The organism is Providencia sp. PROV174 (genome assembly GCF_028480685.1).
GTDB classification, from domain to species: Bacteria; Pseudomonadota; Gammaproteobacteria; order Enterobacterales; family Enterobacteriaceae; genus Providencia; species Providencia rettgeri.
In genome coordinates this window covers 1-57,671 of sequence record NZ_JAMPOT010000006.1, presented here as the reverse complement: position 1 = coordinate 57,671, position 57,671 = coordinate 1, and the positions used below count along the sequence as shown (strand labels likewise).

The window sequence follows — 57,671 nt, the reverse complement described above, 5'->3', positions numbered from 1 at the left end:
TTATCCATCGCTCGATACCCTAGAGCTTCTAATAAGTCAGAACGTTCGATAGTTTCTACGGCATTAAGGTCGGCTATTGTTCTGGCAACCCTTAATATTCTGTGCCAAGCTCGGATAGAAAGACCTAACTTATTTAATGCATGCTCTAAGAATAACGCATCTTTTGCGGTTAGTAGGCAAAAATGTGTGGTTTCTCTTGGCGTTAGTAAACTATTAATTTTTCCGGCTCGCCTAAGTTGCCTATTTCTGGCTTCGATAACTCTTTGTCTGACGTGTTCACTTGTTTCACCTTGATTAGTTTGGCTACTCAATGAACCGAGAGGTAACAATGGAATTTCTATAGAGAGATCAAACCGGTCAATAAAAGGCCCTGATATGCGTGAAAGGTAACGTAGGATACGGGATGGGGCTGAACGGCTCATTTCTCCTTGATAATGACCTGTTGGGCTAGGATTTAGGGCTGCAACTAACTGAAAACTTGCAGGATAGCAAACTTTTGCTTTTGCTCGAGAAATACTAATTTTTCGGGATTCTAGAGGTTCTCGTAAAGAATCGAGTACTGAGCGGCTAAATTCTGGTAATTCATCTAAAAATAAAACACCATGATGTGCAAGTGAGATCTCGCCCGGTTTGGGAAGGGAGCCTCCTCCAATTAAAGCTGCAATTGATGCGCTATGATGAGGGGCTCTAAAAGGCCTTATCGGCCAATTCATGTCTTCTTTTGTATTTTCACTCAAGCTATGTAATGAAGCAACTTCTAACGCTTCCTGAGAGGTTAATGGGGGAAGTAAAGTCATTAGCCGACTGGCTAACATCGTTTTTCCTGTTCCTGGCGGACCCAATAAGAGTAAATTATGCCCACCAGCAGCACAGATTTCTAATGCCCGTTTACCATGTTCTTGGCCAATGATATCGTTAATATCACCTTCTTGTTTGATTGAGATAGGTGCTTGGTGGATTTGTTGATTACAACGCAATGTGTTTTTGTTATGTAAAAAGTGACAAAGCTCTAATAAGGATGTTGCGAAATAAACGCTATTATCTGGGAGTAGGCCTAATTGGTGTTGATTCTCCATAGATAGTATTAAAGAACGTTGTTGTTTTAATGCTGATTGAGCCGCAGGAATAGCACTGCTGACATAGCGAACATCGCCAGATAAAGCAAGTTCACCTAAAAATTCATACTGTTTTAATGGCTCGTGGGGGAGCTGTCCTGATGATGCGAGTATGGCAATCGCGATTGCAAGATCATACCGACCACTTTCTTTTGGTAAGTCAGCTGGGGCTAAATTAACCGTCATTTTTTTAGCTGGATATTCAAATCCGCTATTTAGTAGAGCGCTTCGAACTCTATCTCTTGCTTCTTTTACGGCCGTTTCTGGTAGCCCAACGAGTGTTAAACCTGGGAGCCCATTACTAATATGTGCTTCAACAGTAACAAGAGGTGCTTCTAACCCAATTGATGCTCTAGTGTAAACAATCGCTAATGTCATGAGCCCTCCAATATTATTTACAGAGTAATATTCTGCTAAAAATAATTTGATTTATCTTGAATAGATAACATGTTTGCGAAGCCGCTCGATAATTTAATTACTTAGTTGCTGAGTTGTTTCAATTTACTACGAGTAGCGTCGAATGGCGGTTATAACTGGGATTGTGTTAGTTTTATGAAGCGTGGATACTGTACTGAGCTTGGTTATTCGTAAGAAAAAGTAATTAATTACGTGGTGTGAGTTTTCATGGTGCCAAATGACTAATATGGATGATGTGGCTGATTATGCTATGTATTCTATTGGATTTTACTGAGGAATGGCTGTTTAAGTAGTTTATAATGCTAATTTAATTTTTACTGTATGATTTTAAAGTAATTTAATGTTTTGAAAATAAATAAATTAAATAAAAGTTGTCAAAACGCCTTTAAAATGATAACTCTAAATAATAGATAATTAAGAATATTGAAAAAGTAAAACACATGAACGCATTTATCCAAGCAGTTAGCCTAATTATTATTAGCGTGGTGGTGATTATTATCCCACCGTGCGGGGCTGCACTTGGACGACGAAGGCTAAAATAACAGCCAGATCTCACGAGAACCCCGCACCGAAAGGCGCGGGGTTTTTTTTGATATAAATGTTGATTGATGCAAGCACACTAAATAAAACATAACAAATACAAATAGATAAAGTAGACAGACAGGAGATAAAGCATGAACGGAGCACAATGGTTAGTTCAAGCATTGCGAACACAGGGAGTTGATACCGTATTTGGGTATCCTGGTGGCGCAATTATGCCAGTTTATGACGCATTGTATGATGGCGGAGTTGAGCATTTGTTGTGTAGACATGAGCAAGGGGCTGTAATCGCGGCAATTGGTTATGCACGTTCAACAGGAAAGACAGGGGTGTGTATTGCAACATCTGGCCCTGGCGCAACAAATGTTATCACGGGGCTCGCGGACGCATTATTAGACTCTGTTCCTGTTGTCGCCATTACTGGTCAAGTCGCTTCTGAATTTATCGGAACTGATGCCTTTCAAGAAATCGACGTCTTGGGGTTGTCTTTAGCTTGTACTAAGCACAGTTTTTTGGTTGAAGACATCGAGGATTTACCTCGCATTCTTGCTGAGGCTTTCGCAATCGCAAATAGTGGGCGGCCAGGCCCTGTACTGATTGATATTCCGAAAGATATTCAGCTACAACACGCTGAGTTGTCTCCGTTTTTAATGCCGGTAGAGCAAGAAGTCACGTCACCTTTATCCGAAATCCAACAGGCAAGAATGCTATTAGAACAATCAGAAAAGCCTATGTTGTACGTTGGTGGCGGTGTTGGAATGTCAGGTGCTGTAAAAGAATTGCGTGAATTTATTGAGTTTACAGGTATTCCTTCAGTTGCAACATTAAAAGGGCTTGGTGCTGTGAGCCCTTTAGATGAAAACTATTTAGGCATGTTAGGTATGCATGGTACTAAAGCAGCCAATATTTCTGTGCAACGCTGTGACTTACTCATCGCTGTTGGTGCTCGTTTTGATGATAGGGTAACAGGTAAGTTAAATACTTTTGCACCGAACGCCAAAGTGATTCATATCGATATAGACCATGTAGAATTGGACAAGTTACGTCAAACGCATGTTGCGTTGCATGGTGATGCAAAAGTATTACTACCTGAATTAATGCTTAAAAAATCAATAGCACCTTGGCAGCAGGAAGTTCAGCAACTTAAAAAAGAATTCGGTTGGCGTTATGACCATCCTGGTGAGCCTATTTATGCACCACTGTTACTGAAACAACTGTCGGATAAAATGCAGCCAAATACGGTTGTTACTACCGATGTAGGGCAACACCAAATGTGGTCGGCACAACATATCACCGTTGATGGCCCTGAAAATTTCTTAACCTCAAGTGGGCTTGGAACCATGGGGTTTGGTATCCCTGCGGCAATTGGGGCACAGGTTGCTAGGCCTGAAGATACGGTTGTTTGTGTATCAGGAGATGGCTCATTCATGATGAATGTCCAAGAGCTGGGAACCATCAAACGTAAGCAACTTCCTGTAAAAATTCTTTTAATCGATAACCAGCGCTTAGGCATGGTTCGCCAGTGGCAAGAACTGTTTTTCGAACAGCGTTATAGCGAAACTATTTTAACAGACAACCCTGATTTTGTGGCATTAGCCAGCGCGTTTGGTATTAAAGGCCAACGGATCACAGATAAGTCGGAAGTTAATGCGGCATTAGATGAATTACTTAATAGCGAAGGTGCCTATTTATTACAGGTATCAATTAATGAACTAGAAAACGTCTGGCCGTTGGTTCCGCCTGGGGCTAGTAATGAAAAAATGATGGAGAAACCATTATGATGCAACACCAAATCTCGATATTGGCCCGTTTCCGTCCTGAGGTTTTAGAGCGTATATTAAGGGTCACTCGCCATCGTGGATTTCGTATTAATGCCATGAATATGGGGCAATCGACAGACGGCGACAATGTTAATATTGAACTTACTGTAAGTAGTCAAAGGCCATTAACCCAGCTTTGTGCACAGTTAACCAAGCTTTCAGACATTACAGAAGTTGAAGTACTACAACAAGAATCACGACTATTACGCACACAAAGTGCAATGTAAGGAATATACAAATGACTAAGAAAGCTGACTTTATTTGGTTTAACGGTGAAATGACGCCATGGGCTGATGCAAAGGTTCATGTTATGTCTCATGCTCTGCACTATGGTACATCAGTGTTTGAAGGTGTCCGTTGTTATGACTCGCACAAAGGTCCTGTGGTCTTCCGCCACCGTGAGCATATGCAACGTTTGCATGATTCAGCAAAAATTTACCGTATGCCTGTCAGCTACAGCGTGGAAGAGTTAATGGAAGCATGTCGTGCAACTCTGCGTAAAAATAACTTAGTCAGTGCGTATATTCGTCCATTAGTGTTTATTGGTGATGTTGGTATGGGTGTTAACCCGCCAGACGGTTATAACACCGATGTGATTTTAGCCGCTTTTCCATGGGGAGCGTATTTAGGTGAAGAAGCGTTAGACCAAGGTATTGATGCGATGGTCTCTTCTTGGAATCGTGTTGCACCAAACACCATTCCTACAGGGGCAAAAGCAGGTGGCAACTATTTATCTTCTCTACTAGTTGGTAGCGAAGCTCGTCGCCATGGTTACCAAGAAGGTATTGCATTAGATGTTCACGGATATCTCTCCGAAGGTGCTGGGGAAAATATTTTTGAGGTGAAAGATGGCATCCTGTATACACCTCCGTTCACATCATCTGCATTACCAGGTATTACGCGTGATGCAATTTTAACTTTAGCAAAAGATTTGGGTATCGAAGTACGTGAGCAAACACTATCACGTGAATCTCTCTATCTTGCTGATGAAGTCTTCATGACAGGAACTGCTGCAGAGATCACTCCGGTTCGTAGTGTTGATGGTATCCAAGTTGGCATTGGCCGTTGTGGCCTAGTAACCAAGCAAATTCAGCAGGCATTCTTTGGCTTATTTGATGGTACAACAGAAGATAAATGGGGCTGGTTAGATCCAGTAAACCCTTAATAATTAAATTTAAATAGATGTTACGGGCGGACGTTCCCCGCCTGTTTTAAACACGGGAGTTAAAGATATGCCTAAGTACCGTTCAGCAACAACAACTCATGGTCGTAATATGGCTGGGGCTCGTGCATTATGGCGTGCAACAGGCATGACCGATGCTGATTTTGGAAAGCCCATTATTGCTGTTGTTAACTCATTCACACAGTTTGTTCCAGGCCACGTACATTTACGTGATTTAGGCAAATTAGTTGCAGAGCAAATTGAAAATGCAGGTGGTGTTGCGAAAGAGTTTAATACAATCGCTGTTGACGATGGGATTGCCATGGGACATGGCGGAATGCTGTATTCCTTACCTTCCCGTGAATTAATTGCGGACTCGGTTGAATATATGGTGAACGCACACTGTGCGGATGCCATGGTGTGTATTTCAAACTGCGATAAAATCACCCCAGGCATGTTGATGGCGTCATTACGCCTGAATATTCCGGTTATTTTTGTTTCGGGTGGCCCAATGGAAGCAGGGAAAACCAAGCTTTCAGACCAAATCATCAAGCTCGATTTAGTTGATGCCATGATTCAAGGGGCAAACCCTAATGTGAGTGATGCAGATAGTGAGCAAATAGAACGTTCAGCATGCCCAACGTGTGGCTCTTGCTCAGGAATGTTTACTGCAAACTCAATGAACTGCTTAACTGAGGCGCTTGGGTTATCTCAGCCAGGAAATGGCTCATTATTAGCGACTCACGCAGACCGCGAAACTTTATTTATCAATGCAGGTAAGCGGATTGTTGAATTAACCAAACGCTATTACGAACAAGATGATGAAAGTGCGTTACCACGCAATATCGCTAATAAATCTGCATTTGAAAATGCGATGACGTTGGATATTGCCATGGGTGGTTCAACTAACACTGTCCTGCATTTACTTGCAGCTGCTCAAGAAGCAGAGATCGATTTCACCATGGATGATATCGACCGTTTATCACGTAAAGTCCCACATTTGTGTAAGGTTGCACCGAGTACACAAAAATATCACATGGAAGATGTTCACCGTGCAGGTGGTGTCATCGGTATTTTAGGTGAACTGAGCCGTGCAGGTTTATTGCAAGAAAACGTGACAAATATTTTAGGTCTAAGCTTCCAAGAAACATTAGCGCAATATGATGTGATGTTAACAAAGGATGAGGCCGTTAAATCGATGTTTTCCGCGGGCCCTGCTGGGATCCGTACAACAAAAGCCTTTTCACAAAATTGCCGTTGGCCATCATTGGATACTGACCGTGAAAATGGGTGTATCCGTAGTATTGAGCATGCGTATAGTTTGGATGGGGGACTAGCTGTCCTGTCTGGAAATATTGCAGAAGATGGTTGTATTGTTAAAACCGCAGGGGTTGATGAAGGCAGCTTAACTTTCCGTGGTCCTGCGAAAGTCTTTGAAAGCCAAGATGATGCTGTTGAGTCGATCCTCGGTGGAAAAGTTGTTGAAGGCGATGTTGTCGTTATTCGCTATGAAGGGCCTAAGGGTGGTCCGGGCATGCAAGAAATGCTATACCCAACCTCATACCTGAAATCAATGGGATTAGGCAAAAGCTGTGCATTGATAACGGATGGTCGCTTCTCTGGCGGTAGCTCAGGCCTTTCTATTGGTCACATTTCACCAGAAGCAGCGAGTGGTGGCTTACTCGCATTAGTTCAGGATGGCGATATCATTGATATCGATATTCCAAAGAGAATGATGGTATTGGATGTGAGTGAAAGCGAACTGAATCAACGCCGTGAAGCGGAATTAGCTCGAGGCGATAAAGCTTACACCCCGCGTAACCGTCAGCGTGAGGTTTCTTTTGCTCTGCGCGCTTATGCTTCATTGGCGACGAGTGCAGACAAAGGTGCTGTTCGTGACAAGTCGAAATTAGGGGGCTGATTGTGGCAGCAGCAAAACCATTACCGGTTGCCCCAACCGGAGCAGATTACTTAAAAGCGGCGCTGAGTGCGCCGGTTTATGAAGCTGCGCAAGTCACGCCTCTTCAACAGATGGATAAAATATCTTCACGCTTGGGAAATACCATTTTGGTCAAGCGTGAAGATAGGCAGCCAGTACATAGCTTTAAGCTTCGTGGGGCTTACGCCATGATTGCGAGTTTAACCGAAGAGCAAAAAAGCAAAGGTGTGGTGACAGCTTCTGCGGGGAACCACGCTCAAGGCGTTGCATTATCAGCAAATCGTGTTGGTGTGAAAGCAAAAATAGTCATGCCAGTTGCGACAGCGGATATCAAAGTGGATGCAGTACGAAGCTTTGGTGGCGAAGCTATTTTACATGGCGCTAATTTTGATGAAGCGAAAGCGAAAGCCATTGCAATGGCCGCAGAGGATGGCTATACCTTCGTTCCACCTTTTGATCATCCTTCGGTGATTGCAGGGCAAGCTACGATAGCTCTTGAACTATTGCAACAAGATGTCCATTTAGATCGAATTTTTATTCCTGTAGGTGGCGGTGGGTTAATTGCAGGTGTTGCTGTGATTATCAAGCAATTAATGCCTGAAATTAAAATCATTGGTGTGGAGTCTGAAGATGCGGCTTGTTTAAAAGCCGCGTTAGAGGCTGGGCATCCTGTTGATTTACCCCGTGTTGGCTTATTTGCCGAAGGTGTGGCAGTAAAGCGTATTGGCGATGAAACCTTCAGATTGTGCCAGCAATATGTTGACGATGTGATCACTGTTGACAGTGACTCCATTTGCGCTGCATTGAAAGATATTTTTGAAGATGTCCGTGCCATAGCTGAGCCTTCAGGCGCTTTGGCATTGGCCGGGTTGAAAAAATATGTACAGCAGCACAACATCAAAGGTGAACGTTTAGCGCATATTTTATCCGGTGCGAATATGAATTTCCATGGGCTCCGTTATGTTTCTGAACGCTGTGAAATTGGTGAACAACGAGAAGCTTTACTTGCAGTCACCATTCCTGAGCAAAAAGGGAGTTTCTTACGTTTTTGCCAGTTATTAGGCCATCGAGCCATTACGGAGTTTAACTATCGTTATACGGATGCGGACCCTGATCGCGCATGTATTTTTGTTGGGGTGCGTTTAAGTGGCTGTGATGGCGAGCGCTCGGAGATTATCCAAGAGCTTAGAAGTAACGGCTATGAAGTCGATGATTTATCAGATGATGAAATGGCAAAACTTCATGTGCGTTACATGATTGGTGGACGTCCATCAAAGCCATTAGACGAAAGGTTATATAGCTTTGAATTTCCAGAGTCTCCAGGTGCATTGTTGAGATTCTTAGAAACACTCGGGACTCATTGGAATATTACGTTATTTCATTATCGCAGCCATGGTACAGATTATGGGCGAGTGCTGGCGGCATTTGAATTGTCTGGGCCAGAAGTACGTTTTGATAGGCATCTTGATGCGCTAGGTTATGAATATCATGATGAAACAGGAAACCCCTCTTTCCGTTTTTTCTTAGCGCCACAAGATAACCAAAGAACTTTAGATTGAATTGTCTGGGAGTAACTCCCAAAACGCTTTAATTAATGGTTCACTCAGGCGTTTGCTTAATAGGCAAACGCCGAGCTCAAAAGGTTCTACCATTGAAATATTATCGAGCTGTGAAATACGGCTACGTACGGGTTCTGGGCTGTTATCAACAACCACACTGGGAATTAAGGCGATACCGCACCCCAAAGCCACCATTGACACAATAGCTTCATGGCCTGAGACCGTCGCATAAATGACAGGGTTATTGATATTGTGGCGACGGAACCAGAGTTCGATACGTTTACGAGATGGGCCGTGCTCCGGCAGGATAAAAGGGACGGTAGTCCAATCCGGTTTAGCCTCTGTTACCATGCTTCGTACTGCACAGGGTAGTGATGGAGCAATCAAAACGAGAGGGATTTCGCCGATTTTTGCAAAACGGACGTTATCGGGTAAGCGCTCGGGTTTCCCTGCAATACCAAGATCAGCCTCATGAGTTTCTATTTTTTCAACGGCATCAGCTGCGTCCCCTGTCGTGAGTTTAATTTCAACTAATGGATGTAGCGCACGGAATTTATCTAATACTTCGGGTAAATGACTATAAGCTGCCGTAACTGAGCAAAAAAGATGCAACTCCCCACTGAGTGATGGGCTTTGCTGATTGAGAGCATGTTGCAGCTGTTGATATTGCAATAATGTTTGTTGGGCAAATTGCTTAAGGTGTTCCCCTGCTTGAGTCAATTTGACTGAGCGGTTATCTCGTACAAATAGCGGATGACCAAGCTGTTCTTCGAGACGTTGTATTTGGCGAGACAATGTGGAAGGACTGACATGCATCGCTTTAGATGTGCGCCCGAAGTGGCAGCTTTGTGCTAAATGCAAAAAAAGCTTGAGATCACGAATGTCCATTTTGCCCTCTAATAACATAATTAATGATGTTGCAGATATTGCAACATTGTATTGTTAATATATCAATTTAAGCAATGCGAAACATCGCATATAGTAAATCCATAAACGCTCAAAAATGAGCGACAGGCAAAATCATTGCCTGACATAACGAACACAACAGAACAATGGAGTATGACAATGGCGAATTATTTTAACACATTGAATTTACGTGAGCAGTTAGCTCAATTAGGTAAGTGCCGTTTTATGCAGCGCGAAGAATTTGCGGATGAAGCGGGCTTCCTGAAAGGTAAAAAAATCGTCATCGTCGGTTGTGGAGCACAAGGTTTGAACCAAGGCCTGAATATGCGTGACTCAGGTTTAGATATTGCTTATGCATTACGTGATGAAGCAATTGCAGAGAAACGTGCTTCATGGCGTAAAGCGACAGAAAATGGGTTCAAAGTTGGCACTTATGAAGAATTGATCCCTACTGCTGATTTGGTTGTTAACTTAACGCCAGACAAACAACATTCAACCGTTGTTCGCGCTGTTCAGCCTATGATGAAACAAGGTGCAGCACTGGGTTATTCACATGGCTTTAACATTGTTGAAGTTGGCGAAGAAATTCGTAAAGACATTACTGTTGTGATGGTAGCGCCAAAATGCCCAGGTACCGAAGTTCGCGAAGAATACAAGCGCGGTTTTGGTGTTCCAACTCTGATTGCAGTACACCCAGAAAATGACCCGAAAGGTGAGGGGATGGCGATTGCGAAAGCATGGGCGGCAGCAACTGGTGGCCACCGTGCAGGTGTTCTGGAGTCTTCGTTTGTTGCAGAAGTTAAGTCTGACTTGATGGGCGAGCAAACTATTCTGTGTGGTATGTTACAAGCAGGCGCATTACTGAGCTACGACAAAATGGTTGCTGACGGTGTTGAGCCGGGCTACGCAGGTAAATTAATTCAGTTTGGTTGGGAAACTATCACCGAAGCGCTGAAACAAGGTGGTATCACGCTGATGATGGACCGCTTGTCTAACCCTGCAAAAGTTCGTGCTTATGCACTATCTGAGCAACTGAAAACTATCATGGCGCCATTGTTCCAAAAACATATGGATGACATCATTTCAGGTGAATTTTCTGCAACCATGATGGCAGACTGGGCAAATGATGATAAAAACTTGCTGACATGGCGTGAAGAGACAGGCAAAACAGCATTCGAAAATTACCCTGACTATGAAGGGAAAATTGCGGAACAAGAATACTTTGACCACGGTGTTTTGTTAGTTGCTATGGTTAAAGCGGGCGTTGAATTAGCGTTCGATACGATGTTAGAAGCGGGTATCTTAGAAGAGTCGGCTTACTATGAGTCACTGCATGAGTTACCACTGATTGCAAATACCATCGCTCGTAAACGTTTATATGAAATGAACGTAGTTATCTCTGATACTGCGGAATATGGTAACTATCTGTTCTCATTCGCAGTTGTACCAATGTTGAAAGATTTCATGACGAAATTACAAGCAGGAGATTTAGCGAAGCCAGTTGCAGATAATGGCACTGATAACGCACAGTTACGTGATATCAACGAAGCTATCCGTAACCATCCTATCGAGAAAATCGGTAAGACGTTACGTGGTTATATGACGGATATGAAGAAGATTGCGGTCGGCTAACTCATTTTTCGTCACTCTTCGCGTGATAGGCGCGTTGGCTGCACTCGGTTACCCAAGTCACATATTTGTGTATGCTCCTTGGGATAACCTCCTTTGCCGCCTTCCTCTAACGCGAATAGCTTAGAAAAATGCATTGATGTTATAAAAGAAAAATAACAAAACCACATCTTTCGGATGAATGATGTGGTTTTTTGTTTTTTATAAATAGAGAAGATCGTTGCTCAAGAGTTGGGTCGGTTTCTGCTACAATCTGTAGCGAATTCCTTTTTGAATAACTAAGTGACGTAGAAAACCATGCGATTAAACCCAAGCCAACAACAGGCAGTTGAATTTGTCGATGGCCCGTGCCTTGTATTGGCGGGGGCCGGGTCAGGTAAAACGCGCGTTATCACGAATAAAATTGCGCATTTAATTCGTCAATGCGGTTATCAACCTCGGCAAATTGCAGCGGTGACTTTCACCAATAAAGCGGCACGGGAAATGAAAGAACGCGTGGCTCAAACCTTGGGTAAAAAAGAAGCACGCGGCTTGATCATATCCACCTTCCATACATTAGGGTTGGAAATCATTAAGCGTGAATATAAAGCACTAGGTATCAAAGCCAACTTTTCACTATTTGACGACCAAGATCAGATGGCGTTGCTGAAAGAACTTACTTTTGATTTATTAGAAGAAGATAAGGATTTACTCAAACAGTTGATCTCAGCGATCTCAAATTGGAAAAATGATCTTATCTCGCCACAACAAGTGATAGGCCAGGCTCGGGGTGAAAAAGAGCATCACTTTGCGGAGTGTTATCGCCGCTATGAACTTCATCTGAAAAGTTGCAATGTATTGGATTTTGACGATTTAATCAGCAAACCTACCTTGTTGTTATACCAAAATGAAGAAGTTCGCGAGCGCTGGCAGCAAAAAATTCGTTACTTGCTGGTGGACGAATACCAAGATACCAATACGAGCCAATATCAGTTGGTTAAATTGCTAGTGGGGCAGCGAGCAAGGTTTACGGTTGTGGGGGATGACGATCAGTCAATCTATTCATGGCGTGGAGCAAGGCCGCAAAACTTGGTTTTATTGAATCAAGATTTCCCTAAATTAAATGTCATTAAGCTTGAGCAAAATTACCGTTCATCCGAACGAATTTTAAAAGCGGCGAATATTTTAATTGCCAATAATCCTCATGTATTTGAAAAAAAATTATTTTCTGAATTAGGGTATGGAGCGCCACTTCGGGTTCTTACCGCAAATAATGAAGACCATGAAGCCGAAAGAGTGATTGGGGAGCTTATCGCACATCACTTTATTAATAAAACGGAATATAAAGATTACGCCATTTTGTATCGCGGTAACCATCAATCACGTATTTTTGAAAAAATGTTGATGCAAAATCGTATTCCGTATCGAATTTCAGGGGGGACTTCGTTTTTCTCTCGCCCTGAAATTAAAGACTTATTAGCCTATTTGCGGGTATTAACGAACCCTGAAGATGACAGCGCTTTTTTACGTATAGTAAATACTCCACGTCGAGAGATTGGCCCTAAAACTATCCAAAAACTTGGGGAGTGGGCAAATCAGCGCGGTAAAAGTTTATATCAAGCCAGTTTTGATTTAGGGCTTGAACAAGTCTTAAAAGGCAAAGGACTAGAAGCATTACAGCGTTTCACTCATTGGATGGACAGTATTGTACGAACATCGGAGCGTGAACCTTTAATTGCGGTGCGTGACTTACTGCGTGAAATGGATTATGAAAGCTGGCTATATGAAACGTCGACCAGTACTAAAGCTGCCGAAATGAGAATGAAAAACGTCAACCAATTGTTCACATGGATGAGTGAAATGGTTGAAGGCGATGAGCTCAATGACCCAATGACATTGAGCCAAGTGGTTACACGTTTTACGCTGCGCGATATGATGGAGCGTGGTGAGGATGATGAAGAATCAGATCAAGTTCAGCTCATGACGTTACATGCCTCTAAAGGCCTTGAATTTCCTTATGTTTTTTTGGTTGGCATGGAGGAAGGACTGCTGCCACATCAAAGTAGTATTGATGAAAACAATATTGATGAAGAACGCCGTTTAGCTTATGTAGGAATTACGCGGGCACAAAGAGAATTATTCTTTTCTCATTGTCGTGAGCGTCGCCAATATGGTGAATTGATCCGTCCTGAATTAAGCCGTTTTCTCTTTGAATTGCCTCAAGATGATTTACAATGGGAGCAGCAGCGTAAAGTGGTTAGTGCGCAGGAGCGTATGCAGAAGGGGCAATCAGCTTTAGCCGATATTAAAGCGCGCTTAGGGTTAAATAAAAAAAGTGAGTAACCACAACTAATTGAATTTCCACACTAGAGTAGATCTAGTGTGGAAAATATCATCAATTTGAACTATTACGTTCTTCCAGCTCTAAAATCCAATTTACATAGCCCTGCCATTGAACTTCTTGCTGTAAATTTTCCGCTCGTAGAGGGTGATCGGATAACCAACGATAAGGCAGCATGATGGTTAACCTTTGTGCATTCACATTAAGCCTTAGTGCAGGCAAGGTGTCATCACGTCTACGGCTTGCAAAAATAATGGCGAGGCGAAGTAAACGACATAAATTATATGCATGCTGCATAGGGAGCGCATTTTGTTGACTTAATGGTGTTAAATCAACAGGGCCTTGCTGGTTTATCAATAATGCAGCAAGTAACCGCTTTTGAGCTGGGGTGAAGCCAGGTAAATCAAGGTGTGTTATGAGGTAGCTAGCGTGCTCGGGGCCCTTACGGAAGTCAACACTCAAGCCAATTTCATGTAAGGCGCATGCACTGGATAGTAAATCGCGACAACGTGTATCTAATCCCCAATCTTTCGCGACTTGTAAATAAAAATATTCTGCAAGTTGACGAACTCGGCCTGCTTGTTCGATATCGACTTGGAAGCGTCGCTGAATATTGCGAACGGTACGTGCACGAATATCCTGCTCAATAGGCAGCTGTAGCATGCCGTAGACAAGCCCTTCACGAAGTGCTCCGCCAGCGAGTGTCATGTTATCAATTTCTAATGCTTCAAAGATAGCGATCAAAATAGATAATCCGCTTGGAAAAACAAGAGCACGCTCGAAGGTTAGGCCGTCAATTTCAAGCTCTTCAAGTTTTTGGCATTGAATGGCTTTGCGCTTAAGCTGTTGTAATTTAGAAAGAGTGATCAGTTCATCCATGCCTTGGGCAATCATGATTTCCTGAATCGCTTGTACGGTACCGGATGCACCAACACAAATCTTCCACCCATGTGTCTTGAGTGTATCTGCAATAGGGGCGATGACATTATGGGCAGCGGCTTGAGCCGCTGAGAAGTTTTCTTCTGTTAAACTTCTATCACCAAAGTAGCGTTCAAGCCAAGTTACACAACCCATTTCAAGACTATAGAGCTGCTCCGCCTTAGCACCTGTACCTGTAACTAGCTCAGTGCTTCCTCCACCAATATCAACCACTAAGCGTTGATCTGGTCCGCCAGTTGTATGTGCAACACCTTGATAAATTAAGCGAGCTTCTTCTTCTCCTTGAATGACTTTTACAGGGTTTCCTAAAATTTGGCTGGCTTTTTCGATGAAAATATCGGCATTTTTAGCTAAACGCAAAGTCGCAGTTGCGACAACACGAATTTGTGTATTCGGAATATCTTGTAAGTGTTCCGAAAACAGGCGTAAACATTGCCAGCCTCGCTCCATTGCTTGCTCAGAAAGCAGGTTGTTATTGTCTAAACCTGCGGCAAGACGAACTTTGCGCTTAACCCTAGAGATTACCTGAATGCTACCAGCAGTTTCACGTACGACTAGCATATGAAAACTGTTTGAGCCTAAATCGATGGCGGCATAAAGAGAAGAAGATTTCAGCATATCGTTTTTACTCAGCCTGGACGTTTATGGTTGTTACGTGGGCCATTGTGGCGACGCTGCGAATTCGAATTACGACGCGGGCCTCCAGGACGTGGGCGATGACGGCGTTTTGGCGCAGGTAAATCGCTCAGTAATGCATCACTGTTATATTTACTAACAGGGATTGAGTGTTGGATATATTCTTCAATAGCAGGCAGGTTAAGTGAATATTCTTCACACGCTAAGCTAATTGAGTTTCCGCTTTCACCTGCACGACCCGTACGGCCAATACGGTGTACGTAATCTTCGCAGTCATCAGGTAAGTCGTAGTTAAATACATGAGTTACTGATGGAATGTGTAAACCACGAGCTGCAACATCAGTTGCCACTAAAATATCTAAATGGCCTTGTGTGAATTGCTCTAATATACGCAGTCGTTTTTTCTGTGCGACATCGCCAGTTAATAAACCTACACGATGACCATCGGCAGCTAAATGTGCCCAAATATCATCACAACGGTGTTTTGTATTGGCGAAAATAATACAACGCTCTGGCCACTCTTCTTCAAGTAGCGTTTGGAGCAAGCGCATTTTTTCTTCATTAGAAGGGTAAAATAACTCTTCTTTGATACGATGACCTGTTTTTTGCAAAGGTTCGACCTCAACATATTCAGGGCTATTCATTTGTTCGAAAGCTAATTCTCTGACTCGGTAAGATAAAGTTGCAGAAAATAGCAAGTTAAGCCTTTCTGCAGCACCTGGCATACGACGGAAAATCCAGCGAATATCTTTAATAAATCCAAGGTCATACATACGGTCTGCTTCATCAAGTACCACAACTTGAATCGCACTTAGGTCGACATGGCCTTGTTTCGCGTAGTCGATTAAACGGCCTGTTGTACCAATAAGGATATCAACACCGTTTTGTAAAACCTTAAGTTGCTCATCATAGCCGTCACCACCGTATGCTAGCCCCATTTTCAGGCCAGTGTACTCAGCTAGCTCTTTAGCATCCGAATAAATTTGTACTGCGAGTTCGCGTGTCGGCGCCATGATTAGTGCACGAGGCTGGTTCGCTTTTTTACCCTCAATAGCTGGGTGAGTTAATAAATAATGAAATGTAGACGTTAAAAAAGCTAACGTTTTACCTGTACCAGTTTGCGCTTGACCCGCCACGTCTTTGCCTTCGACAGTAAAAGGCAAGGTGGACGCCTGTATAGGCGTGCAAAAATTGAAGCCTTTTTTATTCAGTGCTTCAATGACTTTAGGGTGCAATGCGAAGTCGGAAAACTTCTTTTCTGTCAAGTGTGCTTTACTCATAGTATGTTAGAATATCAGTTAACGGTTGGTTTACGAAAGTGTATCTTTTGAAATAAAGCATACTGCTGCCAATAATGTTACACTAAGTCTGCAAAAGATGATCCTTTGGAGTACAACATGAGCGATAAAATTATACATATAACTGATGCAAGTTTTGCAACTGAAGTTCTGAACGCAAGTTCACCTGTTCTCGTCGATTTTTGGGCAGCATGGTGTGGTCCTTGTAAAATGATCGCGCCTATTCTTGATGAAGTTGCTGAAGAATATACAGGCAAACTGACCATCGCAAAACTGAATATTGATGAAAACCCAGCTACCGCTCCAAAATATGGAATTCGTGGTATCCCGACCTTGCTTTTATTCAAAAATGGTGAAGTCGCAGCAACGAAAGTCGGTGCATTATCAAAAACGCAACTGAAAGAATTTTTAGACGAAAATCTGTAAGTTATCGTTATATGTAAGCTAAAACGTTTAGCGGTATATCTATTTTATCTAGAGAGCCGCTAGACGTCTTCACTTAAGCATGATAAGTTATCTTCATTCCTCGTATAGCACCCATATGAATTACCTTGTATTCCATTGCTCTTATCTTACATATCTAGCTAGTTAGTTCAGTATTGTGATGATTGTTTCGTGATGATTGTTATTGATCAAAAACTGATGGCGTAATGATTTTAAATATGAAAATTGAAAGTTTAGGCATTGAGTTATAGTCGTATTCAATATCTTCGATTTCAATGTATCTCTCATATGAATTAAAGATAGTGCATAAACGAATGTAATGAAATTCAATATTTTTATATCATAGGGATATAAAAATGAAGTGGGAGAAGGTTGGCACTTAGCAGTTATGTGTTTTTTAATGCTAATCTGCCATTAAATTTGCGATATTGGGATGGATGTTGTCCTAAATGTACAAAAAACTATTGCTAATATTGCGTGTGTTTCTAATAATATGTCACTCATCATCAAGATGAGCATTAGTCAAATATTAGAGCAATCTTAGTAATGGCTAGCACAAGATTTTTTTGCATTGTTGTTTGCTTTTGGTAAAAATTAGTGATCAACAGGGCAGTATAAAGTTAAACTGGCACTTAATAAATAAGCTGCCGTCAATTTACGTTCATAGTTCGAGAATTACCCCGAGTTAAAGAACCCACCATTATGAATCTTACCGAATTAAAAAATACGCCAGTATCAGAATTGATTACGTTAGGCGAAAACATGGGGCTAGAGAACTTAGCCCGTATGAGAAAGCAGGATATTATTTTCTCTATTTTGAAGCAGCATGCGAAAAGTGGCGAAGATATTTTCGGCGATGGCGTACTGGAAATATTGCAGGATGGATTTGGTTTTCTCCGTTCAGCAGACAGTTCTTACCTCGCAGGTCCTGATGATATCTACGTTTCCCCTAGCCAAATCCGCCGTTTTAACCTACGCACAGGTGACACAATCTCAGGGAAAATTCGTCCACCTAAAGAAGGTGAACGTTACTTTGCTCTCCTGAAAGTCAATGAAGTTAACTACGACAAACCTGAAAATGCCCGCAGTAAAATTCTTTTCGAAAACCTAACCCCATTACATGCAAACCGTCGTCTGCGCATGGAACGTGGTAATGGTTCAACTGAGGATTTAACTGCACGTGTACTGGACCTTGCGGCTCCAATCGGTCGTGGCCAACGTGGTTTGATTGTTGCTCCACCGAAAGCGGGTAAAACAATGTTACTGCAAAATATTGCAGCGAATATTGCACACAATTACCCTGATTGCGTTCTGATGGTTTTGCTAATTGATGAGCGTCCAGAGGAAGTGACAGAAATGCAACGTTTGGTCAAAGGTGAAGTTATTGCTTCAACATTTGATGAGCCTGCTGCACGTCACGTTCAAGTTGCTGAAATGGTAATTGAAAAAGCAAAACGTCTAGTTGAACATAAAAAAGACGTGATCATTTTACTCGACTCTATTACGCGTCTAGCCCGTGCATATAACACCGTAGTACCTTCGTCTGGTAAAGTATTAACCGGTGGTGTGGATGCGAACGCATTACACCGTCCAAAACGTTTCTTCGGTGCTGCTCGTAATGTTGAAGAAGGTGGAAGCCTGACAATCATTGCAACGGCGCTGGTTGATACCGGTTCGAAAATGGATGAAGTTATTTACGAGGAATTTAAAGGTACAGGTAACATGGAATTGCACCTTTCTCGTAAAATTGCAGAAAAACGAGTGTTCCCTGCAATAGACTATAATCGTTCAGGTACACGTAAAGAAGAGTTACTTACATCGCAAGATGAACTGCAGAAAATGTGGATCCTTCGCAAAATCATTCACCCAATGGGCGAAATTGATGCGATGGAGTTCCTCATCAGTAAGTTAGCGATGACGAAAACCAACGAAGAGTTCTTTGACTTTATGAAAAGAGCCTAGCCGTTAAAGTTTTCAGTGTCTTATAAAATAGGTGCCATAACAGGCACCTATTTTTTTGTTTTTTTTATACGCATTGACAGTGTATAAAAATTAAAACATACCATATTAAATCAGGCCTAATATTTTGCCGATTTAGTTTCAATGGATTAAGATGATGTTTTATTACTTTGTTTATAAATAACATTAAATAAATAGGCGAAGTTTTTATTAAAAATTAATAATGCACTATAAAAACATCAATCAAATGAAGCTAACGCATTGAATCAAATGAAAAATATTATGTTTATATTTGTTTTGTGACTAGTGTTAAATTTATTTTCATCACTTTATTATTTAATCATTGAGTGCCTATTTAAGCATCAGTCGATTAACTCGATTTTAGTGAATTGTTTTTATGGCATGCATATTGCAGCTATTCAGTATAAAATTGCGGGATGTGTCATTATTAAATCAAACACACCAATAAGGCGTAGAACTAATAATGTTGCAGGAATCTCTTTATGAATAAAGATTCGTCTTATAGCAGATTTCAGTACCAAGATGATAATGCATTGGCACTTGCTTGTTTATCGGCATTTGCCAAAAAAAATTTAGTTTTGAAAGTTAAATATAAAGATTAAGAGAGTCGAACAGTGGACACCATACACTTTGTAACTAATCTCTTCTACGTTTTCTTGTTTTCATTAGTTTTTATTTTTCTGGCTCGAGTTGTTGCAATAAAAATCGGGTTGGTTGATAAACCTAATTTCAGAAAGAAACACGTAGGATTAGTTCCCCTTGTTGGGGGAATTTCCGTTTTCTTTGGGATCTGTTTTGCATTTTATATTACAGGTGAATACATTCCTCATAAGTGGCTATACATCGCTTGTGCGGGATTATTAGTCTTTATTGGTGCATTAGATGATAGATTTGATATCAGTGTGAAGTTAAGAGCGGGTATTCAAGCGATCGTTGCAGTTGTTATGATGACAGCGGCAGGATTGAAACTTGAGTCACTCGGTCATGCCTTTGGACCATGGGAACTCGTACTTGGCCCATTCGGTTATATCGTTACCTTATTTGCGGTATGGGCAGCAATCAATGCTTTTAACATGGTTGATGGCATTGACGGGCTACTCGGTGGTTTATCTTCTGTTTCTTTTGGTGCTCTTGGCTTTTTGCTATATCAAAACGGTAACTATGCGTTAGCATTTTGGTGTTTTGCCTTTATTGCAGCTATCCTTCCTTATATTCTTTTAAATTTAGGCGTGTTAGGTCGTCGTTTTAAAGTTTTCATGGGGGATGCAGGAAGTACACTGATTGGTTTCACGATTATTTGGATCCTTGTGGCTTCGACGCAAGAAGAAGTCCATCCAATTAACCCAGTTACGGCTTTATGGATTATTGCGATCCCTCTAATGGACATGGTTGCCATTATGTATCGTCGGATTCGTAAAGGTATGAGCCCATTTTCTCCCGATCGCCAGCACATTCATCATTTAATTATGCGTTCTGGTTTTACACCAAAAGGGGCATTCGTACTGATTACATTATCAGCAGCCGCTTTAGCATGTGTTGGTATTATTGGTGAACGCTTAACATTTGTACCGGAATGGGTAATGTTGGCATTATTTTTGCTTGTATTTATGATGTATGGTTACTGCATCAAACGAGCTTGGAAAGTCGCCCGTTTTATTAAGCGAGTGAGACGTAGAGCACGTAGAGGAGCAGTACGGTAACGACAAAACGAAAATAGAGGTTCTGTGCAGTGAATAACTCAGAAACACAACCGAGTCAGTATCAATCGCCAATAGAGCCGGAATTGGATATCCGTGGTTTATGTCGCTCATTGTGGCAAGGTAAAATTTGGATCGTTGCATTTGCCGTTATTTTTGCTGCAATTGCCTTGGGAGCGTCCTATTTTATGCAGCCTAAGTGGAGTGCGACAGCAATTACGGATTTACCAACCGTCAATAATCTGGGAAGTTACTATTCTCAGCAGCAATTCCTGCGCAACCTCGATTCCCGTATTAATAATACGGGGCAAGAAGGGCAATTACCGACAATTGCAAAAGAAGCTTATCAAGAATTCACAAAGCAGCTTGGCTCTTATGATACACGTCGCCAGTTTTGGCTAACTACGGATTACTATAAGCAGCGCTTAGAGAATGACCCTAAAGCAGATGCCGCATTATTGGATGAGCTCATTAACGATATTGAGTTTACGCCAGCAGACGAAGTCAAAAATTTAACCGACAGCATTAAATTAGTGGCGGAAACATCCGCAGATGCGAACCAGCTATTACGTCAATACACTCAGTTTGCTAACCAACGTGCCACAACTAATCTTAACGATGAAATTAAAGGTACTTGGGCAACGAAGATGCAATCCATGAAAGCATTGGTTAAACGTGAAGACATGGTGGCAAAGGCCGCTTACGAACGACGTTTAAACGCGCTGGAGCAAGCACTAAAAGTTGCTGAAAAACAAGGTATTGTACGGAATCAAAGCGCAACACCTGTGGATGAAATTCCAGATTCTAAAATGTTTATGTTAGGTGCTCCTTTATTACAAGCACAGATTGAAACATTGAAAGCAACCGGGCCCGATCACGACAGTGATTACGACCAAAATATTGCCATGTTATCAACATTGAGCGTAGGGCCTACCCTCCAAGATAATTTTCAAGCATATCGCTATTTACGAACTCCAGAAGAGCCCGTTAAACGCGATAGTCCTCGTCGAGCCTTTATGATGGTTCTGTGGGGAGCCATAGGGATGTTAGTAGGTGCCGGAGTGGTACTTGCTCGCCGCCGCCCATCTTGATTTTGGGATAAGCCACTGGTGAATTCATCAGTGGCATATAAAGTTATTAAGATTACAAAAGCAGCTCACTGCGAAAGATAAATATAAGAGAGTCACTGTGAAAGTATTGACTGTATTCGGCACACGACCTGAAGCCATTAAAATGGCACCACTGGTTCATGCATTGGCTGGGGATGCGGACTTTGAAGCCAAAGTTTGTGTTACAGCGCAGCATCGTGAAATGCTAGATCAAGTACTGAAACTGTTTGAGATCACGCCAGATTACGATCTCAATATTATGAAACCAGGGCAAGATTTAACGGATATCACTTGTCGTATTCTAGAAGGGTTGAAAAGCGTTTTTGCTGATTTTCAACCGGATGTTGTTCTCGTTCATGGTGATACAGCAACAACGATGGCAACTAGCCTTGCGGCATTTTACCATCGTATACCCGTAGGGCACGTTGAAGCAGGGTTACGTACCGGAGACCTGTATTCTCCATGGCCTGAGGAAGCAAATCGTAAAATTGCTGGGCATTTAGCGATGTACCATTTTGCCCCAACCGAAAATTCGCGCCAAAATTTGTTAAAAGAATCAATCCCTGACAGCCATATCTTTGTCACCGGTAATAGTGTGATTGATGCGTTATTGTGGGTACGTGATAAAGTCATGAGTGACCAGTATATGATGGAAAAACTGGCCGCAAATTATCGGTTTATCGACCCAAATAAAAAAATGATTTTAGTCACAGGCCACCGTCGTGAAAGTTTCGGTGGTGGCTTTGAACGTATTTGCCACGCTTTGGCAGAAATTGCGCAAGCGCATCCAGATGTGCAAGTTGTCTACCCAGTCCACTTAAATCCAAATGTGAGTGAGCCTGTTAAGCGTATATTGCATGATATTGATAATATTATTTTAATTAGCCCTCAAGACTACCTACCGTTTGTTTATTTGATGAACCATGCTTATTTGATTCTAACAGACTCAGGTGGTATTCAAGAGGAAGCGCCTTCTCTCGGTAAACCTGTTTTGGTGATGAGAGATACCACAGAACGACCTGAAGCTGTTGATGCAGGTACTGTTCGTCTTGTGGGAACAGATACACAGAAAATTGTGAAAGAAGTTAATCGGTTACTGACAGATGACGCGGAATATCACGAAATGAGCCGCGCACATAACCCTTATGGGGATGGTCATGCTTGTCAGCGTATTCTTGCAGCATTGAAAAGTAATCAGGTGAAATTATGAGTTTTGAAACTATTTCTGTTATTGGCCTTGGTTATATCGGTTTACCAACAGCAGCCGCCTTCGCATCACGTAAAAAACAAGTGGTTGGTGTCGATGTGAACCAACATGCCGTTGATACTATTAACCAGGGAAAAATCCACATTGTGGAGCCAGAACTGGATATCGTAGTCAAAAAGGCAGTTGAAGAAGGCCACCTGAAAGCCTTTACTAAGCCGCAACCTGCAGATGCTTATCTGATTGCTGTGCCTACGCCATTTAAAGGCGAGCATGAGCCTGATCTCGCCTATGTGCGTTCAGCCGCAGAGTCTATTGCTCCTGTATTGAAGAAAGGCGATCTAGTCATTCTTGAGTCGACATCGCCAGTAGGTACAACAGAGCAAATGGCCGAGTGGATGGCCGCAGCTCGTCCTGATTTAACCTTCCCTCATCAAGCTGGGGAAGATGCAGATATCGATGTGGCATACTGCCCTGAGCGTGTGTTACCGGGCCAAGTGATGGTCGAATTAATTAAAAATGACCGTGTTGTTGGTGGTATGACGCCAAAATCCTCTCTGCGCGCAAGTGAGTTATACAATATTTTCCTTGAAGGTGAGTGTGTAATTACTAACTCAAGAACTGCGGAAATGTGTAAGTTAACGGAAAATAGCTTCCGTGATGTGAATATTGCTTTTGCGAATGAATTATCATTAATTTGTGCTGAACAAGACATCAATGTGTGGGAATTAATCAGCCTCGCGAACCGCCATCCTCGCGTTAATATTTTGCAACCAGGTCCGGGTGTTGGTGGGCACTGCATCGCGGTTGACCCATGGTTTATCGTCGCACAAAATCCAAAACAATCACGCCTTATTCATACCGCGCGTTTAGTCAATGATGGCAAGCCAATTTGGGTCGTTGATCAAGTGAAAGCGGCTGTAGCCGATTGCTTAGTGGAAACGGGTAAAAAAGCCAGTGAAGTGACAATCGCCTGTTTTGGCCTGTCATTTAAACCCAATATTGATGATTTACGTGAAAGCCCAGCGATGCACATCACCAAAATGGTGGCGAACTGGAACCCAGGTAAAACGTATGCAGTTGAGCCACACATTCACGAATTACCGACCTCTCTAAAAGGTATTTCTGAGCTAGTTTCGATTGAAAAAGCCGTTAATGAAGCTGATGTGATCTTAATGTTAGTTGACCACAATATGTTCAAAGGCATCCAAGGTTCTGCAATCCCACAAAAATGGGTTGTGGATACAAAAGGAGTATGGCGTTGAAACGTATTTTAATCACTGGAGGCGCCGGGTTTATCGGCTCTGCTGTTGTTCGTCATATTATTGAAAATACTGACGACAGCGCAGTGGTTCTGGATTGCTTAACCTATGCCGGTAACTTAGAGTCCCTCGCAACGGTTGCGAGTAACCCGCGCTATGCTTTTGAGCAGGTGAATATTTGTGATAGAGCTGCATTAGATGCCGTTTTTGAAAAATATCAACCCGATGCCGTGATGCATTTAGCAGCAGAAAGCCATGTTGACCGCTCTATCGATGGCCCAGCGGCATTTATCGAAACTAACATTGTGGGCACTTACACACTGTTAGAGGCGGCGCGCCATTACTGGTCTGCATTGAATGATGAGAAAAAAGCAGCCTTCCGTTTTCACCATATCTCAACAGATGAAGTATATGGTGACTTAGAAGGACCTGATGGTTTCTTCACAGAAACAACGCCTTATGCACCAAGTAGCCCATATTCAGCATCGAAAGCATCGAGTGATCATTTAGTTCGTGCTTGGCAAAGAACTTATGGCCTGCCAACTATGATCACTAATTGTTCAAATAACTACGGGCCGTATCATTTTCCAGAGAAATTGATCCCATTAATTATTTTGAACGCCTTAGCGGGTAAGCCTCTGCCTGTTTATGGTAAAGGTGAGCAAATTCGTGACTGGTTGTTTGTTGAAGACCATGCACGAGCACTACATTTAGTTGCTACAACCGCGCAACCTGGCACCACCTATAATATCGGTGGCCATAATGAGCGCCGTAATATTGACGTTGTAGAAACGATTTGTGAACTGCTTGAAGAACTGCATCCGCAGAAGCCTCAAGGTGTGGTGCACTACCGTGACTTAATTACGTATGTGAAAGACCGACCGGGCCACGATATGCGTTATGCGATTGATGCTGCGAAAATTGAGCGCGAATTGGGGTGGACACCACAAGAAACCTTCGAATCAGGTATTCGCAAAACGGTGCAGTGGTATTTGAACAATGAAACGTGGTGGCGTCGCGTACAAGATGGTTCCTATGCGGGCGAACGTTTAGGTCTAGGAAATTAGGTGACAGTATGAAAGGTATTATATTAGCTGGAGGGTCGGGGACGCGTTTGCACCCTATTACTCGTGGTATTTCTAAACAGTTATTGCCTATCTACGATAAGCCGATGATTTACTACCCGCTTTCAGTTTTGATGTTAGCGGGAGTTCGTGAGATTTTAATTATCTCTACCCCTGACGACTTGCCGATGTTTAAGCGTTTATTAGGGGATGGCCATGAGTTTGGGATTGAGCTGAGCTATGCGGAGCAGCCATCACCAGACGGCCTTGCGCAAGCGTTTATCATTGGTGAAGAGTTCATTAATGGTGATTCGTGCTGTTTAGTATTGGGCGATAATATCTTTTTCGGCCATTCATTTAGCCCAAAATTGAAATCTGTCGCTGAACGCACAAAAGGCGCAACCGTTTTTGGTTACCAAGTGATGGACCCTGAGCGTTTTGGTGTTGTGGAGTTTGACGATAATTTTAAAGCACTGTCTATTGAAGAAAAACCGCTTAAACCTAAATCGAATTGGGCGGTGACAGGGTTGTATTTCTATGATTCGCAAGTGGTTGAATTTGCAAAACAAGTTAAACCTTCTGAACGTGGTGAATTAGAAATTACGTCAATTAACCAAATGTATTTAGAACGTGGTGAATTAAACGTTGAATTGCTCGGTCGTGGCTTTGCTTGGTTGGATACAGGCACTCACGATAGCCTCATTGAGGCGGGTACTTTTGTACAAACCGTTGAAAAACGCCAAGGCTTCAAAGTTGCTTGTTTAGAAGAAATCGCATGGCGTAACGGCTGGTTGACAGACGAACAAGTCGCTTTTTCAGCGCAACAGCTGAAAAAAACAGGTTATGGGCAATATTTAGAGGATTTATTACGTGTCCGTCCGCGCCAGTATTGAGAGCTTGCCATGGGAGAGCGAATTTTTTCATCGCTCAACAGCAAAGTTGAATTTTACAGGGGATAACCTCGAAACTCTCCTTGCTTATCAAATGGATGAATACGATATCGTGCAAGCAAAAGTCGCAGCGTCTGAAACGCAGCTGATTGATGATTTAGCTGGTATGGGGTTTTCATTTGTTGAAGGTGAAATCGATTTCGCTCTTACTATTGGCACAGAAAATGCTTATTTAAAGGCTGGTTTAACAGCGGAAGACCACGTTATTGTTGCACAAGTGGACGATATCCCTATGTTGCGGCAAGCCGCTGAGTCTGTCTTTAGCAAAAGCCGCTTTAGAGCACCTTGGTACCGTGATGGTGATAGCGGGCAGTTTTATGCGTTGTGGATAGAAAAATCAGTTCTGGGTACGTTTGACCACACTTGTTTACTGGTTAAAGATGCGTCTGGTGCGGTATTGGGCTTCGTGAGTTTGCGGCACCTTGATGCAGAAACGGCACGGGTTGGCCTATTAGCGAAAATGCCAGAAGCGAAAGGGCAAGGTGTGGGGCGTAAGTTGATGTCAGCAGCATTTAATTGGTGTGTGGAACACCAAAAAAGACAGTTAAATGTGGCCACGCAAATCAGTAATGTTGCGGCATTAAATCTTTATTCACGTAGCGGTGCAGCAATTGCCAGTACCGCCTATTGGTTATACAGGGGACAACATGATTCCATTTAATAAACCACCCGTTGTAGGTACTGAATTAGAGTATATGAGACAAGCCATGGAAAGTGGCAAACTGTGTGGTGACGGTGGCTTCACGAAACGTTGTGAAGAATGGATGGAAAAACGATTTAATTGCCCAAAAGTGCAGTTAACGCCATCTTGTACGGCCTCATTAGAAATGGCAGCGATCCTGATTGATACTAAGCCAGGTGATGAAATTATCATGCCAAGCTTTACTTTTGTATCAACCTCTAACGCATTCGTATTACGTGGCGCTAAAATCGTGTTTGTTGATATCCGTCCGGATACCATGAATATCGATGAAACTAAAATTGAAGCTGCAATCACTGAGCGTACACGTGCCATCGTTCCTGTCCACTATGCAGGTGTTGCTTGCGAAATGGACACCATCATGGCTATCGCAAAAAAACACAATTTATTCGTGATTGAAGATGCGGCACAAGGTGTGATGTCGACGTATAAAGGCAAAGCGCTGGGGACTATCGGTCACATTGGCTGCTATAGCTTCCATGAAACTAAAAACTACTCTTCAGGTGGTGAAGGTGGAGCAACACTGATCAATGATAAAGACCTGATTAGCCGTGCTGAAGTGATCCGTGAAAAAGGGACAAACCGTAGCCAATTTTTCCGTGGTCAAGTCGATAAATACACATGGCGTGACATTGGTTCAAGTTACTTGCTGTCAGATCTACAAGCGGCTTACTTATGGGCACAGTTAGAAGAAGCGGACAAAATTAATGACCGCCGTTTACTGCTATGGAAACGTTATGATGAAGCGTTGCAGCCACTGGTTGATGCAGGGCGTTTAGTCCTAGCAACTGTGCCGGAAGGCTTAAAACATAATGCTCATATGTTCTATATCAAGCTCAAAGATATCGAAGAGCGTACTGAATTCAACGATTACATGAAATCTCATGGTATTTTGACGGTATTCCACTACGTTGCATTGCACACTAGCCCTGCAGGTATTGAGTTTGGCCGTTTCCATGGTGAAGATAAATACACGACATCAGAAAGTGACCGCTTAGTGCGTTTACCGATGTTCTACAACATGACTGATGACGAACAGCAGACAGTCATTGAGCGAATCAAAGCGTTCTTTGCCTAATGTCTCTCGCTAAAGCATCGGTTTGGACTGCTGGGTCTACCCTGATTAAAATCGGGGTAGGCCTGTTAATTGTTAAGTTATTTGCAGTCTCATTTGGCCCCAGCGGTGTGGGGCTGGCGGGCAACTTCCGCCAATTAATTACTGTGCTAGGGGTATTATCAGGCGCAGGGATTTTTAATGGTGTCACAAAATATGTGGCAGAACATCATCAAGATCCACAGAAGCTACGTGCAATTCTTGGGACATCGTCAACGATTATCCTTGGGTTTTCGACCTTATTAGCGATTATTTTTTTACTTTGTAGCCCGCTTATTAGTGAGGCGCTATTTGATAGTGCGAAATATAGCTCTGTTATTCAAATGGTTGCCTTGATCCAAATGGGGATCGGTTACGCTAACTATTTCTTAGCTATCTTAAAAGGTTATCGAGACGCGTCAGGTAATGCATTAGCTATTATTTTTGGTAGCATAATTGGGGTTATTGCCTATTATTTATGCTATCTAGTTGGCGGGTATGAAGGTGCACTAGCAGGGTTAGCATTAGTCCCTGCGCTAGTAGTGCTGCCTGCGGCTGGGATGATAATTAAACGCAAGCAGTTTGCATTATCGTCATTGAAACCGGCATGGGATAAGGCGATTGCGACTAATTTAGGCAAATTTACGGTCATGGCGATGCTAACCGCAGTCACACTGCCAGTCGCTTATATCATGATGCGAAACCTGCTCGCCCAAACCTATAGTTGGGATGAAGTGGGGTTATGGACCGGTGTGACCACCATTTCAGATGCCTATTTACAGTTTATTACCGCGACATTTTCAGTGTATTTATTGCCGACGTTATCGCGTTTGCAGCATAAAAATGAAATTTCCGCAGAGATTGTTAAAGCATTGAAATTCGTTTTACCTGCCGTTGCCGTAGTGAGTTTTACGGTTTGGTTACTACGTGATTTTGCGATTTGGTTGCTGTTCTCAAAAGAATTTACTGGAATGAGAGACCTGTTTGCATGGCAGCTAGTCGGTGATGTATTGAAAGTGGGAGCGTATGTATTTGGCTATTTGGTCATTGCCAAAGCTGCATTGCGTTTTTATGTCCTCACTGAAGTTAGTCAATTTATATTATTAACGGGCTTTGCGCATTGGCTTATCCCTGAACATGGTGCAGTAGGCGCAACTCAGGCTTATATGGCCACTTATATTGTCTATTTTACTTTATGTTGTTGCGTATTTTTGATTTACCGTAGGCGAGCATGACAACCTTAATACATGTACTGGGATCGAATCTCCCACATCACAATCAGACGGTACTGACGTTTTTTAATGACGTCATTTGCCAAGAAATGGCTCCGTCATCAAAGCCGCATTTTATGGTGGTAAGCGATGATGCGCAGCTTGCTGACGCTTATCCTCAGCTAAAAATAGATGTTTTTGCGAATAAACAGGCCATTGCTAATAGTGTTATACAGCGTGCTAAGGCAGACCGCCGTACTCGATTTTTCTTTCATGGGCAATTTAACGCCCCTATTTGGCTAGCGCTATTATTTGGGCAAATTAAATCCCACCAGTTTTGGTGGCATATATGGGGAGCTGACCTTTATGAAGAGTCTAGCTCTCTAAAATTTAAGTTATTCTATATTTTGCGTCGTCTAGCACAGAAAAAAGTAGGGCATGTGTGCGCAACACGTGGGGATTTGTGCTATTTCCACCAGTCGAACCCTAAAGTGCCTGCGACAGTGTTGTATTTCCCAACACGAATGGACCCTGCATTGACAATAAGCGAGCCTAAGGCGCGTGAAGGCTCTCAGTTGACTATTTTGTTGGGTAACTCAGGTGATCGTTCTAATCGTCATGTAGAGGCTCTGAGTGCGATTAAACAGCAATTTGGTGATGAGGTTAAGGTTATTGTCCCAATGGGCTATCCTGCCAATAACCAAAGCTATATCCAACAAGTCGAACAGGCTGCGAGTAGTGAGTTTACCTCAGGGCAAGTGGAAATCCTGAAAGAGCGCATGGAATTTAGCGAGTACCTTAATTTGCTCAAAACCTGTGACCTTGGCTATTTTATTTTTAATCGCCAGCAAGGTGTTGGCACCGTTTGTTTGCTAATCCAGTTTGGCATTCCATTTGTCATTAGCCGTCAAAATACATTTTGGCAGGATTTAACTGCTCAAAATGTCCCAGTCTTTTTCTATGGTGACAACCTGACGATACCGCTAGTGGATGAAGCTCAGCGACAAATGAGCCTATTAGATAAACACCAGATTGAATTTTTTGCTCCCAACTTTACTGAGGGCTGGAAAGCCGTTCTCAGTGCCGTGGAGGAGCGAGCATGACGCTGACGGAATTGGGCGGCTTAGCACTGGTCTATCTGATATCAATTATTTTTATTGGTACTTTGTTATACAAAGAGTTTTTACGTGCTCGGTTTAACTTCAATATTTTCTTTTCAATGCTGTATTTATTGACGTTTTACTTTGGTTTTCCATTAACTTGCGCTTTAGTTTTTCAATTTGATGTTGCCGTTGTGAAGGCGGATTACTTACTTTATGCCCAACTCGCGGCTACCAGTTTTTATGCAATTTATTATGTTGCTTATAAAACACGGCTTTCTAGGCAACCAGACGCACCGCGGCGAGCGTTGTTTAGCATGAACAAAGTGGAAACGAATCTAACCTGTCTGTTATTGATACTGATTGCTGTCGTGACAGTCGGTATCTTCTTCATGCAGAACGGTTTTTTGCTGTTTAAGTTAAAATCTTATAGCCAAATTTTCTCCAGCCAAGTTTCTGGTGTGGCATTAAAACGCTTTTTCTATTTCTTCATACCGGCAATGTTGATTGTTTATTTCTTGCGACCGACACAGAAACGCTGGGTTTTCTTCCTCGTTAGTACCGTCGCATTTGGTTTCTTGACCTATGTTATTGTCGGAGGAACAAGAGCGAACATCATCATTGCTTTCGCACTCTTCTTATTTATTGGGATTGTCAGAGGTTGGATTACGCTGTGGATGCTAGCTGCCGCTGGGGTCGCCAGTATTGTAGGGATGTTCTGGTTAGCCTTAAAACGCTATGGGTTAGATGTCAGCGGTGCCGAAGCATATTACACTTTCTTGTATTTAACGCGGGACACATTTTCCCCGTGGGAAAACTTAGCATTACTACTAAGCCATTATGATGAGATGGATTTTCAAGGCCTAGCTCCGATTATCCGTGACTTTTATGTTTTCATTCCTTCTTGGGTTTGGCCTGAGCGCCCAGATACGGTATTGAACTCTGCCAATTATTTTACGTGGGAAGTGCTGAACAACCATTCTGGGCTGGCAATTTCTCCAACACTGATTGGTTCATTGGTGGTGATGGGCGGGGTGATTTTTATACCACTTGGAGCCATAGTTGTGGGGCTTATCATCAAATGGTTTGATTGGATCTATGGCATGAGCCTGAAAGAACCAAATCGCTATAAGGCAGCCATTATGCAGGCATTTTGTTTTGGCGCCATTTTCAACATTATTGTTTTGGCTCGTGAAGGCGTGGATTCTTTCGTCTCACGGGTGGTTTTCTTCTGCTTAATATTCGGACTGTGTCTGGTGTTAGCAAAATTACTGTATTGGTTATTTGAAAGTGCAGGGCTTATTCGCACAAAAACAGTTTCTTTTTTAAGAAGCCAACAGCGTGAAAGCCGCTAAAGGAGTATCATGGAATCGTCATCAACTCAGTCTTCATCTGTTACACAGTCATCTATCCCACAATATAGTATTCGTGGTCATAATATTTGGGGCTTTAAAAATATGGCCCATTTCTTAGACTATTTATTTGCTGGTGGAGAAACAAAAACGGGAACACTCGTTGCGATTAATGCAGAAAAAGTGATGATCGCTGAACAAGATACGGCTTTAAATACATTACTAGGCCAAGCTGAATATTTATATGCTGACGGAATTAGTATTGTCCGTGCTATCCGTCGTAAATACCCACAAGCTGAAGTTTCTCGTGTCGCTGGTGCTGATTTATGGGAAGGGCTAATGGAAAGGGCCGGTAAAGAAGGCACGCCGGTTTTCTTAGTGGGTGGCAAACCCGAGATTCTAGAACAAACTGAAAGCAAACTACGCTCGCAGTGGAATGTGAACATTGTTGGTTCGCAAAACGGCTATTTTACCGCGGAAGACCGAAATGCTTTGTTCGAACGCATCCACGCAAGTGGCGCTAAAATTGTTACCGTTGCGATGGGTTCGCCGAAACAAGAAATTTTTATGCGGGATTGCCGAAGTGTGTATCCGGATGCGTTATATATGGGCGTTGGTGGGACTTATGATGTGTTTACAGGGCATATTAAACGCGCCCCGAAAGTGTGGCAAAACTTAGGGCTAGAATGGTTATATCGCTTATTATCTCAACCTTCCCGTATTACTCGTCAGTTTAAATTACTGAAATTTTTAGGCTACTATTACGGTGGCAAGCTGTAGTTTTTGTAGTGGTTTGATTTATATTGTTATTTTCAATAAGTTTAACTCACTGTAAGTAGGCTTAACGGGCTTACTTACAGTTCGCACGCTTCCGAATAGCTGGTCTCTTCCTTCAAATATTTCTATAATCCCTCAAAAATAAGTATGTTCGCATCAGTTTGTGCTCAATCTTGCGGCTATGGCATTTTTTTAATCGCCTAATTGATACTTTTCGAATAATTGCAGTGATTATTACTAACTGGGTTTCAATTAAAACTGCATTTTAATTATCTAATTTTGACAGGGGTATGTATGGGAAATCCACAGCAGGGGCTTCAACGTGGGTTAGAAGCGCGCCATATCGAGCTTATCGCGCTCGGGGGAACCATTGGCGTTGGTTTATTTATGGGGTCGGCCAGTACGCTGAAATGGGCGGGGCCTTCGGTTTTACTGGCATATATCATCGCCGGGATTTTTGTTTTCTTCATTATGCGTTCAATGGGGGAAATGCTATTTCTTGAGCCTGTGACGGGTTCTTTTGCTTCATTTGGGTATAAATACTTAAGTCCGTTTTGGGGGTGCCTGACTGCTTGGGGCTACTGGTTTATGTGGGTGGCTGTCGGTATTTCAGAGATCACTGCCATTGGTGTATATGCCGAATATTGGTTCCCGGATGTGCCTCAATGGATTTTTGCCATTATCGCAGTGGTATTAGTGGCATTAGCTAACTTAGCCGCTGTACGGTTGTATGGAGAGCTTGAGTTTTGGTTTGCCATGATCAAAGTCACCACGATTGTGGTGATGATTTTAATTGGCCTAGGGCTGATTTTTTTTGGTCTGGGTAATAATTTTGAGCCGATTGGGCTTGCGAATCTCACTGAACATGGTGGCTTCTTTGCCGGGGGCTGGAAAGGCTTCTTATTTGCTTTGTGTATCGTTGTGGCCTCTTATCAAGGGGTTGAGCTGGTTGGGATCACTGCGGGTGAAGCGAAAAATCCGCAAGTCACGTTAAAAAAAGCGATCAATAATATTTTGTGGCGTATATTAATTTTTTATGTAGGCGCCATTTTTATTGTAGTGACACTATTTCCGTGGACGGAAGTGGGCTCACAAGGTAGCCCGTTTGTCCTTACCTTTGCGAAAGTGGGAATTGTGTCCGCAGCGGCGGTAATTAACTTTGTGGTGTTAACTGCGGCGTTATCTGGTTGCAATAGTGGCATGTATAGTGGCGGGCGCATGCTGTACGCCTTAGCGCAAAATAAGCAATTGCCTCGCTCATTATTGAAATTAACAAAAAATGGCGTACCGGCACGTTGTGTGGGCTTTACTATCCTATGCTTAGTCGCCGGATCAAGCTTGAACTACATTATACCGAATCCAGAGAAAGTCTTTGTTTATGTCTATAGTGCGAGTGTGTTACCAGGAATGGTGCCTTGGCTGGTGTTATTGACTAGCCAAATCCGTTTTCGTCAACAAAACAAAGAAAAACTTGTAGGGCACCCTTTCAAATCGATTCTTTTTCCATGGGTTAACTATGCGACCTTGCTTTTTTTAGCTTGCGTATTGATTGGAATGGCGATTAATCCAGATACTCGCTTATCTTTAATCGTTGGAGCCATCTTCTTAGGGGGTGTTTCTCTCCTTTATTTCATCATTCGACTGTTCAATAACCGTAACGGAAAAGTTTAACGGCGGGGTTTTGATAGATTTTTATTAGGTGCACAGCGAAAAAGAGGGTAAATATGCTCTCTTTCTCAACGAAATGGATAAAAGGCAAGCAATCGATATTTTTATTTCAAAAAGGACTAGACAGCGGGAGGATAAATCCGTACTATCCTCTCCCGCAACGGCGTTAAGCGCCCGTAGCTCAGCTGGATAGAGCGCTGCCCTCCGGAGGCAGAGGTCTCAGGTTCGAATCCTGTCGGGCGCACCAGTTTTAGCGCTTCGCTACGGTTGGCAAAATGACGTTGTATGTAGTAATATAGCAACGCTTTGAAAAAAGTGAAGTTATGGTGGCTATAGCTCAGTTGGTAGAGCCCTGGATTGTGATTCCAGTTGTCGTGGGTTCGAGTCCCATTAGCCACCCCATTTTTTTGTGACATTGCGAGGGTGGCGGAATTGGTAGACGCGCTAGCTTCAGGTGTTAGTGTCCTATGGACGTGGGGGTTCAAGTCCCCCCTTTCGCACCACGAAGAAATGTAATAGTACTATTCACTATTAATAAGTACTACAAAAATTTCGGCGAGTAGCGCAGCTTGGTAGCGCAACTGGTTTGGGACCAGTGGGTCGGAGGTTCGAATCCTCTCTCGCCGACCAATTTAAAGAAACCCGTCTTAATCGACGGGTTTTTTGCTTTTTATTCTCTATACTCGCACTCTTCAAACCGTAGCGTTATTGGCTACGTTCATCTACCCGAATCACATACTTATGCGTGCTCATCGGGATATCTTCACTTGCCACTTAGTCACAACTTGACTTGCTTAGAGTATACTCGGTGGAGTTTCTTCAACGAATGACAGGGTATGGGTTAATCGCTTGTTTTTATTTGTAATTTAGCCGCTTAACTTGCTTGTGTCGTAAAATAGATACAATCCATCATATTGATGTCGTCAAAAGGTGACACTTTACCTATTGATTTATAAGGAAATATAAATAACTGTTTTATGATGTCTCTAAACTGCGACAAAATAGAGTGGTAAGTTTCGGGCAACATATTAGTGAATTCTTTAAAGGTAGAGCGGTTCACTTCCAAGAAGAAAAATAGTTGTGTAAAACCGAGGGATGGGAAAGAAACCAAAAGAGTGAGCTTAAAAAATACCGTTTTAAAAAAGTTGGCACGTATTGTGCATTATTATATATGTAGATGCTCATCTCACTTCTTATGACAGCGAAGCTTCATAAACCCAGAGATGACGCAAAGCCGATTATCGGTGCCTATTGTCCACCTTAGATGATCAAGAGCTCATCCTCTTACCATCAACGAACGGGCGAAACGTTGAGTGAGGCACCATCCGTCTGTAGACCTGATTGTATTTTACACCTGCCTTGTGCAGGTGTTTTTTTTGTCTATACAAAACACTGAGCCCCCTAGAAAATGACTAAGAGGCCGAAAATAAGATAGGTATTAGCTTCTACCTTTACTAAACCATTTACTGAACCAGCGAGTAATATAGGTATAGCAGAGGATAATGAATGTAATAATGAAAATGTCTTTACTAAGATCTTCGGTATTAAAACCAATAATCATAATAAAAACAAAAGGTGATAATACTAACAGCAGAAGATCAAAGAATATTTGTAAACGGTTTGGGGTTGCAATAATCCAGCGCCAAATAGTTTTAATTACATTCATATCGATATCCCTAATTCATTAAAAGCAAAGATGTATATAAAGCTTTATACACTATGTGTTTATTTTATAACATAGCGAAGTGTGTTTTCCTTATCCTTAATAATGATTATTGATTAAACATTGAATTATTTACCTGTAATGTTGCCAATTATAAACCTCATATTTTCCTTTTATGATGATTTAATACGGTTAACGCGATGTATTTAAATTGTTTTTACGTTTTTATTGGGGAAGGTCAGATTAGTCGCCGTTAAGTTTATGAATAAAAAAACTCCACCAAAATGAGTGGAGTTTTTAGATGAGGCCAAACAAGAATATTATTTCCGTTCTTGTTTTAATGAATGGTTTAATGCGTCTTGACGAATTTTTGCTGCTTCGTTAGGTTTATGTTGTCTGTCAAAAGCATCGGCTAACCATGATGCATCTTGCACATCAAAACGTTGTGCTAAAGCGGCTTTAAAGTAGCTTTCAGCTTTGTCCCATTGGGCATGCTGTAGCGATAAAACGCCTAATGTACTGTTAAGCAACGGGGTGGCTCCGTTTTGCTTCTGTAGATGCAAAAGGGTTTTTTCTATAACTTCAGGGCGTTCGCTATTCAGTTTTGGCACCAACAGGATCAAACGCTCATCATATTGCTGTTTTAAACCGTCAATAATCATTTTTTCTGCACTTGCAGTATCGCCACATTCAATCAAATGCTCTGCTAAGAAAGCTTGCAATGCGGTTTCATGACGAACTCGGCGAGGTTGTGCTTTCCACCAAGCTTTTAGCCCATCACTACCTCCTTCAGCCATATATTGGTTCATCAACCCTTTGTAAGCCTTTAATTTCAATGCATCGAGCTCATCTTCATTGTGTAACTGTACTTTAGCCATGACAGGAAGTAATTCAATCAGCGACTGATAGGCGCCTGAGCGTAAGTAAGCTTGTTCTGCTAGGCGCAGCACCTCAGGGTGCCTTGGCGCTTTGTCGAGAAGTTTATCAATGCCATTACGGGCAGCATGGACTTCTCCTTCCGCTAATTGGATACGGACACGGCTGATATCAACGGGAAGTTGGTCACTCCCCGCGGCTTCAGCGGCTCTATCCAAGTATTGATGAGTGCGGTACTCATCACCACGCTGTTGAGCAGCTTCGGCAGCCATTAGATAGTTAATAACCGGCTGTTGAGAGAAATCAGCATGTTTGCTCATTAATTTTTCAACTTGCTCGAAATCACCTTCTGCTAATTTCAGCAGCGCTTTTTGTGTTTGGGTATGTGCTTTGTGGTATTTACGACCACTTACCCAACCTCGGGTACGTGATGTCGTGCTGATAAAGCGGCGGTAGCACCAACCAAGGAATAACAGCACAAACTGGAGCAAAATAAAGCCCAAAACGAGGCTAGTTACACTGGTCGTGATGTCATAATTATCTGTACGGATAAAAACATAACCTTGGTGACCCGCTAATAATGGGCCTAAGATTATCCCTGCAATAAGCACTATAAATAGGATCAAGACTTTTATCATAATTACCCCCTATTACCAGCAGGCTTTGCTGATTCAATAGGGTGCGGATTGTCAGCGGACTCTGCTTTTTGCGTATCCGTGGCGGGAACTGCGGCATCTGTCGCCGTTTCTGTTGGCACTTCAGTCGTATCCGCTGCGGTATCAACAGCACCATCGTTAATTTTTGTGTTGTCTGACGACTGAGAAAGTAAGCTACGAACCCGTGTTTGCATGATTTTTTCTAGCTTTTCTTGGCTTTCTAAAGTATCAGGCATATCAATATCAATCGGCTGATTGATTAGGTCATCAATGGTTGATAGAAAGGCTTTAGTTTCAGGCGCTTCAGTATCAAAATAGGCTCTCACCCAGGTCGAAGCTTGTTCTAATGACTGTTTGTATGTGGCTTCTTGATAACGTGGCACAGCTTGTGCTGCAATTAATAGTTGAGAGCGAATATTTTCACGTAGATAAATATCTTGGTTTGGAGCCAGAAGTGGCGCTTCTGATCCATCACGAGCGCGTACGGTGACGAAGTCATTCGCGAAACTTTTCCAGCTACGAGCCAAATTTTGTTTCCAATCCGAAATATCCTCGCTGACGTCCGCGTTATCTTCAACTTTCGCATCTCCACTGTTTAAATCCGCTAAACGTAAGTTGTCCACTTCATTACTGAGCTGGTTTAAACGTAAAATAATGCCGTCATAGTCAACTTGGTTGATTGCGGCTAATTTAGCCATATCACTGTTAATTGATTTACGAATGTCGAGTAGGCTCGGGTCATTCATTTCGGCTAAGCTTGAGTCAGCACTTTTTAACAGAACTGCTGCGGTCACAGGGTCGCGATCATTCCACAGCTTTCTTCCTGCCATTTTAACCATAAAATCAGCTTGTGCGAGGAGCCAACTTTTAACATCAGCGCTGGATAATGCTGTGACATGTGCTTGCAGCTCTTGCATGCGACGGTTGAGATTCTCTTCATATTCACGAGAATGGCTTTTTATTTCAGCATTAGCCGCAACTAATGCGTTTAACCGTTGCCTGTCTGAATTTTGTTGTTCGATTAAATCACTTAATTTTTGTTTTAATTCATTGTTTTCATTTACTAAAGTGGCAGTGCTTTGTTGGGTAAAATAGTATAATCCGCCACCAATAGCGATGATAATAGCAATAGCAATTACACCGCCTATCAGACCAGAACGTTTTTGTTCCGAAGAAGGTTTAGTTTTTGGGCGCTGTTGTTCTGCGCCAGCTTCTGGGGTAACCGTCTCGGTTGTTTTATCGTGTTCCGTCATAAATTAGCATCCCATATCGATTGAAATTAATGCTTCTAATAAAGCATTATTATCTGCGCTATTAGCTACACAGACCTTTTGCCATCCGCCTCTGCGGGCTTGGTCTGCAATCCGTTCACTGACGACAAGTAGGCGGCGGGAAAACCACCAAGTTTGGTATTCTTCAGTGATTAATTCATCTAACAAGGCTAGCATTTGACCACTCGTGATCACAACATCTGTAATACCCGTTTGAAACCATTGCTGATTGAACAGGGCTCTCTCATAGTAAACAGGATCCCTTGTATAACATTCACAATAGCTGACTTTTGCACCCCTAGCCCTTAATGTTGATGCGAGAAGCTCTCGTCCGCCATTTCCTCGTAATAATAGAGCGTTTTTCCCTTCGAGAAATTGAAGTTCAGGGTGTGTCAGTAGTATTTCACTGGTTTCACCTTGTTCAGCCCAACTGATGTTTTTTCCTGTTACCTGTTGAAAATACTGCCCTGTAGAGCGGCCAATTCCATAGTAAGATAACTTATCTGACCAGCTACGCGCCATTTGTTCAAGCGTTAAATTTGCATATTCGACTGCATTTTTAGATAAAAGAAAGACTAAATCATTCGCAGTAAGGCTATCAAGTTGAGGTATAAGGGTATTTAATTCAGCACCGGGTCCAATGCGAATTAAAGGGGAAGCGAAGGCTTCTCCCCCTTTAGCGGTGATTGCTGTGATCAGCTCCGAACCTGCTGGTTCAGGGCGAGTGACAAGCACCTTCATGCAGGCGGGTTTCCTTGGTAAACATCCGCCAGAATTTCCCTTGCACCACGCTCAAGTAATTCTTCAGCCAATGATACACCCGCTTGATTAGCTTCACTCGGAGAAACGAGTCGTTCGCCACGAATAATTACACTACCGTCTGGCGCTCCCACCAAGGCTCGTAGCCATATTTTGTCATCTTGCCAAATAGCGTAACTGCCAATCGGAACTTGGCAACCGCCTTCAAGGCGCATATTCATCGCACGTTCAGCCAGAACACAGGTTGATGTTGAGTCATTATTGAGTTTCGCGAGTAATTCGCGGGTTTTACTATCATTTAAACGGCATTCGATACCAACAGCACCTTGGCCAACTGCAGGTAAGCATTGCTCAGGGGCAAGAGCAGTTTTAATTCGAGTGTCTAACCCCAAGCGTTTTAACCCAGCAACGGCTAAAATAATGGCGTCATATTCACCGCTATCTAATTTTGATAGGCGTGTACCTACGTTGCCACGTAAGTCGCGAATGACTAAATCAGGGCGGAGTTCCCTTAATTGGCATTGACGACGTAAACTCGATGTCCCGACGATACTGCCTTTTGGCAATGCATCAAGGTTGTCGTAGTGGTTTGAGACAAAGGCATCTCGCGGGTCTTCACGTTCACAAATCGTGACTAATCCTAAGCCTTCAGGAAATTCAACAGGGACATCTTTCATCGAGTGAACGGCAATGTCTGCGCGTCCTTCCAACAAGGCAAGTTCTAATTCTTTGACGAATAACCCTTTTCCGCCAACTTTAGCAAGAGGGGTATCAAGGATAATGTCGCCTTTTGTCACCATAGGCACTAATTCAACCTGCAAGCCCGGGTGAAGCTGTTCTAATTTGTCTTTGACAAAGTGCGCTTGCCATAGGGCTAAAGGGCTTTTGCGCGTTGCAATACGCACGATATTTGTTGATGTCATTTTACTGTTTTCTCTGGCGAAGAATGCCGCAGATTAACCATACAATTGACATTAGTTTTAACATGTTAAGGATATTTTTTCCAGCTGGGTGCAAAACCGTGCTCTGAATTGTTTATAGCCGATTTACTTTTTCTACCATGATGCAAGAAAGTGATTCAAAATGAGATGACCTAGAATAGCTATTAAGCAATTTTTTTAGCTTATCGTGCTATTTTTTGTGTGGAACAATCTGTGTTTTCTATTAATTCGTGTTGAAGCGTGTAAGCACAGACGCTGTGCGTATTGTACTTAATATCGTTCGGTTTTGCTGTTTTACTAAACAACAGAGTAAAAAGAAATTATTCCATTGAAAAACAAGGGATATTTTACAGATTAAAAAATAAAAAGCCTTTTTATACAATATGTTGAAAAGCATTTTGTATCAAAAATAAGCGCGTAAAATTATGTGATCTACTTTACCCTTTTGATGCAAGGTGTTAAATTGATCACGTTTCCGACAATCCATTTGAAAATTATTTTAAATCTATCTCTATCTGTTGGGTGCTGGGAAATTCTCAGGTTTGTATTACTTTCATTCAATCAGGCGTAACCTTTGTATCTCTATATTGAAACCTTAAAACAAAGACTGGATGCAATAAACCAATTACGGTTAGAACGTGCAACAGCTTCTATGAGTGAAACCTTCTCGAAGGTTTATAGCTTGCTGCCTGTCTTGTTTCATTATCATCATCCCATGATGCCTGGTTTTATTGAAGGTAATGTCCCTCATGGTGTGTGCTTTTTCTCTCCTGATACAGAGCAAAAAAAATGGTTGGCACCTTTTGAACGTTTTTTGCCCACGATTGAAACTGAAGCGAACGGTGAATTACCGATTACAGGCATTTATTCGATGGGTAGCACTTCATCTGTTGGGCAAAGCCAGTGTTCAGATATCGACGTTTGGGTTTGTCATCCTTCTTGGTTGGACCACGAAGAAAAACGTTTTTTGCAAAAAAAATGCACCTTAATTGAACAGTGGGCAGCATCTTTAGGGATTGATGTCACTGTGTTTTTAATCGATGAAAATCGTTTTCGTCATCATGCCAGTGGGCATATTGGTGGGGAAAACTGTGGTTCAACGCAACACATCCTATTGTTAGATGAATTTTATCGAACCGCTGTACGTATGGCGGGTAAACGTTTGCTGTGGACCATGGTGCCAGTTGAAGAAGAACAGCATTACGATGAATATGTTATGGGGTTATATGCACAAGGAGTGCTAACACCGAACGAATGGCTTGATTTAGGCGGGTTAAGTGAGCTTTCTGCCGCGGAATATTTCGGTGCAAGCCTATGGCAGTTGTATAAAAGTGTTGATTCCCCTTATAAAGCGGTATTGAAGAGTATTTTACTGGAATCCTATTCATGGGATTACCCTAACGGTAAATTATTAGCCATGGAGTTTAAACGTCATTTACATGCAGGCGAAATTGTGTGTTATGGCTTGGACTCATACTGCTTAATGTTAGAGCGTGTGACACGTTACCTGACTGAAATTAATGATTTAACCCGTCTTGACCTTATCCGTCGTTGTTTCTACCTAAAAGTATGCGAAAAACTGTCTGAAGAAGAGGGTAATACTTGTGCAGGTTGGCGCCGTGATGTGTTGTCTCAATTGGTTGAATCATGGGGATGGGGATCAGAGCGTTTGTCGATACTCGATACACGCAATCAATGGAAAATTGAGCGTGTCCGTGAGGCACATAACGAGTTACTTGATACGATGATGCAAAGCTATCGTAACCTCATTCGCTTTGCCCGTAGAAATAATTTAAGTGTTAGTGCGAGCCCACAAGATATTGGGGTATTAACCCGTAAATTATATGCGGCTTTCGAGGCTCTCCCGGGTAAGGTGACGTTAGTTAATCCACAAATCTCACCTGATTTGAGCGAAGCGCATTTAACCTTTATTTATGTGCCAGAGGGGCGAGCTAACCGTAGTGGTTGGTATTTGTATAACCAAGCGCCAAATATTGATGCCATTATTGGTCATCAACCTCTTGAATATAACCGCTATTTAAATAAATTAGTGGCATGGGCGTATTTTAATGGCCTTTTAACTGAGACTACTCAGGTTTACATGCATAATGGGAAATCCCAGTGTGATGAACGAAAACTGCTTGAATTGATGCACGATGTTTCAAGTCATTTCCCTATCAGATTACCCGCCCCAACGCCAAAAGCGCTTTATAGTCCATGTGAAATTCGCCATCTTGCAATCATTGTTAACTTAGAAAAAGACCCAACACAGGTATATTCTGAGCAAGTCGTTCATGTTGATTTTAGAAAACTGGATATTTTCAGTTTTGGGGAATCACAACAGTGCCTGATTGGTAGTATTGACTTGTTGTATCGTAATTCGTGGAATGAGGTAAGAACGCTACATTTCAGCGGAGAACAGTGCATGTTAGAAGCACTTAAAACCATTTTAGGGAAAATGCATCAAGATGCATCGCCTCCTGAAGCGGTTGAGGTGTTTTGTTATAGTGAGCACTTACGTGGGTTGATTCGTACTCGTGTACAACAGTTGGTATCTGAGTGTGTTGAATTGCGTTTGTCAAGCAACCGAAATGACCCAGGGCGTTTTAAAGCATTGCGTATCGCGGGGCAGACTTGGGGTTTATTCTTTGAGCGTCTGAACGTATCGGTACAAAAACTTGAGAATGCGGTTGAGTTCTACGGGGCTATCTCCCATAACAAACTACATGGCTGGCCCGTTAAACTTCAGGCTAAGAGTGATAACCATTTACCTGCAGTTGTTGATGGCTATGCGAGTGAAGGGATCGTACAGTTTTTCTTTGAAAATACGCCAGATAATACCGGTTTTAATATTTATGTTTTAGATGAGGCGAATCGGGTTGAAATTTATTCTCACTGTGAGGGGTCGAAAGAAGATCTTGTACGTGACGTGAGTAAATTCTATTCTTCTTCCCATGACCGGTTTACCTATGGCGCAAACTTTATCAATTTCAATTTACCGCAATTTTACCAAATCATTAATGAAGATGGTAAAAATCAAGTTGTTGCATTTTCCGGGGCAACATGGCCATTCACAGCGGAAGAAGATGATGACGTTGGGTATGAAATGCACTCGAACCAATCACCGCACCCACAAGCGCACTATTATTGATATTAATGGCAGGCAGTATAGCGTGCTGCCCACCTTCGAAACTTGTAATGCTTAAAATGAAAAGGGCTCTTGGCTTTGAAAGGCAATTGCCTCAGCTAATTTAGTTTTAAATTCATGTCCAGAGCGGTCACAAACCCAATTACCTTGTTGATAATCATAATGGTACCCACCCTGTTTAGTCGCTAGCCATATTTGGTGGAATGCTTCTTGCTTGTTGATAATAATTTTACTGCCATCTTCAAAGCTAAGAGTCATCACACCCCCATTGATTTCACAATCAATATCGGCATCACCCTCATAATTATCTAAATGCTCTTCGATGGTGCTCAGTAGCGTTTCTGCTAGCTGATGAAATTCGCTGTCATTCACGATTAATTTCCTGTTTGCTCACAATGGGTTAATTGAAATTATTATTGTTAGCTGAAATTATAGGAGGGAATCTGCATTGGGGTCAATCTAAGCATGCCCACTAAAAACTTCAGACTAAATTTAGCCTAAAGTATATAATATCAGCATGCTAGATAAACAGGCGTGATTTGCAAGGCCACTCCTGTTATTGTGTAAATTATCAGATGTCAAAAGTGAGCAATACGGGCGAAAAAGAATGAAAAAAAGTTTAATTGGGCTTAGTGCACTAGTTGTTTTATTTACCCTTTCTGGCTGTGGCTTAAAAGGCCCGTTGTATTTTCCGCCGGAAGAAACTGCAGCACCGGCTAAGGCATCTGATGTGCAACCTACCGCACAAGACAGTACTGCCAAAGAGCCTGCTCAAACAACAAATAATCAGTAAGCCACCTCTATGGAGCGTGAAATGCAATTTTCTAAAATGCATGGCTTAGGCAATGACTTCATGGTTGTCGATGGCGTTACACAAAATGTATATTTTTCGCCTGAATTGATTTGTCGGTTAGCGGATAGACACACAGGTGTTGGGTTCGATCAACTACTATTGGTTGAAGCACCTTATGACCCTGACCTTGACTTCCATTATCGTATTTTTAATGCAGATGGTAGTGAAGTTGCACAATGTGGCAATGGTGCGCGTTGTTTTGCTCGTTTTGTCAGGCTTAAAGGTTTAACGAATAAGCAAAAAATCAAAGTCAGTACTCAATCTGGCCGTATGACGTTAACTATAAATGAGAATGATGATGTCTGCGTTAATATGGGCGTGCCTGATTTTGAACCACAGAGAGTGCCATTTCGCGCAGTTAAAGAAGAAAAGACCTATATTATTCGAGCACAAGAACGTACAGTGTTGTGTGGAGTGGTCTCAATGGGTAACCCGCATTGTGTCATTCAAGTTGAAAGTATTCATACGGCAGAAGTTGAGGTTTTAGGCCCTGCTTTAGAAAATCATGAGCGCTTTCCAGAACGTGCCAATATTGGCTTTATGGAAATTATCAGTGCTGACCACATCCGCTTGCGCGTTTATGAACGTGGGGCTGGGGAAACTCAAGCTTGTGGTAGTGGAGCATGTGCGGCTGTCGCGGTTGGAATTAGTCAAGGGCTACTGGCGAAGCGGGTCAAAGTCGATTTACCGGGAGGCTCATTAGATATTTCCTGGGAAGGCCCTGGTTCGCCACTTTACATGACAGGCCCTGCAACACATGTTTATGATGGAGTCATTCAACTATAATTTTGAATAGCCGAAGAGGGAAAAATGGATAAAACCAAAAAAGCACAGGAATTGACTCATCAAATTGATGAGCTTGATGTCGTGCGCTACTTAACGGAAAACCCCTATTTTTTTCTTCGTAATGCGCAACTGTTGGAACAACTAAAAGTACCCCATGTCGTGCGGGAAGCTATTTCATTACCTGAGTTAGTGATGAGTCGTCAACGGTTGAAAATCAAAGAGCTCGAACAAGATATTCGTTTTATGGTTGAGCAAGCTCATGAAAATGTAGAGCTTTTTGATGAATTACTAGTGTTGGTGATTGAAATGTCATCAGCAGAAAGTTTACAGCAAATGCTGCTAGCGCTAAATCGTTGGGCAAAAAAACTGGGTTTATCCGGTGCTCAGGTGCGTTTGTTTAGTGACAGCTGGCATTTGTCTGCCCCTTTGGATGCACATCAATTAGTTATTTCGCGTCGTGTATTTGAACCCGTGAGAATTCAACGATTTGGCGATAAACGTAACTACCTCGGTCGGTTGAATGGCCCTGAAATCCAATTACTTTTACCTGATGCATTAAATGTCGGCTCAGTTGCTATTTCACTGTTTGGTCAGCATGGTGAATCCGGTATGGTCATCTTTACTAGTCGGGATCGTGAACATTATCAACATGGTATGGGAACGGTCATGTTGGAGAAAGTCGCTCAAATTCTACCGAGGTTATTATGCCAATGGATAGAACGCCTATAAAAAATCAGCCTGAAGGGCTGATGACCCAAATTGAGGCCTTTCTGTATTATCTGCGTGTTGAACGTCGGCTAAGCCCTGTCACGATAACTAATTATCGTCGCCAATTGAGTGTAATTGTGGAAATGTTAGTCTCACTAAATATCCACGAATGGCAAAAAGTTGATGCAACGATTGTGCGCAACGTTGCCGCTAAAAGTCGTAAATCGGGCTTACAAGCCGCAAGTATGGCATTGCGGTTATCATCACTGCGCAGTTTTTTTGATTGGATGGTGCACCAAGGGGAATTACCCGCAAATCCCGCAAAAGCCATTCATGCCCCTAAATCCAAAAAGCGTCTTCCTAAAAATATGGATGTGGATGAAGTCTCCCAACTTTTGAATATGGAGAGTGGTGACCCGCTTGTCGTACGTGACCGAACGATGCTTGAAGTGATGTATGGCGCAGGGTTACGTTTATCTGAGCTAGTTGGGCTGGATGTTCGCCATCTTGATTTAAATACGGGTGAAGTGTGGGTTATGGGGAAAGGAAGTAAAGAGCGCAGAGTGCCAATGGGGAAAACAGCGGTGAGTTGGTTACAACGTTGGCTTGAGATGCGAGAGCTCTATGAGCCAGAAGATGACGCTGTTTTTATTTCAACCCAAAGTGGTAAACGTATTTCGAATCGGAACGTACAGAAACGTTTTGAGCAATGGGGTATAAAACAAGGGGTTAATAGCCACATTAACCCGCATAAATTACGCCACTCTTTTGCGACACATATCCTTGAATCAAGTGGGAATTTACGTGGGGTGCAAGAACTTCTTGGGCATGCAAATTTATCGACAACACAAATCTATACGCACCTTGATTTTCAGCACTTAGCAAACGTTTATGATGTGGCTCATCCAAGAGCAAAGAGGGAGAAACCTTAATGCATTTTTACCGTCCGTTATCACCCATTCTGGCGATCACGTTTGATTTGGATGATACGCTTTATGATAACCATCCCGTTATTGATAAAACGGAAGAAGAAGTTTTACGTTTTGTCCGTGAATATGATCCGCGTTTTAATCATTTTAGTAATGAAGACCTTTATGCATTTCGTCGCCTTGTCGAAGAGCAAGAGCCTGATATCTATCATGATATATCACGCTGGCGTTGGCTTTCTTCCAAAATGATGTTTTGCCATTATGGCTACTCAAAAGAAGCCGCACAAAAAGGAGCGGATGACATCATGGCGCATTTCACTTATTGGCGAAATAGAATTGATGTCCCAAAATCTACCCATGAAACACTGTGCCAGCTGGCAGAAAAAGTTCCGCTGGTGGCGATTACTAATGGAAATGCAGAACCGGAAGCGTGTGGGTTAGGCCAGTATTTTCAGTTTGTCTTGAAAGCGGGGCCAGATGGCCGCTCTAAGCCATTTTGTGATATGTATCGTTTAGCTGCGAAGCGGCTTGAGATTGAGCCACAATTTATTCTTCATGTTGGCGACAACTTGCTAACGGATGTTGAAGGTGCAATTAACAGTGGCATGCAAGCTTGCTGGATCAACACAAATCAAAAAACACTGATGGAAGAGAAAGAGGTACGTTTATTGCCACACGTGGAAATTTCGCGGTTGGATTCTCTCTTATCATTGGTATAATCATTTACTGTATAAAAAAACAGTGGCATTCGCCATTGTCAACAACCTCACAGTGGTGTTAGCCACTGTTTTGCTTTGATGGTAACTATGGACGTCTCTTATCTGCTTGAAGGCCTTAATGACAAACAGCGCGAAGCGGTTGCCGCACCGCGTACCAATTTACTTGTCCTTGCGGGGGCTGGTAGTGGTAAAACTCGGGTACTAGTGCATCGAATCGCATGGCTGATGTCTGTGGAAAATGCTTCTCCATTTTCAATTATGGCAGTGACGTTCACGAACAAAGCAGCGGCAGAAATGCGCCATAGAATCAATCAATTGATTGGTACTAGTGAAGGCGGTATGTGGATAGGGACATTCCATGGCTTAGCGCATCGTTTATTGCGCCAACATTATATGGACGCCAATTTACCACAAGACTTCCAAATTCTAGATAGTGATGACCAATACCGTTTAATTCGTCGTTTACTTAAGGCGATGAATTTAGATGAAAAACAATGGCCGCCACGTCAGGGGATGTGGTACATCAACGGCAAAAAAGATGAAGGTCTGCGACCTCAGCACATTGAAGCCTATGGTAACCCAGTTGAAGCCACATGGTTAAAGGTATACCAAGCTTACCAAGAAGCTTGTGATAGAGCCGGGCTGGTGGATTTTGCTGAGCTATTATTACGAGCCCATGAATTGTGGTTAAACAAACCTCACGTATTGCAGCATTATCGTGAGCGCTTTACCAATATTCTTGTCGATGAATTTCAAGATACCAACAATATCCAATACGCATGGATCCGTGTACTTGCTGGAGATACAGGCAAAGTCATGATTGTTGGTGATGACGACCAGTCAATCTATGGCTGGCGTGGTGCACAAGTCGAAAATATCCAGCGCTTTCTCAATGATTTTCCTGGCGCAGAAACTATCCGTCTAGAGCAAAACTACCGTTCAACGAATAATATCTTAAAAGCGGCGAACGCACTGATCGCGAATAACAGTGACCGCTTAGGGAAAAATCTATGGACGGAAGGCGGAGATGGCGAGCCAATATCCCTCTACTGTGCGTTTAATGAGCTAGATGAGGCGCGTTATGTGGTTGGCCGCATCAAACAATGGCATGAAAATGGTGGAGCCTTACAAGATTGCGCCATGTTGTACCGTAGTAATGCCCAGTCTCGTGTATTGGAAGAGGCGCTCATTCAAGGTGCAATGCCATATCGTATTTATGGTGGGCAACGTTTCTTTGAGCGCCAAGAGATTAAAGATGCACTTTCTTATTTAAGATTAATAGCAAATCGTAATGATGATGCCTCCTTTGAACGAGTGGTAAATACACCAACCCGTGGCATCGGAGATAGAACATTAGATACTGTTCGCCAAACTGCACGGGATCAACAACTAACATTATGGGAAAGTTGTGAGTACTTACTTCGCGAGCAGGTGTTGGGAGGTCGTGCAGCGGCCGCAATTGAGCGTTTCTTAGAATTAATCGATGCGTTAGCCAAAGAAACTCAAGATATGCCATTACATGTTCAGGCAGATAGAGTGATCAATGACTCAGGCTTGCGTGCGATGTATGAGCAAGAAAAAGGTGAAAAGGCACAGGCTCGTATTGAAAACTTGGAAGAGTTAGTCAATGCAACCCGTGATTTCAGCTATCAAGACGAAGACCAAGACTTAATGCCATTGCAGGCTTTTCTTTCTCATGCGGCATTGGAAGCTGGAGATGGGCAGGCGGATGTCAGCCAAGATGCTGTTCAATTAATGACTTTGCATTCAGCTAAAGGCCTAGAGTTTCCAGTTGTATTCATTGTGGGCATGGAAGAAGGTATGTTTCCAAGTCAAATGTCGATGGATGAAAGCGGTCGTCTTGAAGAAGAGCGTCGTCTTGCTTATGTGGGTATTACCCGTGCAATGGAAAAACTCACAATTACTTATGCAGAAAGCCGCCGTTTATATGGCAAAGAGGTTTATCACAGGCCTTCTCGTTTTATTGGCGAGTTGCCGACAGAGTGTGTTGAGGAAGTTCGCTTGAGAGCGCAGGTTTCAAGACCAGTTAGCCATCAGCGCCTTGGTACACCGATTAGCCAAAATGATTCAGGTTATGCTCTAGGTCAGCGTGTCATGCACCCTAAATTTGGTGAAGGCACGATTATTAACCTCGAAGGAAGTGGGGAACACTGTCGCCTACAAATTGCTTTTCAAGGCCAAGGAATTAAGTGGCTGGTGGCGTCTTACGCACGGCTAGAAAATATATAAAATTCATATTGCTAACAATAAATATCACTGATAGTTAATTCGGTGATATTTATTATCATAACAATAAAAAATTAACTCGATAATTATTTATTATTGTTATGATAATTAAATTAGGTCTATGTCTGTTGTATTATATAAATACTAAATTAGTTATTTATTATCTACTCATGTATCATTTTTTCTGTACATGTCAGGTTTATTTTATTAACACACCAAAGGTATAAAAATATGGATGCTAATTTTAATATTAATAACAATGAAAAGCATAAAGAAGTTGAGTCATTACTTCTATCAATAGAAAATCGAATAAAAAAAATAAAAAGCGTAGAGGACTCATTAAGACAAGAAATTGCAGAGTTGAAAGAAAGAAAGTATACAGATGATGGAGTATCGTCAGAACCATTAGTAAGAGAAATGAAAGGTAAATTAAAAGAGATTTTAATTAGTAAGGTAAAATACCAAAGAACACTCAAACTAGTGAATAAAACAATTAAAATTAGAACGGATAATATTATTGGTGGTTCAGAACTAAATCCTGAAGATGATTCTACGATGAATGAAAGAATAAGTATGGTTAATTTAACTTCAATAGTGTCACATAAAACAAAAAATAAACTATCTGATTCAGCAAAGGGTAACATTATTAGTTTCAATAATCAGAGTATTAAAATACAAAAAGCGTTAACTAGAGTTATGGAACTAACAAATCAAATAAATAGCGAATATAAAGAAGCTAGATTGAAGCCATTAGTCCAAGCTAGTAATCAGCAAGCCATTAGCGAGCAAATGGCTTCTTTTTCTATGCCTGATAAAATGAGTGCTGTAATAGAATTATCAATAAAAATGAAGAGTATTACTCACCATAACTATGGTGGTTTAGATAGAACAGGGTAGTACTTATAGAGGCATTTAAGCTAACTAATCGTTTTACTTCTTGAATTAAAGGTATTCAACATAGAGTTGAATACCTTTTTTAATTTTATTGTATGGTTGAATGATAAGTGTGAGTATTGTGATTTTTACTTACTTTATGATAATTAACATTATATTTTAGTGATTAGTGTTGATAGATTGTTTTAATCATTAGGATTCAAGCTTTTAATTTTATTTTTTCATCTTCTTGCCGTATAAAGTTTTACCGAATAACCTTCCTAACACTCATCATGTCAATTAATAAACTTATTGATTCACTTTCCTCACAAGGTTGGTATGTGTGGAACGATTTCTTGACTCTGTCCGAAGTTAAAGAAATAAAACAATGCATTCCGAATACATTACAAGACGCACGTATTGGGCATCGAGATTCATTACAAGGCAATAAAGCGATTCGCGGCGACCAAACGGTTTGGTTAGAGCCTGAAATGGGAAGTTCAATAGTCCATTATCTCGATAAAATGGAGCAGGTCAGGCAAGAACTTAACTGTCAGCTTTATCTTGGTCTACGTGATTTTGAAACACATTTTTGCCGTTATCCAAATGGTGGTTTTTATAAGAAACACGTGGATAATCCAAGAGGTGTCGGCCGACGAAAAATTACGACAGTTCTATATATGAATGAACAATGGCACCATGGCGATGGTGGCGAGTTGGTTGTCTATGACCAAGATGATAATCAATTGTTTAAATTAGAACCCATAGCAGGTCGTATTATCTTTTTTATGTCAGAAGAATTTCCTCATGAAGTGCTCCCGACAGAACAAACTCGCGAAAGTATCGCGGGGTGGTTTTTAATCGAAAAAAGGCTTTAACCCGTTCAGGCTATTACCACCTCTTATAGAGGTGGCTGATAGAAGTATTCTCATTATTTATACACATAATAAATTTTATAATAGCTATTTTAATATATTTGTTTGATTTTTTATTTTTCTTGATGTTAACTTTATTTGAACTTTAGTTTTTTAATATTAAATTATAAATTGTATTTTCTACTGTGTGACTAAATTATATAAAAAGGAGTTTATAAATGAACAATACTGATAATTTTGGTTATGGTTCTAAACAATCTCAACAAGGTATTAGTGTGACGGAGTATAATCGACAATTAGAAAAAGCATTGAAGGAATTAAGTGAGAAAAACATTGGCGATACTATTATGATTAATTCTAATAATGATATGTCATCATTAATACAAAATGTAAATTATTTTCCAATGCCAAAAGACCATTGCTCGGTTATTGAAGTGGGTTGCTACTCCTCTAAATTGAATAGTTCGATTTTTTATGATTTTAAATAATTTACTTTCAAAATAGAATCATTAAATATTGTCTAATATTGCATTAAATTATGTGCCACCTCTAATTCGAAGTGGCACTAATTTTACATTAATCGTTTAAATTCATTTCCTACAAAAATCATAGTCGCATTTCCTCGTTCAATTTGATAGTGAGATTGATGGCGCTGTTTATCTAATGCATTTGATTGTTTCGATTGATACTCATCAAGCTTCCATTGTATTAATTGTTTTGCGAGTTTTTTATTTGCATGTTGGCTACGTTCAGATTGAACTTTAACTGTCATTCCCGTAGCAACATGCTTAGCTCTAACCGCCGAGGAAGTTTTATTAACATGCTGCCCTCCAGCCCCTTGTGCTTTGGTAAACTCAAATTCAATTTCACTCTCTTCAATTGGTTTAATGGGAGAAAAGCGGGTGACACTCAAAAACCAATTTTTACGTTTATGTCGCGGTCTAATAGGGCTTTGGCATTGCCATTGGACTGTACCACACCAAGTACTTGCTAAACTTTCAGCATCTTTACCATCAAGGCAAACTAAGGCAGATTTTAGCCCCTTTTTAGAGGGAAATGACTCCAGTATGTCATAAGCGACATAATATTTTTTAGCCTCTTGTAGAAAGCGGGCAAGGGCTTTTTCAACAGCAATACAGCACTCTTCAGGCCCCTGAGCAGCGGAAAATTGTAGCAATATCATGAGCAATCTCCACTGGTTTTATAGGTGATAACCGGCTTAAGTCGTGCAACAACTTGGATGATGCCAATATTCACCATGCTTTCAATTACAGTATCAATAGATTTATAAGATTGAGGGGCTTCTTCGTAAATCAATTGTTTGTTTGCACAAATAACACGGCTACCTAGTGCCGTTCTTGATAATTGAACTGGTGTATATTTATGTGATAAACGGCCTTTACACTCGGTTCGCATCCACTTACGACCAGCCCCGTGGGCAAGAGAATTCAGACAAACTTCACTTGGTTGTGGGGATACCAGATAGCTGTAATCACCTCGAGAACCAGGGATAACAACTAGCCCGCGATCTGATGGTGTGGCGCCTTTTCGATGTATCCACCCATCAATACCATTGATTTTACAGGGTTCAACTAGGTTATGATTAAGGTCGAGTACGCACTTACCTTTTGATTTTACTTGTTGCAGCATACGTAAACCGATCATTTGGCGATTTAGTTGGGCAAAATCTAAGGCATTTTGATGCGCTTCTAAGTAATTTTTAGCATCTTGAGAGCTATCTATAAGCCCATCATGGCTATGACTTTCTACATGTTGACGAAGAATTGATTGGCCTAAACCACGAGAGCCACTGTGAACTAATAACAGTAATTGTTGTTTATTCAAGCCACTCATACCGAATAATTCTGGGTTTAATATTTCGTCAACGGCTTGAAACTCAGCAAAATGATTCCCGCCACCAATAGAACTTAGTGATGACATAAAGTCATGTGATTGCATGTTATCTGGGACATGTTCTTCAAGCCAAGATAGAGGCGCATGATCTGACATTTCAAAAAGTTGTTTTTCGAGTTTATCGAGGTTAACTTTCGATTTTTTAATATCCGTTTGAAACAGCGCCATTCCACAACCGATGTCATTACCAACCAGTGCAGGGTAAAAACGTTTGGTAGAGAAAAATGCAGCGCCAATTGGATACCCGCGACCAGGATGTAGGTCAGGCATGCCGACAACAGATACCATATCAGGTAAGTTTGCGGTTGTTTGTAATTGTTGGATTGCTTTACTTTCAATCCATGTTGATTCTGTGGCGATGTAGCTAACTTGCTGATCCACAGTATGTAAGGTATTGCCCATAAGCTATTAACTCATTTTTAATTGAAAAATAAGGTGATTAGCAGGCAAATTTAAGAAAATAGATTAACTAACGAGAGTGACTATTTCTGAGTGTGCCCGCAAAGAGTTTGATTAATTGTTGTCATGGTAAACCTCCTTGCAGTTAGTAGATGAATATAAAACGCTGCGGATACTAACGGTAACTTTTTTCTTTTGCAAGCGCTATTTTTAGCATTACGGGTTTTTAGTCATTTTCTGAGATAAAAATATAAGTAAATAATTTAAACCTATTAATAATTATTTAAATAAACTATTAGATAATTAAATTTATATTTTTATTTATTTCTATGGAATTAAACGTGAGTGAGATATAAAACTTTGTTATTATTTTGGCGGGTGCTTGAGCCTTTCTGGTTTAAGCATATTAAGTTGGAAGAAATGTTTGGATTAGAAAGGAAAAAGCCCCGTTAGTTATTATTAACCAACGAGGCCCGATCTAAACCTGAACAGTTGAGATTGTGCCTCTTAACCATTAAGAGGTCAAGGGAAATGAGCAAGTTCGCAGTGGTGGCGTTTGTTTTTGCGTGTATTACCGTGTTTGGTATTTCAGTATTAATGCGAGACAAACTTTGTCTGATCGTGATTAGTCATGGAAATACAGTTGTTCAAACAACGTTTTCTTACGAAGAGTAATGTTGCTTTACGAGGGAAGTTATTCCCTCGTAATTTCCCGATTTAATTGTGAGTATTCAGGTTTGGAATTAAGTGCCCAATTAAAAACACCCCAAGATATTATTTAATCTTTGGGGTGTTTATTTATTTAGCTATCTAAATAAATAATTAAATTATTAAGCAATATGTACAGTTTTTCCGCCAATAATAGTGCGTAATACTTTTACATTCTCAATATCATCTGCAGGGATCTCAAAAACATTGCGATCTAATACAATCATATCTGCAAATTTTCCTGCTTCTAATGAACCGAGTATATCTTCACGGTGTTGTGCATAAGCTGAGTCTATCGTCGCAGAGCGTAAAACCTCAATGACCGTTAAGTCTCGGTCATTATCAAGTCTCGGTGCTTTTTGGCCATTAATATCACGGCCTCGGCGTGTCGCTGCGACTTTTAAATCATACCACTCGTCGAAGTCATCGATTGGCCAGTCACTACCAAACGCAACAACCGCACCAGCGTCGACAAATTTAGCGATGGGTTCAAGTTGCTCAAAACGTTCATCACCGAGCATTTTTTTCTCAAAAGCGGCGAGTTCTGGCGTTGGGGCGGCCCACTGGAAAGATAAGCAAGCGATGGTTTTTAAGCGCGCAAAACGGGCATAGTCATCAGCATGGACTAATTCATTATGAGCAAGCCCTGGGCGGATATCTTTTTCTGGGTGCGCAGCACGCATTTTTTCAATCGCATCTAACACGATAGAAACGGCACCTTCACCAACGGTATGCAAGTGTGGGTCATAGCCTGCTGCGGCAATTTTTTCCATTAATTCATCGAGAATTTCAGCCGTGAAATAGAGATCACCGTAGTTATCGGTTTCTACCCAATTCGGAGCGTCATCCGTGCCTTGATTGATTCGGTATGGTTGCAATAACGATGCTGTCATTGTTGGAAATTGCATCACACCATCAACAAACATTTTTATATTATTTAAGCCAATGCCTGGGGTTGGCGTCCAATCGGCTTGGTGCCATTTTTTGGCAAATGCAACGGCTTTGTCCACAGCTGCCGCTACTGAGGCAACATCCGATGTTTCATCAGGGGTGATTTCACGGGCAGCTTGGAAACGTATCGTAAGGTCGCCACGTTGTTGTAGTTGAGAAAAGGCTTCAAGTTGTTGTTCTGAAACGCGTGCATCCATCACCATCGTCACGCCTTGCTGATTAAGTACTTTCTGCACTAATTCAGCAACTTCAATAGCTTGGTCGTCACGAATTGAAGGAATGCTATCGGCAGCACGCATAGCGGGTGCATCTTCTAAAATACCGTTTAATTCGCCATTCTCGTATTTACCAATCTTACCATCAGGTGGTTCAGGCGTATCTTTGGTGATACCAAATAATTCGAGGGCACGGCTATTTGCTAGCAATGTATGGCAGTCATTTGAAAACAAGACGACAGGGCGTTTCGTATTGAGCTTGTCCATATCTTCACGGTACATATCAACACCCGCAGGGATCATACCTTGGCGCAGCCATGCAGTGACTTTGAGCCAATCATTTTCCCCGGTACGAGGGTCTTTATCGAGGTGATCTTGTACGCGCGCTAAAATTTGGTCAATAGTTAACGATTCATAATTTAAATGACAACCGAAGAGTTGAATACCGCCCCAGAAAGGGTGCATATGACCATCAATGATGCCAGGCATCATCATTTTGCCTTCGAGATCGATACTCTCTGTCTCAGGGCCAACATATTGATGAAGTTCATCAGAGGTGCCTGTGGCAAGAATATAGCCATCACGAACAGCAACCGCATCGACAACGCGATTTTTATCATCTGCAGTATATATATAACCGTTAAAGTAAATAACGTCAGCTAATTGATTATTCATTGTAAACCGTCTGTATCAGTGGTGCTTTGGTGGCACCAGTGCTAAAAAAACAACGGGGAAGGCAAGCGCTCCCCCGTAATCATTTATAAGACTTGAAATGCTTAGTTAATAATCATTTCAGTTTCATCGTCAGAGATTGCAGGTGGACGACGAGTAAAACCATGGGTCAGAAGTGCTAAGTAAATTGCACCTGCTGCTAACCACCATAAACCCACTTTAAAGGCTTCGCCCTCAAGGCTTGTCCATAACCATAATGTTAGGATAACACCAACAGAAGGCATAATCAGGCAAGTGATAATTTTTGTATTATCCAGTGGTGCTTTACGGTCAATATAAAAATGTTTAATGACCGATAAATTCACAAAAGTGAACGCAATCAAGGCACCAAAACTGATCATTGAAGCGACCATGCTGAGTGAAAGCACTAATGAAAGCAGTGACGCTAGCGCAACAAAAATAATCGAGTAAATCGGTGTGTTGAGCCTTGGGTGTAGATAAGCAAACAGCGAACGAGGTAATACACCTTCACGGCCCATCGCATAGAAAATGCGTACAATACTGGCTTGTGAGGTCATTGCTGAGGCAAATACACCAATAACATAAGCGGTGATAAAGCTAGATGCCATCATCGCTCCACCAACTTGTTTCATTACCGCAAGGCTAGCAATATCGGTATTAGGAATAAAATCTTGCCACATCGGATAAACCAGATGCGCACCATAGGAAATGATGACAAACAGCGTACCTGCGATAAACACGGTGTATAAAATCGCTTTAGGTAACGCACTACGCGCATCTTTGGTTTCTTCTGCCATCGTGGAGATCGCATCAAAGCCAAGGAAGGCTAAGCATAGTACCGCTGCACCTGCAAATAACCCTGATACTTGTTCTGACATGACCGTAATCGGTGCCAATAAGGCGTCCGTATCCAATACAAATGAAGTTTTAAAACTCAAGTATAGGAACACGGCAATAAATACAAATTGCATTAAAATGATTAGCATATTCATTGAGGAAACTAATTTAATTCCCAAAATATTCATGATGCTAACAATTGTAATTGTGCTGCAAATAATGACGTACATCGGGATATCGGGGAACGCTTCGTGAACAAAGATCCCAATCGCAATGTAGTTAATAATAGGTAGAAAGAGGTAATCGAGCAGTTGTGCCCAACCCACTAAAAACCCGAGTGTGCCGCCAAAGGTTTTTTGCACATATGAATAAGCAGATCCTGAAAGCGGAAGTGCACTTGTCATGCGGCAATAGCTCATGGCAGTGAAAAAGACGGCAGCTAATGTAATTAAATAAGCGACAGGCAGATGGCCTTCACTTAATACAGTCACTTGTCCATAGGTGGTGAAAATTCCGAGTGGCACCATATAAGCCAGCCCGAAAAAAACTAACGCAGGAGTGGTCAGTACGCGTTTCATTTGAACGGTATTCTGTTGCATTTTTAAGCCCTTCCCAAAAGCCCTTAAACAACGTTAACTCTGTCTGAATGCACAGGCCGAGTGAACCTAAAATGCAGCCGTACTCGTCATACTTCGAATCCCAACGTTGTTGGCTTTGCTCGCTCGCACTAGTCACATACTTTTGTATGCTCCTAGCGAC

48 protein-coding genes and 4 tRNA genes (1 of these 52 running past the window's edge) are annotated in these 57,671 nt (G+C 41.9%); 38 read left to right on the top strand and 14 right to left on the bottom strand.

The window, feature by feature from the left end; genetic code table 11:
- Positions 1-1,493, bottom strand: partial view of a YifB family Mg chelatase-like AAA ATPase gene (locus PSE60_RS03670; RefSeq protein ID WP_210840419.1) — the 5' portion only. 34 nt of this gene lie to the left of the window's left edge; the window shows 1,493 of its 1,527 coding nt (coding positions 1-1,493); its start codon is at positions 1,491-1,493; its stop codon lies beyond the left edge, outside the window.
- Between the two features lie 479 nt (positions 1,494-1,972).
- On the opposite strand from PSE60_RS03670, the gene ilvL reads away from it, so the two are divergent.
- The 6 genes from ilvL (at position 1,973) to ilvA (ending at position 8,552) form a co-directional block, all read left to right on the top strand.
- Entirely contained in the window at positions 1,973-2,074 is a 102-nt protein-coding gene (gene ilvL, locus PSE60_RS03665) for an ilv operon leader peptide (RefSeq protein ID WP_071524553.1), read from the top strand.
- A 132-nt stretch (positions 2,075-2,206) separates the two neighbouring features.
- Positions 2,207-3,853: an acetolactate synthase 2 catalytic subunit gene (gene ilvG / locus PSE60_RS03660; RefSeq protein ID WP_004907245.1), complete on the top strand. Its 1,647-nt coding sequence runs from the start codon at positions 2,207-2,209 to the stop codon at positions 3,851-3,853.
- The gene (gene ilvM, locus PSE60_RS03655) at positions 3,850-4,119 is read left to right on the top strand and encodes an acetolactate synthase 2 small subunit (RefSeq protein ID WP_004907250.1); all 270 of its coding nucleotides are present in this window, start codon (positions 3,850-3,852) and stop codon (positions 4,117-4,119) included. The genes ilvG and ilvM overlap by 4 nt, the downstream gene beginning before the upstream one ends.
- An 11-nt stretch (positions 4,120-4,130) precedes the next feature.
- Entirely contained in the window at positions 4,131-5,057 is a 927-nt protein-coding gene (locus PSE60_RS03650) for a branched-chain amino acid transaminase (RefSeq protein WP_272664595.1), read from the top strand.
- A gap of 67 nt (positions 5,058-5,124) precedes the next feature.
- Positions 5,125-6,975, top strand: a complete 1,851-nt coding sequence (gene ilvD / locus PSE60_RS03645) for a dihydroxy-acid dehydratase (RefSeq protein ID WP_272664594.1) — start codon at positions 5,125-5,127, stop codon at positions 6,973-6,975.
- 2 nt (positions 6,976-6,977) lie between these two features.
- Positions 6,978-8,552, top strand: coding sequence for a threonine ammonia-lyase, biosynthetic (gene ilvA / locus PSE60_RS03640; protein ID WP_272664593.1), 1,575 nt, complete (start codon positions 6,978-6,980; stop codon positions 8,550-8,552).
- On the opposite strand, the gene ilvY is transcribed toward ilvA, so the two are convergent.
- The gene (gene ilvY, locus PSE60_RS03635; RefSeq protein ID WP_210839249.1) at positions 8,544-9,440 is read right to left on the bottom strand and encodes an HTH-type transcriptional activator IlvY; all 897 of its coding nucleotides are present in this window, start codon (positions 9,438-9,440) and stop codon (positions 8,544-8,546) included. The two genes, ilvA and ilvY, sit on opposite strands and share 9 nt — an antisense overlap.
- A 177-nt stretch (positions 9,441-9,617) precedes the next feature.
- On the opposite strand from ilvY, the gene ilvC reads away from it, so the two are divergent.
- Positions 9,618-11,090 carry a ketol-acid reductoisomerase gene (gene ilvC, locus PSE60_RS03630; RefSeq protein ID WP_210839251.1) on the top strand — a complete coding sequence of 491 codons (1,473 nt, stop codon included), beginning with the start codon at positions 9,618-9,620 and terminating at the stop codon, positions 11,088-11,090.
- A gap of 294 nt (positions 11,091-11,384) precedes the next feature.
- The gene (gene rep, locus PSE60_RS03625) at positions 11,385-13,409 is read left to right on the top strand and encodes a DNA helicase Rep (RefSeq protein ID WP_272664592.1); all 2,025 of its coding nucleotides are present in this window, start codon (positions 11,385-11,387) and stop codon (positions 13,407-13,409) included.
- Positions 13,410-13,461: 52 nt separating this feature from the next.
- Here the strand turns inward: rep and gppA are convergent, their stop codons facing one another.
- Both gppA and rhlB read right to left on the bottom strand, forming a co-directional pair.
- Entirely contained in the window at positions 13,462-14,964 is a 1,503-nt protein-coding gene (gppA, locus tag PSE60_RS03620) for a guanosine-5'-triphosphate,3'-diphosphate diphosphatase (RefSeq protein ID WP_272664591.1), read from the bottom strand.
- Positions 14,965-14,975: 11 nt separating this feature from the next.
- Positions 14,976-16,262: an ATP-dependent RNA helicase RhlB gene (rhlB, locus tag PSE60_RS03615; protein ID WP_210839257.1), complete on the bottom strand. Its 1,287-nt coding sequence runs from the start codon at positions 16,260-16,262 to the stop codon at positions 14,976-14,978.
- Between the two features lie 117 nt (positions 16,263-16,379).
- Here rhlB and trxA point away from each other — a divergent pair, with 117 nt between their 5' ends.
- The 19 genes from trxA to PSE60_RS03520 all read left to right on the top strand — a co-directional run bounded on the left by trxA (position 16,380) and on the right by PSE60_RS03520 (position 34,521).
- Positions 16,380-16,706 carry a thioredoxin TrxA gene (trxA, locus tag PSE60_RS03610; RefSeq protein WP_004906112.1) on the top strand — a complete coding sequence of 109 codons (327 nt, stop codon included), beginning with the start codon at positions 16,380-16,382 and terminating at the stop codon, positions 16,704-16,706.
- A 720-nt stretch (positions 16,707-17,426) separates the two neighbouring features.
- On the top strand, positions 17,427-18,686 hold the full coding sequence (gene rho / locus PSE60_RS03605; protein ID WP_004906109.1) for a transcription termination factor Rho: 1,260 nt from the start codon (positions 17,427-17,429) through the stop codon (positions 18,684-18,686).
- A gap of 632 nt (positions 18,687-19,318) precedes the next feature.
- Complete coding sequence (gene wecA, locus PSE60_RS03600; protein ID WP_272664590.1) at positions 19,319-20,404, top strand: UDP-N-acetylglucosamine--undecaprenyl-phosphate N-acetylglucosaminephosphotransferase; 1,086 nt, start codon at positions 19,319-19,321, stop codon at positions 20,402-20,404.
- Positions 20,405-20,433: 29 nt separating this feature from the next.
- Entirely contained in the window at positions 20,434-21,492 is a 1,059-nt protein-coding gene (wzzE, locus tag PSE60_RS03595; protein ID WP_272664589.1) for an ECA polysaccharide chain length modulation protein, read from the top strand.
- A gap of 97 nt (positions 21,493-21,589) precedes the next feature.
- Complete coding sequence (wecB, locus tag PSE60_RS03590) at positions 21,590-22,720, top strand: non-hydrolyzing UDP-N-acetylglucosamine 2-epimerase (protein ID WP_272664588.1); 1,131 nt, start codon at positions 21,590-21,592, stop codon at positions 22,718-22,720.
- The gene (gene wecC / locus PSE60_RS03585) at positions 22,717-23,979 is read left to right on the top strand and encodes a UDP-N-acetyl-D-mannosamine dehydrogenase (RefSeq protein ID WP_210836700.1); all 1,263 of its coding nucleotides are present in this window, start codon (positions 22,717-22,719) and stop codon (positions 23,977-23,979) included. Before wecB ends, wecC begins: the two co-directional genes overlap by 4 nt.
- A complete protein-coding gene (rffG, locus tag PSE60_RS03580) occupies positions 23,970-25,043 on the top strand; it encodes a dTDP-glucose 4,6-dehydratase (protein WP_272664587.1) in 1,074 nt (357 codons plus the stop codon). Before wecC ends, rffG begins: the two co-directional genes overlap by 10 nt.
- 8 nt (positions 25,044-25,051) lie before the next feature.
- Positions 25,052-25,933: a glucose-1-phosphate thymidylyltransferase RfbA gene (rfbA, locus tag PSE60_RS03575; protein ID WP_210836698.1), complete on the top strand. Its 882-nt coding sequence runs from the start codon at positions 25,052-25,054 to the stop codon at positions 25,931-25,933.
- On the top strand, positions 25,911-26,651 hold the full coding sequence (gene rffC, locus PSE60_RS03570; RefSeq protein WP_272664586.1) for a dTDP-4-amino-4,6-dideoxy-D-galactose acyltransferase: 741 nt from the start codon (positions 25,911-25,913) through the stop codon (positions 26,649-26,651). Before rfbA ends, rffC begins: the two co-directional genes overlap by 23 nt.
- A complete protein-coding gene (gene rffA, locus PSE60_RS03565) occupies positions 26,638-27,768 on the top strand; it encodes a dTDP-4-amino-4,6-dideoxygalactose transaminase (RefSeq protein ID WP_004907307.1) in 1,131 nt (376 codons plus the stop codon). The genes rffC and rffA overlap by 14 nt, the downstream gene beginning before the upstream one ends.
- On the top strand, positions 27,768-29,018 hold the full coding sequence (gene wzxE, locus PSE60_RS03560; RefSeq protein ID WP_272664585.1) for a lipid III flippase WzxE: 1,251 nt from the start codon (positions 27,768-27,770) through the stop codon (positions 29,016-29,018). Before rffA ends, wzxE begins: the two co-directional genes overlap by 1 nt.
- Entirely contained in the window at positions 29,015-30,097 is a 1,083-nt protein-coding gene (locus PSE60_RS03555) for a TDP-N-acetylfucosamine:lipid II N-acetylfucosaminyltransferase (RefSeq protein ID WP_210836695.1), read from the top strand. Before wzxE ends, PSE60_RS03555 begins: the two co-directional genes overlap by 4 nt.
- Positions 30,094-31,449: an ECA oligosaccharide polymerase gene (gene wzyE / locus PSE60_RS03550; RefSeq protein ID WP_210836693.1), complete on the top strand. Its 1,356-nt coding sequence runs from the start codon at positions 30,094-30,096 to the stop codon at positions 31,447-31,449. Before PSE60_RS03555 ends, wzyE begins: the two co-directional genes overlap by 4 nt.
- Positions 31,450-31,458: 9 nt before the next feature.
- Entirely contained in the window at positions 31,459-32,226 is a 768-nt protein-coding gene (wecG, locus tag PSE60_RS03545; protein WP_272664584.1) for a lipopolysaccharide N-acetylmannosaminouronosyltransferase, read from the top strand.
- Between the two features lie 291 nt (positions 32,227-32,517).
- Positions 32,518-33,894, top strand: coding sequence for a bifunctional threonine/serine APC transporter ThrP (thrP, locus tag PSE60_RS03540; protein ID WP_109912160.1), 1,377 nt, complete (start codon positions 32,518-32,520; stop codon positions 33,892-33,894).
- A gap of 167 nt (positions 33,895-34,061) precedes the next feature.
- A tRNA-Arg gene (locus tag PSE60_RS03535) sits at positions 34,062-34,138 on the top strand.
- 79 nt (positions 34,139-34,217) lie between these two features.
- A tRNA-His gene (locus PSE60_RS03530) sits at positions 34,218-34,293 on the top strand.
- 15 nt (positions 34,294-34,308) lie between these two features.
- Positions 34,309-34,394: transfer RNA gene (locus tag PSE60_RS03525), tRNA-Leu, on the top strand.
- Between the two features lie 50 nt (positions 34,395-34,444).
- A tRNA-Pro gene (locus tag PSE60_RS03520) sits at positions 34,445-34,521 on the top strand.
- Between the two features lie 808 nt (positions 34,522-35,329).
- Here the strand turns inward: PSE60_RS03520 and PSE60_RS03515 are convergent.
- From PSE60_RS03515 to hemC, 5 genes are all read right to left on the bottom strand, one after another.
- The gene (locus PSE60_RS03515) at positions 35,330-35,557 is read right to left on the bottom strand and encodes a hypothetical protein (RefSeq protein ID WP_004906084.1); all 228 of its coding nucleotides are present in this window, start codon (positions 35,555-35,557) and stop codon (positions 35,330-35,332) included.
- A 317-nt stretch (positions 35,558-35,874) separates the two neighbouring features.
- A complete protein-coding gene (gene hemY / locus PSE60_RS03510) occupies positions 35,875-37,068 on the bottom strand; it encodes a protoheme IX biogenesis protein HemY (RefSeq protein WP_210836686.1) in 1,194 nt (397 codons plus the stop codon).
- 2 nt (positions 37,069-37,070) lie between these two features.
- Entirely contained in the window at positions 37,071-38,339 is a 1,269-nt protein-coding gene (gene hemX / locus PSE60_RS03505; RefSeq protein WP_272664583.1) for a uroporphyrinogen-III C-methyltransferase, read from the bottom strand.
- Between the two features lie 3 nt (positions 38,340-38,342).
- Complete coding sequence (locus PSE60_RS03500) at positions 38,343-39,098, bottom strand: uroporphyrinogen-III synthase (protein ID WP_272664582.1); 756 nt, start codon at positions 39,096-39,098, stop codon at positions 38,343-38,345.
- Positions 39,095-40,039 (bottom strand): hydroxymethylbilane synthase, encoded by a 945-nt coding sequence (hemC, locus tag PSE60_RS03495; protein ID WP_210836681.1) that lies wholly within the window; start codon positions 40,037-40,039, stop codon positions 39,095-39,097. The genes PSE60_RS03500 and hemC overlap by 4 nt, the downstream gene beginning before the upstream one ends.
- Positions 40,040-40,631: 592 nt before the next feature.
- Here hemC and PSE60_RS03490 point away from each other — a divergent pair.
- The gene (locus tag PSE60_RS03490) at positions 40,632-43,208 is read left to right on the top strand and encodes a class I adenylate cyclase (RefSeq protein WP_272664581.1); all 2,577 of its coding nucleotides are present in this window, start codon (positions 40,632-40,634) and stop codon (positions 43,206-43,208) included.
- Between the two features lie 51 nt (positions 43,209-43,259).
- Here the strand turns inward: PSE60_RS03490 and cyaY are convergent, their stop codons facing one another.
- On the bottom strand, positions 43,260-43,577 hold the full coding sequence (cyaY, locus tag PSE60_RS03485) for an iron donor protein CyaY (RefSeq protein ID WP_210836677.1): 318 nt from the start codon (positions 43,575-43,577) through the stop codon (positions 43,260-43,262).
- A 235-nt stretch (positions 43,578-43,812) separates the two neighbouring features.
- Between cyaY and lptM the strand changes: the two genes are divergently transcribed.
- The 9 genes from lptM to PSE60_RS03440 all read left to right on the top strand — a co-directional run bounded on the left by lptM (position 43,813) and on the right by PSE60_RS03440 (position 51,683).
- Positions 43,813-43,998, top strand: a complete 186-nt coding sequence (gene lptM, locus PSE60_RS03480) for an LPS translocon maturation chaperone LptM (protein ID WP_004906065.1) — start codon at positions 43,813-43,815, stop codon at positions 43,996-43,998.
- A gap of 21 nt (positions 43,999-44,019) precedes the next feature.
- Complete coding sequence (gene dapF / locus PSE60_RS03475) at positions 44,020-44,844, top strand: diaminopimelate epimerase (protein WP_272664580.1); 825 nt, start codon at positions 44,020-44,022, stop codon at positions 44,842-44,844.
- 24 nt (positions 44,845-44,868) lie between these two features.
- Positions 44,869-45,573: a DUF484 family protein gene (locus tag PSE60_RS03470; RefSeq protein WP_272664579.1), complete on the top strand. Its 705-nt coding sequence runs from the start codon at positions 44,869-44,871 to the stop codon at positions 45,571-45,573.
- Positions 45,555-46,484 (top strand): tyrosine recombinase XerC, encoded by a 930-nt coding sequence (xerC, locus tag PSE60_RS03465; RefSeq protein ID WP_272664578.1) that lies wholly within the window; start codon positions 45,555-45,557, stop codon positions 46,482-46,484. Before PSE60_RS03470 ends, xerC begins: the two co-directional genes overlap by 19 nt.
- Positions 46,484-47,200 (top strand): 5-amino-6-(5-phospho-D-ribitylamino)uracil phosphatase YigB, encoded by a 717-nt coding sequence (gene yigB, locus PSE60_RS03460; protein ID WP_210836671.1) that lies wholly within the window; start codon positions 46,484-46,486, stop codon positions 47,198-47,200. The genes xerC and yigB overlap by 1 nt, the downstream gene beginning before the upstream one ends.
- 87 nt (positions 47,201-47,287) lie before the next feature.
- Positions 47,288-49,450, top strand: coding sequence for a DNA helicase II (gene uvrD, locus PSE60_RS03455; protein ID WP_123382187.1), 2,163 nt, complete (start codon positions 47,288-47,290; stop codon positions 49,448-49,450).
- A 228-nt stretch (positions 49,451-49,678) separates the two neighbouring features.
- Positions 49,679-50,344, top strand: a complete 666-nt coding sequence (locus PSE60_RS03450; RefSeq protein WP_272664577.1) for a hypothetical protein — start codon at positions 49,679-49,681, stop codon at positions 50,342-50,344.
- A gap of 269 nt (positions 50,345-50,613) precedes the next feature.
- Positions 50,614-51,198: a 2OG-Fe(II) oxygenase gene (locus PSE60_RS03445; RefSeq protein WP_272664576.1), complete on the top strand. Its 585-nt coding sequence runs from the start codon at positions 50,614-50,616 to the stop codon at positions 51,196-51,198.
- 215 nt (positions 51,199-51,413) lie between these two features.
- Positions 51,414-51,683, top strand: a complete 270-nt coding sequence (locus PSE60_RS03440) for a hypothetical protein (RefSeq protein WP_272664575.1) — start codon at positions 51,414-51,416, stop codon at positions 51,681-51,683.
- Positions 51,684-51,766: 83 nt separating this feature from the next.
- Here PSE60_RS03440 and prfH read toward each other — a convergent pair whose 3' ends face one another.
- Positions 51,767-52,378 carry a peptide chain release factor H gene (prfH, locus tag PSE60_RS03435; RefSeq protein ID WP_272664574.1) on the bottom strand — a complete coding sequence of 204 codons (612 nt, stop codon included), beginning with the start codon at positions 52,376-52,378 and terminating at the stop codon, positions 51,767-51,769.
- On the bottom strand, positions 52,375-53,511 hold the full coding sequence (locus tag PSE60_RS03430) for an RNA ligase RtcB family protein (protein ID WP_272664573.1): 1,137 nt from the start codon (positions 53,509-53,511) through the stop codon (positions 52,375-52,377). The genes prfH and PSE60_RS03430 overlap by 4 nt, the downstream gene beginning before the upstream one ends.
- A 528-nt stretch (positions 53,512-54,039) precedes the next feature.
- On the opposite strand from PSE60_RS03430, the gene PSE60_RS03425 reads away from it, so the two are divergent.
- The gene (locus PSE60_RS03425; protein ID WP_210836663.1) at positions 54,040-54,183 is read left to right on the top strand and encodes a Hok/Gef family protein; all 144 of its coding nucleotides are present in this window, start codon (positions 54,040-54,042) and stop codon (positions 54,181-54,183) included.
- A gap of 155 nt (positions 54,184-54,338) precedes the next feature.
- Here the strand turns inward: PSE60_RS03425 and PSE60_RS03420 are convergent, their stop codons facing one another.
- A complete protein-coding gene (locus PSE60_RS03420) occupies positions 54,339-56,057 on the bottom strand; it encodes an amidohydrolase (RefSeq protein ID WP_272664572.1) in 1,719 nt (572 codons plus the stop codon).
- A gap of 101 nt (positions 56,058-56,158) precedes the next feature.
- Positions 56,159-57,511 carry an APC family permease gene (locus PSE60_RS03415; RefSeq protein ID WP_272664571.1) on the bottom strand — a complete coding sequence of 451 codons (1,353 nt, stop codon included), beginning with the start codon at positions 57,509-57,511 and terminating at the stop codon, positions 56,159-56,161.
- Between the last annotated feature and the right edge of the window lie 160 nt (positions 57,512-57,671).

Bases quoted from the DNA above. Each gene is read 5' to 3' on its own strand.
- ilvL (WP_071524553.1), top strand. From the start codon at position 1,973: ATGAACGCATTTATCCAAGCAGTTAGCCTAATTATTATTAGCGTGGTG.
- ilvG (WP_004907245.1), top strand. From the start codon at position 2,207: ATGAACGGAGCACAATGGTTAGTTCAAGCATTGCGAACACAGGGAGTT.
- ilvM (WP_004907250.1), top strand. From the start codon at position 3,850: ATGATGCAACACCAAATCTCGATATTGGCCCGTTTCCGTCCTGAGGTT.
- PSE60_RS03650 (WP_272664595.1), top strand. From the start codon at position 4,131: ATGACTAAGAAAGCTGACTTTATTTGGTTTAACGGTGAAATGACGCCA.
- ilvD (WP_272664594.1), top strand. From the start codon at position 5,125: ATGCCTAAGTACCGTTCAGCAACAACAACTCATGGTCGTAATATGGCT.
- ilvY (WP_210839249.1), bottom strand. From the start codon at position 9,440: ATGGACATTCGTGATCTCAAGCTTTTTTTGCATTTAGCACAAAGCTGC.
- ilvC (WP_210839251.1), top strand. From the start codon at position 9,618: ATGGCGAATTATTTTAACACATTGAATTTACGTGAGCAGTTAGCTCAA.
- rep (WP_272664592.1), top strand. From the start codon at position 11,385: ATGCGATTAAACCCAAGCCAACAACAGGCAGTTGAATTTGTCGATGGC.
- gppA (WP_272664591.1), bottom strand. From the start codon at position 14,964: ATGCTGAAATCTTCTTCTCTTTATGCCGCCATCGATTTAGGCTCAAAC.
- rhlB (WP_210839257.1), bottom strand. From the start codon at position 16,262: ATGAGTAAAGCACACTTGACAGAAAAGAAGTTTTCCGACTTCGCATTG.
- trxA (WP_004906112.1), top strand. From the start codon at position 16,380: ATGAGCGATAAAATTATACATATAACTGATGCAAGTTTTGCAACTGAA.
- rho (WP_004906109.1), top strand. From the start codon at position 17,427: ATGAATCTTACCGAATTAAAAAATACGCCAGTATCAGAATTGATTACG.
- wecC (WP_210836700.1), top strand. From the start codon at position 22,717: ATGAGTTTTGAAACTATTTCTGTTATTGGCCTTGGTTATATCGGTTTA.
- rffG (WP_272664587.1), top strand. From the start codon at position 23,970: ATGGCGTTGAAACGTATTTTAATCACTGGAGGCGCCGGGTTTATCGGC.
- rfbA (WP_210836698.1), top strand. From the start codon at position 25,052: ATGAAAGGTATTATATTAGCTGGAGGGTCGGGGACGCGTTTGCACCCT.
- rffA (WP_004907307.1), top strand. From the start codon at position 26,638: ATGATTCCATTTAATAAACCACCCGTTGTAGGTACTGAATTAGAGTAT.
- wzxE (WP_272664585.1), top strand. From the start codon at position 27,768: ATGTCTCTCGCTAAAGCATCGGTTTGGACTGCTGGGTCTACCCTGATT.
- PSE60_RS03555 (WP_210836695.1), top strand. From the start codon at position 29,015: ATGACAACCTTAATACATGTACTGGGATCGAATCTCCCACATCACAAT.
- wzyE (WP_210836693.1), top strand. From the start codon at position 30,094: ATGACGCTGACGGAATTGGGCGGCTTAGCACTGGTCTATCTGATATCA.
- wecG (WP_272664584.1), top strand. From the start codon at position 31,459: ATGGAATCGTCATCAACTCAGTCTTCATCTGTTACACAGTCATCTATC.
- thrP (WP_109912160.1), top strand. From the start codon at position 32,518: ATGGGAAATCCACAGCAGGGGCTTCAACGTGGGTTAGAAGCGCGCCAT.
- PSE60_RS03515 (WP_004906084.1), bottom strand. From the start codon at position 35,557: ATGAATGTAATTAAAACTATTTGGCGCTGGATTATTGCAACCCCAAAC.
- hemY (WP_210836686.1), bottom strand. From the start codon at position 37,068: ATGATAAAAGTCTTGATCCTATTTATAGTGCTTATTGCAGGGATAATC.
- hemX (WP_272664583.1), bottom strand. From the start codon at position 38,339: ATGACGGAACACGATAAAACAACCGAGACGGTTACCCCAGAAGCTGGC.
- PSE60_RS03500 (WP_272664582.1), bottom strand. From the start codon at position 39,098: ATGAAGGTGCTTGTCACTCGCCCTGAACCAGCAGGTTCGGAGCTGATC.
- hemC (WP_210836681.1), bottom strand. From the start codon at position 40,039: ATGACATCAACAAATATCGTGCGTATTGCAACGCGCAAAAGCCCTTTA.
- lptM (WP_004906065.1), top strand. From the start codon at position 43,813: ATGAAAAAAAGTTTAATTGGGCTTAGTGCACTAGTTGTTTTATTTACC.
- dapF (WP_272664580.1), top strand. From the start codon at position 44,020: ATGCAATTTTCTAAAATGCATGGCTTAGGCAATGACTTCATGGTTGTC.
- PSE60_RS03470 (WP_272664579.1), top strand. From the start codon at position 44,869: ATGGATAAAACCAAAAAAGCACAGGAATTGACTCATCAAATTGATGAG.
- xerC (WP_272664578.1), top strand. From the start codon at position 45,555: ATGGATAGAACGCCTATAAAAAATCAGCCTGAAGGGCTGATGACCCAA.
- yigB (WP_210836671.1), top strand. From the start codon at position 46,484: ATGCATTTTTACCGTCCGTTATCACCCATTCTGGCGATCACGTTTGAT.
- uvrD (WP_123382187.1), top strand. From the start codon at position 47,288: ATGGACGTCTCTTATCTGCTTGAAGGCCTTAATGACAAACAGCGCGAA.
- PSE60_RS03450 (WP_272664577.1), top strand. From the start codon at position 49,679: ATGGATGCTAATTTTAATATTAATAACAATGAAAAGCATAAAGAAGTT.
- PSE60_RS03445 (WP_272664576.1), top strand. From the start codon at position 50,614: ATGTCAATTAATAAACTTATTGATTCACTTTCCTCACAAGGTTGGTAT.
- PSE60_RS03440 (WP_272664575.1), top strand. From the start codon at position 51,414: ATGAACAATACTGATAATTTTGGTTATGGTTCTAAACAATCTCAACAA.
- prfH (WP_272664574.1), bottom strand. From the start codon at position 52,378: ATGATATTGCTACAATTTTCCGCTGCTCAGGGGCCTGAAGAGTGCTGT.
- PSE60_RS03430 (WP_272664573.1), bottom strand. From the start codon at position 53,511: ATGGGCAATACCTTACATACTGTGGATCAGCAAGTTAGCTACATCGCC.
- PSE60_RS03425 (WP_210836663.1), top strand. From the start codon at position 54,040: ATGAGCAAGTTCGCAGTGGTGGCGTTTGTTTTTGCGTGTATTACCGTG.
- PSE60_RS03420 (WP_272664572.1), bottom strand. From the start codon at position 56,057: ATGAATAATCAATTAGCTGACGTTATTTACTTTAACGGTTATATATAT.
- PSE60_RS03415 (WP_272664571.1), bottom strand. From the start codon at position 57,511: ATGCAACAGAATACCGTTCAAATGAAACGCGTACTGACCACTCCTGCG.